This window comes from Pseudarthrobacter sp. PvP004, from assembly GCF_017876035.1.
In the GTDB taxonomy this organism is placed as follows: Bacteria; Actinomycetota; Actinomycetes; order Actinomycetales; family Micrococcaceae; genus Arthrobacter; species Arthrobacter aurescens_A.
Genome location: NZ_JAGINL010000001.1, coordinates 1548010 through 1605680, shown reverse-complemented (window position 1 = coordinate 1605680; position 57671 = coordinate 1548010). Strand labels below are relative to the sequence as shown.

Below are 57671 nucleotides of genomic sequence, written 5' to 3'. Positions count from 1 at the left end.
GTACGGGGTCGTTAAATTCGTCAGTCCGGTCTAGCGCTAGGCTGTCGGAACCCGGCAAGCTGCGGGCCGCCGATCGGTTTTGAGCCTGCGCGGTACGCCGTACAGCTGTGAGTAGATAGGCCCGAAAGAATGAATCGGGCCCCATGCCACGCAAGAGGGCCCGGTGGACGGAGGCGAACGCATCCGAGGCAATGTCCTCGATATCGGCGGGGTTGTTGGCTTGCCCGGCTGCGACGTACCGTGCCATGTCCCAGTGCCGGTCAAACAGAGTCCCAAAGGCGTCCTGGTCTCCCGATCTAACTCTCAGGATGAGCTCGGCATCGCTTGCAGCCTCGGTTACAGATGCCACTGATTTTCCTACCTTCTGGGTTTATATCGTTTTCTGGCGTTTCATACTGAGTTGAAAAAATTGGGCTTTGGTGCTGGTTTGGCGGTCAGAGTAGGAGAACTTGCCGGCGTGACTATGGGGCCAGCCCTGATGACGATTCCAACCAGCGCTTCCACCAGGCCAGGTGGACCTAGGCTGGTCTACGCGCACTGCCCGCTGCGCACTCCAAAGCAAGTGGGTGACTAGGCGATATGGATGAATTGTCGCGATCGAGCAGTGAGAGCATGTCCACAGCAGCCGATAACCCTCCTACTTATAAAGTGTGTGCAGCGGGCCATATCTGTCGCGAAATGATGAAAATGTGTTCGGAAACACTCTTGGCCGACCCATTCTGGTTCAAACGGCCGGTGGACAACCCTTGTAGCCGTGCTATCACGGGACTAAGTCCAGGACAGCGCGGACGATGCTGCCGGTGTCGATCCCGTGGTAGCGGTAGACGTCGTCGATGCCTCCAGCCTGGCCGAAGGCGTCTACGCCGAGGTTGCGGCTTTTTACCTGATGCACGCTGGCGAGGAATGCGAGTGTGTGGGGGTGGCCGTCGAGTACGGTGACCATGGGGACGGCACGCTCGCGGGGGAGAATTTGATCCAAGATCCACGATTGTGCGTCCTGGTTCTGCCCATTTCGGCTTTGCAAGGCTTCGTAGAGCAGGCCAGGGCTGGTGACACATACGACGTCAACGGGGATTCCTTGGGTGGCGAGTCGCTCGGAGGCTGTGAGGGCTTCCGGGACCATGGCCCCCATGGCGACTATCGTCGCGGCCGGTGTCGTGGCTGCGAGGAGCATGTAGCCACCGGCGACCACTTGGCGACGGCGACGCTCGCGGGCGGCGGGATCTTCCGGGATCGCTGCCAGTTGCTGGTCAACCGGTTTTGTGGAGAGCCTCAAGTAGGCGGACTTGCCGTCAGCTCGTCCGAGTTGGGACATTGAGGCGAGCAGTGTCCACTCGACATCGATGGCAAAGGCCGGTTCGTAGCTGGTGCAGCCGGGCTGTTCCAGTCCGATGGAGGGAGTTTTGATGGACTGATGGGCCCCGCCCTCGGGTGCGAGCGTCACGCCCGAAGGCGTGCCTACCAAGATTGACTGGCCGCCGGCGTAGATGCCGTATGACCACGGTTCCAAGGCACGCTCGACGAACGGGTCATAGACTACACCGATCGGGAACAGCGGCTGGCCCCAGCGGCTCCAGGTCGCGCCGAGCTCGCCCAGAAGGCTGACCAGGTTGACTTCAGCGATGCCGAGTTCGATGTGCTGCCCGGTGGGCTTTTCTCGCCAGTGCATGACGGTCTCTGCGTCATCGCTGAACCAGTTCGGGCGCTCTTCAACGGACCACACTCCCACCTTGTTCAGCCAGCCGGCGAGATTGGTGCTGGAACTCACATCCGGGCTGACAGTCACCAGGCGGCGGGCGACTTCGGGCGCGGCACGGTTGACGTCCAACAGCGTGCGGCCCAGGGCTGCCTGCGTGGTTGCCGTGCCAGAGGGCGTCCTGCCGAAATCTGCCGGTACCGCAGGCGGGGCGACGGCAGGTTCGGCAACGCGACGGAGGTTTTCAGCTGTGGTTCCTATCAGCTGCCCCTCGGGGCATGCGGGGTCGAACCGATTCCAAGGTGCGTCTGGGTTCTCGCCCAATCTGGCGGCGAGTTGGCGGTACTGATCGACGGTGAGCAGCGAGGAGTGGTTCTGGGGATGGCCCTCGGTGGGCAGTCCGTTTCCCTTGACGGTGTAAGCGATAATTACAGTGGGGCGGGTGTCATCAATCTGGGAGTAAGCCTCGCGCAACGCGGCAAGGTCGTGCCCACCCAGGTTCCTGATGGCCAGCGTCAGGGTTTGGTCCTCGACGTCGGCAATGAGTTCCGCGATGGCCGCAGCCCGTGCGCCCTCGCCGGGGAGCCGGCGGCGCAGTTCTTCGACAGAGCAGCGCAGGAGCCTCTGGTATTCGGGGTTTGGCATGTCAACAATCCGCTTCCGCAGCGCGTCACCTCCGGTCCTGGCCATGAGACTTTCCAAGACGTGACCGAAGCGCACGGTGATGACCTGCCAACCAGCGGCAGAGAAGAGACGCTCGATTTTGCCCGCTGCAATGTTTGGCACCACCCGGTCAAGGGACTGCCTGTTCAGGTCGACGATCCAGACGATCTCACCAAGATCCGCAACGTTGGAGTCCAGAACGGCTTCCCAGACGGCGCCCTCGTCCAGTTCAGCGTCGCCGACGAGCGAGTACTGGCGCCCACGGTTCGGTGTGCCGCTCACGGTCTCGATGTATCGCCGCGAAATAGCACCCCAGATGGGGGCTGTGGCTCCGATGCCGACGGAGCCCGTGGAGTAGTCAACCGGATCCGGATCCTTGGAACGGCTGGGATAGCTCTGCAGCCCGCCGAACTCACGCAACGTTGTGAGGTACTTTTCATCCAAGCTGCCCAACAGATAGTTGATGCCGTGGAGCACCGGCGAAGCGTGGGGCTTCACCGAGACTCGGTCCTCGGCGCGAAGCTGTCCGAACCAGAGCGAGGTCATGATCGTGGCAATGGAGGCACTCGAGGCCTGATGCCCGCCTACCTTGATGCCGGATGTGTTCGGACGCACCTTGTTTGCGTGGTGGATGATGGATGTCGCAAGCCACAGAACACGGCGTTCTATCGCTGCAAGTGCCTTCAGTTGGGGGTCGTCGGAGGTCGAGACGGTATTCGCCGCCAGCTCATCATCAGTGAGTGGGGTCAGGTTCATTGGATGCCTTAAAGTGTGTTCGTAGGTCATGGGGGCGCGGGATACAGCGGACGCTGGGTGCGAGTGGTTATTGTGCGATCAGACGTCCGCGCTTGAGGACTCCAAGCGGCATTGCGAGAGTGCTGATGTCCTGTATTGGGTCCGCCGCCGTGACGATGAGGTCGGCCCACAGGCCGGGCCGGATGCGACCCGCCTGCGTCTCCACCCCGAGCATGTCGGCGGCTTCACACGTGGCGGACTTCAGCGCATGCTGTGCTGCCAGTCCCGCGTCGACATAGCGTTCCAACTCGCGGGCAAGGAGATCGAAGGTGACGTGCGCAGGGCCTGCGTCCGTCCCTGCGACGATAGACACACCGGAGTGGAGGAACTCGGTCACATTGGTAAACCGCGATTCCAATCGCGCCACAACATTGCGATCCTGCGCGTTGGATAACACTTGGTGACCCTCTCGCAATTGCCGGGAGACGATGTCCGCTGCGATGACGGTCGGCACAATGTGGATCCCGGCATCGGCCGCTCTGCGCAATAGCTCGCGATCGGGCGCGCACTGCTCATCGGGCCCCAACATGGAGGCGTGTTCCAATGAGTCCACACCCGCCTCGATGCACGCGGCCATCGAAGAACTGGCGTGGGCATGGGCTGCAGTCCTCATGCCGTAGGAGCCGGCGATAACCACCGCCTCACGGAGCAGGATGGGATCGAATTCAAAGACGCTTGGGCTGGTCCCGGGAGTGAACCCGCCGCCGCTGGCCATAAGTTTGATCCATGTGGCACCGGCCGCGTGCTGTTCGGCGATGATCGTCTCGACGTCGTGACGAGTGCGAATCTCTCCGCCCATGTCGTGGCCGTGCCCGCCCACGCGGCAGATTGGCGCACCGCAATGAATCACCGTGGCGACGTCGGACACCATACCCAGCGCGGCTCTCATAGGGGCCAACAAATGCCTGGGTGTCCCGCAGTCCCGTACCGTGGTTATGCCGGCACGAAGCGCAATCCGTGCGTTCGAGACAACCTCCGCAACGATCTCTTCATCGCTGCTGCCCTGATAGGTTCCCTTAGGATTGTCACCGCCATCGAAGGCCAGATGAACATGGGCATCCATGAGTCCGGGAGCCAAAAACGTGCCCTTAAGATCCAGGACGCTTCCTGTCCCCGGCTCACTGCCGGCGGGGGCAATATGGGAGATTTGCCCTGCCTGAAGCCAGACGTCGCTCAGTGAACCCGAAGTACCCGACTCGGGATCAACAACACGTGCATTGAGCAGCACCGTGACGTCGTCACCTGTCCGGGCCGCGCGGCTGACGCTATACGGCTGGGGACGGTCCGTCACTTCAGTGGTGATGGTCATATCAGAAGCTCCTTTGGCTTGTAGGCATCGAGTGGATTTCGTCCAGCAATGCCCTGATCGCATCAGCGGCGATCCGTATGTCACCGCTGTCAACATCGAGATGGGTCACGGCACGAATCGTGGACGGGCCAAAAGCGCCCATTCGGACCCCGCTCTTCTGAATCAGGCGGTCCACCAGCACTGCTGCCGTGACAGGACTGTCGACCAGGTCGAAGAGGACAATATTTGTTTGAACCGTCAGCGGGTCGATTGAAATCTGAGGATGGACGGAAAGCAGTTCAGCCAGCAGACGGGCATTCCCATGGTCATCTGCGAGCCTGTCCACGTTGTTGCGGAGGGCAAACGTACCCGCTGCCGCCACAATGCCTGACTGACGCATCGAGCCACCCCACCGTTGCTTGAGCCGCCAAGCCTCATTGATGAAATCAGCGTCGCCGGCCAGCACTGCTCCTATGGGGGCGCCCAGTCCTTTGCTGAGGTCCAGCCAGACTGAGTCAAACGGGTCACAAAAATCGCGGGCAGATACGCCGGTGGCCACCACTGCATTGAGCATGCGGGCGCCATCCATATGGGTTTTGATCTGGTGGGACCGTGCCATATTTGTCACTGAAGTGATGCCCTCCAGCGACCAGCACGTGCCGCCTCCGAGGTTGGATGGCTGCTCTATGGACAGCACGGCGTTTCGGGCGAATGACCTGCCCTCAGGGCGGAGCGCCGCCTCAAGTTGGGCAACCGAGAACACACCATGGTCTGCTTTGATCGGCCTGTAGAAGGCACCGGCCAGGGCGGGCGCCCCGGTTTCCTCGTGGCACAGCGAATGCGCGGTCTCATCAACAAGAATCGCGTCTCCAGGGCGGCAGTGCAGAGCATAGGCGATCTGGTTGCACATCGTCCCTGATGGCAGGAAGACAGCTTCCTCCTTGCCCAGGAGCTCACGTGTCAGGGCAACCAGTTCGTTGGTGGAGGGGTCTTCACCCTTTTGTTCGTCCCCAACTTCGGCGTTTGCCATGGCCTGGCGCATGGCCTTTGTTGGCCGGGTAATAGTGTCGCTGAAGAGGTCGATTCTGATGGGGTAGCTTGATCCGACGGGAATCACTGTGCGGCCCTGGGCGCCGGGTCAGTGCGGGGCCGGAACAACTTGTACCCGTCCCGTGGAATGCCCACGCGCACATGGGCGGAATCCGTGCGCTCACGGGTTTCGACCACCAGGGCCTGCTCGCCGACGCCCACCCTGTACCGGAAATGATGGCCGTGATATGACCGGTCAAGGACAGGACCATTGACAGTCATTTCGTAGCCGTCAGACGACGCATCGTCAGGCAACAACGCCAGCGCTTCCGGACGAACGGCAACCACGACGCCGTCGGAATCAATTGCGGATGGTACGTGGATCGCTTGATCCAACCCGTCGATCTTGATCGTCAGGATCCCCTTCGCGCGGCCAATCACTGTTCCCTCCAGCAGGTTGCTGGTGCCAACAAAATCAGCAACGAAGAGATCGGCAGGATCGTTGTAAATCTGCTCCGGCGTACCAATCTGGCGGACGGTTCCGGTAGACATGACCGCAATCCTGTCGCTCATTGCCAGGGCTTCGTCTTGATCGTGGGTCACAAAAACGGTGGTGACGCCAATCTTGCGTTGCAACTGAAGCAACCAATCGCGGGTACGTTCCCGCAGCTTGGCATCAAGATTCGAGAACGGCTCGTCGAGGAGCAGCAAACGCGGAGGGAATGCCAACGCGCGTGCCAGCGCCACTCGTTGTTGCTGGCCGCCGGAGAGCTGATGCGGAAAACGGTCTGCCTGATCGGAGAGGTCAACCAACTCGAGTACCTCATCGACGCGTCTGCGCAGTGCCTCAGGCTTGTAGCGACGTAGCCGCAGCGGATACCCGACGTTGTCGCGGACTTTCATATGCGGCCACACGGCATAGGACTGGAAAACCACGCCGCAGTCGCGGCGTTCCGGCGGCAGGAAGGCGGAGGAGTCATGGTTGAACAAGGTCTGGTCGCCCACAACAATGCTGCCGCCGTCCGGCCTGAGCAGCCCTGCGATGGACCAGAGGGTTGTGGATTTGCCGCAGCCGCTTGGCCCCAGCAACGTCAATATCTGCCCGTCGGAAGCAGTCACTGACACGTTGTCCAGGACCGTCAGACGGCCAAACTTCTTGGTGAGATTGGTGATGACCAGATCAGACATTGGGGCGAACTCCAAACAGAATGCGTCCTGCGCCCAGGACAGCTGCGGTGATGACAAGTTGGATGACTCCGAGGGCGGCCACGGTGCCGCCGAGGCCGTTTGCTGCGATCTGAAGCATGGCCAGTCCCAGAACCTGGGTTTCAGGGGTCACCAGAAAAACTGCGGCGTCGGCTTCATTGAGCATTGCTACAAACAGCAGGACGTATGAGATGCCCATGGCTGGCCTCAGCAGGCTGAGAATGATGGTGCGCATCGCCGTCCACCAATCTGCCCCGGCCGAGCGCGCGGCGCGGTCCAGGTCCGCGCCCAGCGCGGCAAGTGACGGGTAGAACGCGGCGTACCCCATGGCAAGCGCGCGGACCCCGAAAGCGATTCCCACGGCCCAAAGTGTGGCTCTGAAAGTTCCGGACTGGTCCAGGATTGCAAACGTCCAGAAGAAGGCCATGCCGGTGATCAGGCCTGGGACGGCCCGGGGATAAAGCACGATGTGCTCCAAGGATCCGCGCAGTCGAAAGCTGGAACGGTGGGCAACCAATGCGATGACGGCGACGCAGGCGGTCGCGATTGCGGCGCCAACGGTGGCAATCAGCAGGCTGTTGCCAATAGCTCCTGTGTAGAGCGGGTTGGTCAAAATCGCCGAGAAGTGGTCAAGTGTCAGCAGGCTAAAGGGGTTGATCGCCGGGGTCAGAACAGCGGTGAGCGAGGCGAGAACCACACCGCTGAGCGGAACCAGGGTTGCGCAACCCAGAACCACTCCGACGCCGGCGGACAGCAGCCAGCCGAAGGGGCCTAATTTGACGACGTTTGCTGGTCTGGATGACTTGCCACCGGTTGTGGTGAAGCGGGCGAGGTCACCTGCCAGGCGGTTGCGCAGCAGCAGCAGCAAAGTGACGGCGAGCAACAACATGACGGCACCTGCAGGCAGAACTCCTCCACCGCCGTCGGCGCTTCCAGTCCACTGCCGGTACAGGTAAGTGGACATCATGTCGATGTTCTTTGACGTACCAAGGATGAGGGGAATGCCCAGTGTTTCCAGCGCCAAAGCGAAGACCAGCAGCCCGGAGTTGAGTAATGCCGGGCGCAGCAACGGCAGGGTCACCGAGAGCAAGGCGCGGAGGGGGCCGGCGCCGGCGCAACGGGCGGCTTCCTCGAGTGTCGAATCGCCTGAGGACAGCGTCCCCCGGGCAAAGAGATAGACCACAGGCGAGCCCAGGACCGTACCCATGACCACCATTCCCGCAACACTGTAGAGGTCAAAGGGCACAGTGAACGGTGTGTACTGTTCCAGTAGATGTGTGGCATATCCGTTTTTCGACCACATCGACTGCCACCCGACGATGAGCACTAGTCCAGGCAGAACCAAGGGCAGGACGATCAGGGCTGAGTAGAGCCGCCGCAGCGGGAGGTTGGTGCGGGCTACCAACAAGGCCACTGTGGTTCCAACCAGAACTGACCCGATGGTGGCGAAGACAGCGAATTGCAGGCTGTTGGCGACGGCTGACCACCAAAGTGGATCGGTGGCCAGTTTACGAAAGTTGTCCAGGGTGCCGCTGCCGCCGCCCTCGTAGAGCGGGGTGGACCAGAGTGATGACCAGACGATCGGCACGATCGGGCCGAGGATCAGCAGGACTGCGAGGATCCAGACACCGTAGTGGATGACCTTCTCCGGCAGCCATGCCCGCTTGATTTTTCCAACACCCGGCGGGGGCGGGGTCTTGGGGTCTGTAAGGGTGGAGCTGCTCATCGCCCGAATGCTTCCTTCCAGCGGTTCTTGAAGGCCGGTGCATCGTTCACCAAGGCCTCATCCCATCTGGCGATGTTGATGTTCTCCGCACCCAACTGCTCTGTTACCTTCGCCAGGTTCACCGGGCAGTCCACCCCGTCCAGGTAGGGTGCGAACCCGCCGGCACACCCGGCCGTCTGGCCGGCCTTGTCAATCAGGAAGTTGAGGAACACCTTGGCCGCGTTGGGTGACTTACCCCCGGTTGTTGCTCCGGCACCGCGCGGCATGAAGGGCGATCCGTCCTTAAAGAACTTGTAGTTCAGCACCTTCGCGGTAGCGCCGGTGAGGAGCGGCCGGGTAGCGCCGGACTGGAAGTAGGACATGGTGTACTCGCCCTGCAGGAGTTTGTTGAACATGGGTCCGGCACTGGCTTCCACCTTGGTGTTCTTGCCTAGCTGATCCAAGACGTTCCATCCGGCCTCTCCCGCCTTGGCTATGTATGCGTGATTAACCGTGTAGCCGAACTCCGTAGTGCCGTCATACGTGACGATCCTGCCTGCGAGCTTGGGGTCGCTGGACATCTTGGCGAGTGCTTCAAGGGAATCGGGTTGCTCGGATTCAGGCAGGAGGGTGGTGTTGATCAGCGCCATGACCGGGTTCAGTTCCATTGCGAAGACCCCTGGGGCGAGCTTCGCGAAGTCGGGCAGTGGCGCGGCGGCAGGTGGGGTGAAGTCCTGGATGTCACCGCGTTTGACCAGATCGAGGAAGTTCGCGCCTTGCAGGCTGACGATGACATCCGCGGTCTTTCCGCCGGTGGCCTTCTCGTTGAGGTAGCGCTGGAAGCTTTCGGTTCCGCCAAGGCTGATGTAGCTGGTCTTGATATCCGGATACTGGTTTTGGAAAGCAGCCAGGACCGGTTTCATGGTCGCCTCGTTCGCCTCGCCGTAAACCAGAAGCGAGCCTTCCTTGCGGGCGGCGTCCAGGACTGCAGGGTCCATTGCTGCTGCCGTCGGAATGTCCGACTTAACGGCGTAGGCGTTGGGGGCGTCATTCCCGGTGCTGCAGCCTGTGAGAGCTGCGAAGCCGCAGAGTGCAGCAACAGCGACTATTGCACGTCGTTTCATGTGGGACTCCTTTGTCACGGCACTGAACTTTGGGTTGGGACGGTGCTTTGGGTTGTCGAGTGGATCGGAAGCTCGTGGAAGGGGCGCCGCAAGCGCCCAGGAAATCCTGTCCATCGGGGTGTCTCGTTCTTGCGTTGTTTCTCTGGGTCTACGAGCCACCATGGCGTCCCGTAAGTGAATCAGCATCGGCCGCCGAGGTACTCCTGGCCGATGCTTGTGTTGCGGGAACCTTCACGGGTCCGCCGCAGTGAGGCATCACTATCTCGCGTCGACTGGCTTGTCTGTAAGTGAAGTTCAGTGATCCGCGGGTTGTTCTTAAACTTTGGCACGTAGCGGGCTATTGCGCAATAAGTGAATGCGACTAATCTTGAGAACATGAATAAGTCCACCACCGCCCCGGAACGCGGCACTAGGCCGCGGAACCGGCGCGCCTTGATACTTGCTGCGGCAGGTGACCTCTTCGCGCAGAAGGGATACCCCCAAGTCAGCATGACCGACGTGGCCAAGGCGATGGCAGTGCAGCCATCCGCCCTCTATAGACATTTCCCGGGCAAGGGCGAGCTTCTTCGCGAGGCAGTGGTGGCCAGCCTCCAGCCCGTTTTGGATAGCGTTACCCAGACGCCCGACGGCGACCTCGAGCAGTTGATCACATCGCTGGGCCGCGCAATTCTGGTGCACAGGGAGAACGGCGTGCTGTGGGAGCGTGAATCCCGCCATCTCCCGCCCGCAATTCGCTTCGATATTGCCAGTGGTATCAAGTTCGCCATCAGCAGCAAACTGCAGTCCGGCAGCCCCGCGCTGCCCGCTTCCGAGGCCGACTTGCGGGCGTGGGCCATGTTTGCAGCGATGATCAGCGTGTCGTTGGACCCAAATCGGCTTTCGCGTGCGGACGAAGAATCCCAGCTGACCACGCTCGCCCGCACAGTACTGGTCATGCCAATGCCCCCGATTGAAACGGCGACGAATCACCGTAGCGCGGCTATTGACTTGCCGCGCACCCGCCGTGAGGCGTTGCTGGCAGCCTCAATCCGACAGTTCGCGGCGAACGGCTTTGACGCCGTCAGCCTGGACGACATCGGCGCCGAAGTTGGAGTCGCAGGTCCCAGCATTTACCGCCATTTCGACAGCAAGGCGGAAATGCTTGCCGCTGCCCTGCATCGCGCCAAAGAAGTACGGTGGATGGACATGTCGCGGGCCCTCACTGAAGCCGCTGATGCAGCCGAGGCACTGGAGCGCATCCTTTCGACATACATTGCCTTCTCACTGGGAAGCCCGGAATTCCTGCAATTGGCAGTGTCTGAACGTCCGCACCTTCCCGAGAGGGAGTTGCGGAACTTGATGGAGGCCCAGGGTGATTACATCACCGATGTCGCCTCGCTGGTCCAGGACGTTTACCCCGGCACGGATCAGGAAGTGGTCAGGACCCGGGTGAAAGCCGCGTTGCATGTGGTCAGCAGCGTTGTCCGCACCCCGTTCCTCCGGGATATCCGCGGCATCCAGGAAATTCTTGAACAGATTGCCAGAGGCCTCATAGCTCCCACGACCCAGTGAGGGGTGCGCGTCCTCAGGTCCACTGACTGTCTGAATTTTCCGGCGGCATTCCATTAGAAATGAGATCTTGCGCACAAAGCATCTCAGTCATAAGATAATGACTACTGAAGTAATCTGCATCATTTCACATCTCATTCTGAGACAGGTGCCTTAGGCAGCCCTGATCACCAGGGTCCACGCATAGCGGGGCCGACTGTTCGCAAAATTACCTGGAGGCACAATATGAGTGCAGTGGTCGCACAACCATCGGGCGCGAGTTCTCCGAGGAAGGTCGCCTTCGCGAGCCTCATCGGCACGACTATCGAGTGGTACGACTTCTTTATCTACAGCACCGCAGCGGTGCTCGTTTTTCACCACCTTTTCTTCCCTGGCTTCGACCCGACAACCGGGACGCTGCTTGCATTCTCGACCTTCGCGGCCGGCTTCGTCGCCCGTCCTATCGGGGCCATCGTCTTCGGCCACTTCGGTGACAGGGCAGGCCGGAAGCCGATGATGGTCCTCACCATTTTGATCATGGGCATTGCCACTGTAGCTATTGGACTACTGCCCACATACGACTCGATTGGCGTGTTCGCCCCGATTCTGCTGGTCATACTGCGGCTGACCCAAGGATTCGCACTCGGGGGAGAGTGGGGTGGCGCAGTGCTGATGGCTACCGAACATTCCCCCGAAGGCAAACGAGGCTATTTCGGTAGCTGGCCGCAGGCAGGCGTTGCAGTCGGGCTGATCCTGGCCATGACCTTATACATACCCCTGGAGTCTATGGCGGAGGACGCCTTCATGGCCTGGGGCTGGAGGGTCCCTTTCCTGCTCAGCGCGGTACTGGTTATCACTGGCCTTGTTATTCGTGTGAAGGTCGCGGAAAGCCCGGAGTTCGATCGCGTCAAGGCTGACCACGGCGTTGTGCGTCTGCCTGTAGTCGAGGTGCTTCGGACACACCCCAAGCAAGTGTTTCTTGTAGCCGGCGCAAGTCTGGCACCGGGAATCTTCTTCTACCTGATCACCGTGTACAACTTTGTTTACGCAGGGAGGTCCGGAGATCTGGATTCGACGGCGATGTTGGTCCTGGTGATCGTCACCTCCGCGATTGGCTTCGTGGTTACCCCGATCGCCGGTGCGCTCTCAGATAAATTCGGCGGGCAACGGGTGTACTTGTGGGGTCTTGCGCTCATCGTCGTGGTTGCGTTCCCGCTGTACTTTGCCCTTGATGGGGGCACTTATGGCCTCATCGCCGTGTGCTACGTTGCGGCAACGGTGGCCGTATATATCCCATGGGCACTCTCGCCGGCATACTTCTCCACTGCCTTTGACGCAAAGGTCCGCTACAGCGGACTGTCCTTGGCTACGACGCTCGGCAATCTCTTCGGCAGCGCCATTGCGCCCCTTATTGCCGGTGCCCTGTTTGCTGCAACAAGTGCATCTGTCTCAACTTCGCTTTACGTCTTCGTTGCCGGAACGGTGTCCATAACGTGCGCTGTTTTGCTCGGACGGGTCATCCGGAAGAAGGCATCGCGGGCTGGGGGACGCAGCGATGCGACCGGGGTTGATGAGGTCCCCGCATCCACGTATTCGGAGTGAGTTCTCACAAAGCAATCCTCAGCAGGAACGGCTCGTCTTGACCAGTAACCGATGACAGGCCAGTCACCGATGACAGGCCAGTCACCGATGACAGAGACGGGCGCCATATCAAACGCAAACATAGGAAGGAACTACCATGAGCGGCAACGAACAACAGTTCAAAACATTCACCCTGGAACGAGCAACACCCACTATCGGGGCGTACATCCATGGACTGGATCTACGTGAAGAGATCACCCCGGAATGCCGGACGGAACTACGGGAAGCTTTCCTTGAGCACCAAGTACTGTTTCTCCGCGATCAGCACATCACGCCGGATGATCAAATCGAATTCGCCAAGGTTTTCGGCGACCCCCAGGAAGTAAGCGCATTCTTCCCTTCCCTGCCCGAATATCCGCACATTGAGGTGCTGGAGTCGCGTGGCCGGGCTGCGGGGACCGATGTCTGGCACTCGGACTTGACCTGGCAGGCTACGCCGAATTCCGCTACTTGCCTTCACGCACAGGAAATTCCGCCTTGCGGCGGAGATACGCTCTGGGCGAGTATGACCGCCGCGTATGACGCTCTGCCGGAGAACGTGAAAAGCGTCATCGACGGTCTTGAGGGAGTGCACGACTGGGAAAAGGAGCTCACGGGAGTTGTCCGCCAGGGGCCCGACGGCGACGCGCGCTACGAGGATACCCGGCGGAAGTATCCACCCATGACGCACCCAGTTGTGCGTAAGCATCCGGAAACCGGCCGCAAGCTTGTTTACGTCAATGCGTTGTTCACCACCCGGCTTACGGGTATTTCCACCCAGCTGGGGGATTCGCTGAGAAACATGCTCACCGACCTCGCCAGGACCCCGGAATACCAGGTTCGTTTCCGCTGGGAACCGAACTCCTTGGTGATCTGGGACAACCGATCCACCCAACATTATGCGGTGGGGGACTACCACCCGCACTACCGGCTGATGCACCGGGTCACCCTGAAGGGCGACCGCCCGGCGTAGAAGTTGGTGCGGCCATGCCGGGTGGCCTGTTGCGGGTCGCCCGGCTGGTTGATATGGAACTCACGTTTTGTCACGGCGAGGATGCCGTGACAGAAGCCCTACCGGGCGAAAGCGAAAGAAGGCTGACCAATGCGAGGCCAGAAATTAGGGGCGGGGCTGATAGCCCAGAGCCAGTCCGCCCTTCCACCATTTATTTTGCATCGGCCTACTTCGCTCGGAGAAGCTGTGGCTCTAACCAGGCAGCATCCAGAAGCTGTGATTGCGGCGGGTTGTTCGGATCTGGTGGCTCAATTTCGTGAGGGATTGGAGCCGGAGGTTCTGATTTCCGTGCAACGAATCAAGGAATTGCGGGCAATTTCGAATAATGCCGGGGTTCTGAGCATTGGCTCTTCGGTGAGCCACGCTGAAGGCAGCAGAAGCCCGGACATACTATCCACGGTCCCTGCCCTGGCGGCAGCTTGGGGATCAATTGCCACAGTTCGAATCCGCTATCGCGGCACCCTCGGGGGCAATCTCCTTTCGCGTCGATATCGATACGAAATGCCTGTCATTCTGTCGGCCTTGGGTGGGCAGATGCAGTTTCATGGCGGCGACATTACAACCCTGCCCGTGTCGTCACTCTGGGACCGGACACTTGGCAATGTAGGTATTCTGACCGCCGTCACGGTCGACACTGCCTCCCTGCTGTGGTTCGGCTACGAGCGCTCGATGCGCCCGCTCAGCACCGTGTCCCTCGCGGTGCGAAAGAACGCGGTGGCTGGCCTCACCGTTTCTGCCGTGTGCGGCAGTGAATACCGGCGGCCTTTTGTCCTCTCACATGCTTCCGAGGCCACTGACATCACCGAGCTCGACCCGGTTGCTGTGGGCGAGGTTCTGGCGGCTCAGCTTCCGGATGAGGCGGGCGACTACACGGGGTCCATCGACTACCGCCGACACCTGGTGGGGGTTCTCTGCCGCAGTCTTCTTGCCGAAGCAACCGGTAACCAAAGGAAAGGATAGCCAGCCATGAGCCTTGAATCACCGGAATCAAGCCAGGAAACCTTCACCCACAAGGTTGAATTTGAGCTGAATGGAAGCCCGGAAAGGCGTTCTGTTCCCACGAGTACTACGGTCTTGGATTTGCTGCGCAACAGTTGCGGTAAGCAAGGGGTCCGTGCGTCGTGTGAGCGAAGTGTCTGCGGCGCCTGCACTGTTTTGGTTGACGACCTTCCTGTGGCTGCGTGTTCCACGTTCGCCTTCGACATTGACGGTGCGCGTGTTGAAACGGTTGAGGGCTTGGCTGCCCAAGACGGCACTTTGAGTGCCCAGCAGCAGGCATTCAGCGAATGCGGCGGCTTCCAATGCGGCTTCTGCACCTCCGGCATGCTGATGGTGACCACAGCGCTGCTGCGGCAAAATCCGCAACCGAACCGGGAAGAGATCCGGGACTGGATAAGTTCGAACACTTGCCGGTGCACGGGTTACGAGATGATCCTGGAATCCGTGGAGCGTGCTGCAGAGCTGGCTCGGGCCAAGCAGCAGGATCAGGCATCCGAATGAACGGGATCGTCATTCCTTCCACGCCGCACGATTCGCCGATCGTCGGACGCGACCGCCCGCGCCTGGACAGCACCGCCAAAGTCACCGGGCGCGCCATCTACACAGTGGACATCGAGAAGGCCGGGATGCTTCACGCGAAGGTCCTGCGGAGCCCTCATGCGCACGCACGGATTCTCAGCATCGATGCTTCGGCCGCCCGCTCCCTGGCAGGAGTCACTGCCGTGGTCACCCGCGAGGAAATCCATGGATTGCATTCATACGGTACCTACGTCAAAGACCAGCCGATTGTTGCCACGGACGCGGTCCGCTACGTTGGCGACGTCGTCGCTGCAGTGGCCGCGGTGGACGAACGCACCGCTTTCGCGGCACTGGATTTGATCCGTGTTGAGTACGAGCAACTACCGGCTGTCTTTGATGTAAGAGCTGCGATGGAGTCCTCCGCACCTGCCATTTTTCCCGACCAGCCCTTCGCCGCCTTTCCCGAGTACGGCGATGGGGCCTCGGGGGCGGCACACACTGCCCACAACGTGAGCTACGAATTCCGCTACGTAACGGGAGAGGAGAGCGTCTGGGCGGATTGCGACTTCATCTTTGAGGACACCTTTACCTTCTCCCGCATGAACCACATGCACCTTGAGCCCTTTGCCACGGTTGCCGAGGCGACAGCGAACCAAATCGAAGTGTGGACCTCGACTCAAAGCCCTTTCCCGATGCGCAAGGAACTGGCGAGGGTTTTTGGGCTGCCTGAAAACGACATCCGGGTCAACGTCCCGCTCTTGGGCGGCGGCTTTGGTGCCAAGAACGGCCCAAAAACGGAGGCGATCGCCATCCGGCTCTCGCAGTTGTCTGCTGGGCGGCCGGTGCGTTACTGCATGAGCACAGAAGAAGTCTTCCTGACACTGAGCCAGCATGACGCCGTCCTCACGGTCAAATCCGGGCTCAAGGCAGACGGTGAGTTCATGGCGCGCCAGTCGCGGGTGCTGCTTAACGGTGGGGCTTACGCGGATGCCAGTCCGCTGGTGGCAGAGAAAGCGGGGTATCGGATGCCCGGGGCCTACCGTTGGAAACGGATTGATTCCCTCTGCCAAGCAGTGATCACCAACACCGTCCCGGCCGGCGCTTACCGTGGTTTCGGCGCAACCCAAGCCACCTGGGCCAGTGAGCGCCAAGTTGACCTGATCGCCGAGCGGCTGGGTTTCGATCCCCTGGAGCTTCGACTAAAGAACGCCAAGGAGTTGGGGGAGGAGTTCGTACCAGGAGAAACGCCCATCGATTCGGACCTCAAGCATGGCCTGAACCTGGTTGCGGACGCCATCGGTTATCGCGACCGCACGCGCTCAAGTAATCGGGGCATGGGAGTGGCCATCGGCATCAAAGATGGTGGTGGCGTCAACAAGCCTGCCCAGGCCCGGGTGAAGGTGACCACCAACGGCGACGTGATCCTGAATTGCGCCCTGGTGGAAATGGGGCAAGGCGGTCATTCGGCGCTGTGCCAGATCGTGGCGGAGACGCTTGGATGCGATCCGAAGCGGGTGAAGTATGCCGCTATTGACACCGACAACACCCCCTTCGACCAAGGCACCAACGCCTCTTCCGGAATCGCGGTCATGGGTCATGCCGTGCTGCAGGCTGCAGAGCGGGTGAAGTGTTCCGTTCTGGATACGGCGGCCGAATACCTGATGCTGGACCGGCAGTCGATCCGTTTGGACAACTGGCGCATCGTCGATGCTGAAGGCATCGCCTATGAGCTCCCGCCGCTGATTATGGACAGATTCGGCGGAACAGGATTCGAGTTCACGGCGGACGGCTACTACAAGGCCCGTAATTCCAGCAGCGCACCCCTGGAAGCACCCTGCATTTTTTGGGAGATCGGTTGGGCAGCTGCCGAAGTGGAGGTTGATCCGGAAACCGGCCGGGTGGAGATTTTGCAGCTGGTGGTCAGTGGAGACGCCGGCAAGGTGGTGAACAAGCTGGGTTGCCGCGGCCAGGACGAGGGCGCCGCGGTCTTCGGATTGGCCCAGGCACTCTTCGAGGAACTGCGGTACGACGACGGCGAGCTGCTTAACGGTGAGGCGCTCCTCTACCGGGTGCCGCTGGCTGAGGACATTCCCCGGCGCTTTTCTTCCATAACCCAGGAACAGGGCCATGGGGCCGGACCTTTTGGGACCAAAGGGATGGGCGAGGGTGGCATGCTTCCCATTGCGCCAGCGATTGCCCAGGCCATCGCTGATGCCACCGGGGCGCAGCTCACGTCGTTGCCCATGACACCTGAACGGGTCTACAACGGCGTCCGCGCTGCACGTTTGCGCCAAGACGGGGCTGATGGAAATGCGTGAGGTGATGGAGACGCTGGAGAAATCATTGCCGGGCGATCAACATGTCGCTTTGGCCACGGTGGTCCGCACGGAGGGCTCCGCGCCACGGGCAGTCGGAACGTCCATGCTTGTCACTGAAGACGGATCGCCGGTCGGTTCCGTTTCGGGTGGATGCATTGAGGCAAGTGTGATCGAAGCAGCAGCCGGGGTCCTCGCCAGCGGGGTCCCGGAGCTTCACCGATTTGGCATTTCAGATGACGACGGTTTCGGCGTCGGGCTGACGTGCGGTGGCAGTGTTGAGATTTTCATCCAAAAGTACGCTCCGGCCTCCTGCCCACAATTTGCTTCACTGCAGAGGGCGCTGAACGAAAATCTGCCCTGCGCCATGGTCACCATCTTCGACGGCGGACCCGAGCTGGTGGGTCGATCCGAACTGGTGCTGCAAACTGCGGATATTGAAGAGCTGTTTGAAGGTTCCGTACTGGCTCCCGATGCCGTCCGCGCCGCCGGGGTTGCAGTCCGGGAGGCAATAGCCTCCGGAAGTACGACGTCGGTCACCCTCCTGGCGGATGCCGGTACCGTAAAGCCGCTGTCCTTGCTCATCGATGTCCACCGTCCTGCCCGAAGGCTGCTGATTTTCGGGGCCATCGATTTCTCCGTCTCGCTGGCCCAGTTGGGGGCTTTCCTTGGCTTTCACATCACTGTTTGCGATGCCCGTGCTGTCTTTGCAACGGCCGAGCGAATTCCCTCAGCCCATGAGATCGTGGTCGATCAACCGGCGCGCTACCTCCAGAAGGAAATCGCTCTGGGAAGACTCGCCACGGATGCCGCGATCTGTGTGTTGACCCATGATGCCAAGTTCGATGTTCCGGTCCTTGATGTAGCCCTAAGGCACGGTTTTGCGTACATCGGCGCGATGGGCTCACGCCGAACTGCCAGTGACCGCCGGGAGCGGCTGATTGGCTTGGGCCACACCGATCGGTCGGTGGCACCTCTCCGCTCGCCCATCGGCTTGGGCCTTTCTGCTTCCACGCCCGCCGAAACCGCAGTTTCCATCATGGCGGAGATCATCGCTGCCAAAAACCAAAGCTCGGGCCTGCCCTTGGCACACACCAGCGAGCCGATCCACAGAGGTGCGCTGGAGCACAAAGGTTCAAAACCCAATTAACTTTGAACCTAAATATCTTGACAGAAAGTATCTTACTACTGATATTGTTTGGGTATGACGTAGTTCACAGGATTGGCACTCGCCACACCTGGGCGGCACGCACGAATTCACGCCGTGGGAATGACAGAGAGATGAACGGAAGCCGAAAATGAGTACGGACACCCTTGATACCCGGGATGAAATCTATGTGGGCGGCGTGTGGACCCGAGGCAGCGGTGCACTGATCGAATCCGTCAACCCCGCCAACTCAGAGGTGTTCGCCACCCTCCATGGAGCAACGACGGCGGATGTGGACGCCGCGGTGGCTGCCGGACTGAAAGCCGTGGAAGAGTCCGGGTGGGCAAAGAAGCTCCCTCACGAACGCGCCGCTGTCCTCCACCGCATCAGCTCAGCGATTGAGGCCAACGCTGACCGCATAGCCGAACTGCAGACGCTGGATACAGGTAAGACACTCGCGGAAACCAAGGCGCTGGCCATGAGCGCGGCGGCCACCTTCCGCTTCACTGCATCCGCTCTGGAAACCATGGAAGACGCACTGACGTCCCCTCGCGGGAACTACCTCAGTATGTCCACATATGAGGCGATCGGCGTAGTAGGAGCCATCACGCCATGGAATTCGCCGATTGCCAGTGACGCACAAAAAGTTGCTCCGGCACTCGCCGCGGGAAACGCGGTTCTGGTGAAGCCACCCGTCTGGGCTCCCTGGGTTTCGCTCCTGTTGGCACGCATTTGTGAGGAGGCAGGACTTCCGGTAGGTCTGCTTTCTGTCCTTCCAGGCCCCGGCCGGGTGGTCGGCGACGCGATTGCCCGGCACCCGGACATTGGCAAGATTTCCTTCACGGGCGGCACTTCCACGGGACGCCAACTGGGCCATATTGCGGCGGAGAAAATCATGCCGATTACCTTGGAGCTGGGCGGGAAATCGCCCACCATTATTTTTGCCGATGCCGACCTGGACCAGGCTGTGGCCGGCGTGCTTTATGGCATCTTCTCTTCGAGCGGTCAGAGCTGCATTGCCGGCTCACGCGTCTTCATTCAGCGATCGGTCTACGACGCCGTCGTCGAAAGACTGGTCAAGGGTGCCGAAGCTCTGCGAATCGGACCAGGAACGGACCCCAGCACTCAAGTTGGGCCATTGGTTGCCCATGCCCACCGGGACGCCGTGGCCAGGATGGTTGAAGACGCGAGGCTGGCTGGTGCGCAGATCCTCTGCGGTGGCGCCGCGCCCGAGGAGCTCCGGCTCCAAGCCGGTGCGTTTTACGAGCCCACCATCATTGGCGGTGTGAGCAACTCGGACGTTATTTGCCAAGAGGAAATCTTTGGGCCCGTGGCGGTGATCCTGCCGTTTGACGATGAAGCCGATCTCATCCTCCAAGCCAACGACAGTGTTTTTGGTTTGGCCTGCGGAATCTGGACCGCTGACTACCGCCTGGCCTGGCGCACAGCGAGGGCAGTTTCGGCCGGCACCGTCTGGGTCAACACCTACAAACAATTCAGTATCTCCACCCCGTTCAGCGGGCTTAAGGAAAGCGGTCTGGGCACCGAAAAGGGCCGGGACGGCATTCGTTCCTATATGCACCAGAAGAGCATCTACATAGACCTCTCGGGTGCATCCATCCCATGGGCCGGTAACTAAGCCGGACAGGCTGCCACCATTCTGCGTTCGAAAGGTACGTCAATGAATGCTCACCCCTACAGCCCCGCCTTTGTGGCCGGGGGATTCGGCTTTATCTCCGGCGCATTGTCCGTGGATGAAAGTGGTACTGCCGTACCCGGTCGCTCTGAAGCGCTGGTTGCCGCAGCCGCGAGGCTCTCCGAACGACTGGAAAGCGTCGGCATGTCCCTGGCTGACGTTATTAAGACCACCTATTTCGTCACGGACGTGACGCTGCGGGACGAAGCCAACATGCACTACGAAGTGCTGTTCGAGTCGCCGCGCCCGGCCCGTTCGTTTGTGGAGGTCGCTGCCCTGCCCTATGGAGCCACGGTGGAAATCGAAGCAATCGCGCACCGGAGGAAATGAAGACCAATGAGCGTGGAAATTCAGAACCGTGCGGCGGTGACCCCTGATGTCCCCGAACCGAAAATGCTGACACTCAGGGTGCACCAGAAAACCTGGGAAGCCGACGGCGTCATCCGGATGATGTTTGTTGATCCCGCCGGGGCGGCGCTCCCGCAGTGGCTTCCCGGCGCCCACCTGAGCTTGCACTTGCCCAATGGGCTCACTCGTGAATACTCCTTGTGTTCGGACCCTGAAGACCTCACAAGCTGGACTGTGGCCGTGCTGCGAACGCCCGATTCCCGCGGTGGCAGCAGGCTCATCCATGATGAGCTCCCGGTGGGAACACTGATTAAGGTTGAGGGTCCGCGCAACAACTTCCACCTTGATCATGCCGGGCGCTATGCACTGGTAGCTGGCGGTATTGGCATCACCCCGATCATTTCCATGGTGCGGCGGTTGGAATCAGTGGGAGCTGATTGGTCGCTGCTTTATACGGGCCGGTCACGTTCAACCATGGCTTTCCTGCCGGAGATTTCAGACCTGCCCCGGCAGCGGATAACTATCCACGCCGCCGACGAAGCTAATGGCAAATTCGCGGATCTCTCCGAGGCAGTCGGCTCGCTCCCGCCTGAAGCACTGGTGTATGCCTGCGGCCCTGAGTCTTTGATGCAAGCTGTAGCCGGCGCCATGGCAGACGAATCGCAATTGAGAATTGAGCGGTTCAAAGCACCGGACATCGTTCCCGGACCTGAACTCGATCAGACAAGTTTCGACGTCATCTGCCAAAGCACTGGTCAGCGGATTGCCGTTGGGCCCGATGTTTCAGTTCTGGAGGCCCTGAACGCCGCCGGTATCAACGTTCCCAGCTCATGCGCAGAGGGCATCTGCGGAACCTGTGAAACCGGAGTCATCGACGGAGACGTTGAGCATCGTGATTTCCTGCTTTCCCCGGCCGAACGGGCCGAGAACAAATCAATGTTTGTTTGCGTCTCACGTTGCCGGTCCCGGGACCTGATTTTGGATCTCTAGTACGAACATCACTCGACTGAAGGTTGATTCCCATGAACTATTTTTCAGCAGAGCCTGTCTGCAATCTGCGGTCGCTGCGTTCTGTGTCCCTGAAAGTGCCCGACACCCGGCCAGCCAGGGATTTCTACCATGAAGTTTGGGGCCTTTCCACCGTGGAGGAGGACACTGACAAGTTCTGGCTCCGCGGAACCGGTTCCGAACACCACATCCTGAGGCTGGAAAGAGGCGAGCAGAATGCCTTGGGCGGTGTCTCTTTCGCCTTGGCCACGCCGCAGGACGTTGACCGTGCCGCCACCAAGCTCACCGCCTTGGGGATTCCGCTGTTCCGTGAGCCCGGCCCTTTGGATGATGCTGCGGGCGGCTACGGTCTCCAGTTGGTGGACCCCGAAGGCAGGCTGGTGGAGCTGTCCGCCGACGTCCACGCGGTTGTCAGCCAGGAGCCCGCAGGTCGCCGGGCGCTTCCACGCAAGATCGCCCATGTGGTGCTCAATACCGTGGATATTGACCGCGCAACGGCTTTTTATACGCAGGTTCTGGGAATGCGGATTTCAGATTGGTCCGAGCACCAGATGGCCTTCCTGCGGTGCAACAGCGAGCACCATGCCATCGCGTTCAACCAGGCTCCCTGGACCTCGGTCAATCATGTGGCTTACGAGATGCAGAGCATTGATCACTTCATGCGCGGCATCGGCAACCTCAAGCGGCACAACATCGCGCCCCAGTGGGGGCCGGGCCGGCACGGTCCGGGTGACAATACGTTTTCCTACTTCACAGACCCCTCAGGCCTGGTGTGCGAATATACCTCCGAAGTAGCCCAGGTGGACGAGGACAGTTGGTTGTGCCGCACTTGGGAGCGGACGCCGGAACTGTCCGACCAGTGGGGAACTGCAGGTCCGCCCACTACCGCGGTCCGAAGCGCCATGGCTGGCATTCCGGACAGCGGGTATAAGTCGCTGGTGGTCCCTGGACGTGAGGACTACTTCTCCATGCCGGAAACTCCTGCTGCTGAAAAAGCCCATGCGTAGCACCTCGTTGCCGCCAGCCACCGACACAGGGTCGACTGTTGCCGAACGCCGGAAAACTGTCCATGGGGTCTCCCTGGTTATTCGCGGGGAAGGCACTCCTGTCTTCCTCATGCACGGCATCGGAGGGGCCGCGTCTTCCTGTGGTGCCCTGGCTCAGTTGCTGAGCACACACGGATTCCAGACGTTTTGCTGGGATGCACCCGGTTACGGCGAATCATCAGCTCCACCGGAAGGCTTGGATCATCCTGCTTTGGTGTTGGACATCCTGGCCACATTGGATGTTGGCCCTGCCCACCTGATCGGCACGTCATGGGGAGGCGTGATCGCCACCCGGATAGCCGCTCAAGCACCTGAGGCAGTGCGTTCCATTGTGCTGGCGGACAGCACCCGGGGTTCGGGCATTACCCGGACCGCCGCGCAACGCATGCTGGCGCGCGTTCCGGAACTGGCCGCCGTCGGTCCCGAAATCCTTGCGGCCCGGCGAGCGGCAAGACTGGTCTCCCCGTCAGCCCCGGCATGGGTGGCCGAAGCTGTGCGGGCGGACATGGCCGCAGTCCGCCTATCGGGTTTTGCATCGGCCGCCACCATGATGGCGCAATGCGACACGACGGACCTTCTGCCTCGGCTCCGGATCCCGGCGCTGGTCTTAGTAGGCCAGGACGATGTGATCACGGGCGTGGCGGAATCCCGGGTCCTTGCAGAGAACATCCCTGGCGCCACGCTGGGCATCATTCCAGGTGCAGGGCACGCCGCAGTGCAGGAAAAGCCGCTGGAGATGTCCGCTGCCATCCTCGCCTTCTGGGAGGACCTTCGATGACGCGCCTCGTGGTGGTTACGGGATCCGGGCGGGGACTTGGCTTCGACATCGCCGAACGATTGGCAGGTAGCGGAGACCGGATAGTCATAGCCGAGAAGAACCCCGACCTCGCCGAGCAAGCTGCCGCAGCACTCCGCGGTCGGGGTTTCGATGCTACAGCCGTCATTACCGACATCGCTGACAAAGTCTCAGTGGCAGACCTGGCCGCTGCGGTCCAGCAGCTGGGCGGCGCCGATGCGCTGGTCAACAATGCGGCACTGGCCGACGGCGTAGGCGGTGACACTTTTTGGGAACTGGACGAAGCCTTTTTCCAGAGGGTGATGACCGTCAATGCCTACGGGACCTGGCTGGTCAGCAAACACCTTTACCACCAGCTGGCACAAAGCCCGGGAGGCTCCATAGTCAACATCGCCTCAGACGCAGCGCTTTACGGCTCTCCACGGTTGGTCCACTACGTCGGATCAAAAGGAGCTGTCCTTGCGATGACCCGGACCATGGCCCGCGACGCGGGACCAGCCGGAGTCCGCGTCAACGCGGTTGCTCCGGGCCTGACCCGGGTGGAAGCCACCGAGTCAGTGCCGGCCTCACGCTACCGCCTCTACGAAGAGAACCGCGTGCTGCCAAGGGACCAACAACCCAAGGACGTATCAGGCGCCGTTCAGTTCCTGCTATCCGATGCAGCAGGCTTCATCACCGGCCAGACCATCGTGGTGGATGGCGGCTTCGTCATGAGCCACTGAAGCCGCTGGCCACTGAAATCGCTGGGCCGAACCGCCCTGCAGCGGACAAAAACACTAACAAGGAGTCCCACACATGGACCTGCAATTGAAGGACCGCACGGTGGTTGTCACCGGGGCGAGCTCCGGCGTCGGCCTTGCCACTGCGCGATATTTGCTCAGCGAAGGTGCCCGGGTTGCCGCCTGTGCACGTGACGCCGGCCGATTGTCCGCCGCGTTCGACGAATTCTCCTGGGCGGATAAGGACTCGATTTACCTTGCTTCGTGCGACGTCACGGATCAAGACGCCACCAACAGCTTCATCGCCGGCACATTGAATCGGTTTGGCGCCGTTGATGGCCTGGTCTGCAACGCCGGCCGTTCCTTGATGGCCACACTCCAGGACACCACGGACCAGCAGTTGCGTGATGAGTTCAGCCTGAAGATCTTCGGGGTTTTGAACATGGTACGTTCCGCCAGATCTGCCCTGAATGCCTCACCACACGGCTCGGTGGTCAACGTCAACGCGATCCTCTCCCGTCAGCCGGAGTTACGCCTGGCTGCCACCTCTGCTGCACGCGCCGCACTGTTGAACCTCACTCATTCCCTTGCCGAGGACCTGGCAACAGAGGGAACACGGGTGAACTCAGTGTTACTCGGTTTGGTGGACACCGGCCAGTGGCGGCGGCGCTTCGAGGAAGCCGACTCCGAGCTCGACTACAAGGCCTGGAGTGCCGGGATCGCTGCCAACCGCGGCATCCGGCTGGGCCGTTTCGGCACTGCTGAGGAGGTGGCCTTCCATATTGTTTCGCTGCTCTCGCCCCTCAGCGGCTACACCACAGGAGCAACCATCGACGTCGGCGGTGGCGTTGGGCGCTATGTCTAGCCAGCGGAACTTCATCACGAAAGAGATCCAGATATGTCAGTGACACAAGCAACGGTCCCGAGGGGGCCAACAGGCGGTGACGTCCTGGTCCGTGTAATGCGTCGGCACGGCATCGATACGGCCTTCGGGGTGATCAGCATCCACAATCTTCCCCTCGTCGAGGCAGTGGACAGGGAGCTGAACTTTGTTGCCGTCCGCCACGAGGCCGCCGCGGTCAACGCGGCTGACGCCTATGCCCGGGCCTCCGGCAAGATCGGGATTGCCCTGACCAGCACTGGTACGGGAGCCGGCAACGCCGCCGGTTCAATGGTGGAGGCGCTCACCGCGGGAAGCCGCGTGCTGCACATTACCGGCCAGATCGACAGCGAATTCATGGGTAGCAACCGTGGAGTGATCCATGAGGTTCCACGCCAGTTGCAGATGCTCCATGCGGTCTCCGGTTATGCCCGCACCATTTTTAATGGCAAGGACGCGGAGGCGGACCTGGAGGAGGCAATCGCACACCTGCTCTCTTCGCCTCACACACCGGCCAGCATCGAATGGCCAACAGATTTGCAGTACTTGGCCCACCCGGATGATCAGCGCCCGATCGACGCGCAGGTGAAGCCTTTACCAGATGACGACGCCGGTTCCGTCGCCGAAGCGGTCCGGCTCCTGGCAGGTGCCAAACGCCCGCTCATCTGGGCTGGCGGAGGAGCGGCAGGGGCAGACAAGGAACTTACGGCTCTGCTGCACATTTTGGGCGCAGGACTCCTGACCAGCAACTCGGGACGGGGCGTGGTTCCCGAAGATGACCATCTTGTCATCGGCAACTTTGCTACCACCGCCGCCGCTGTCGGGCTGATCGAAGAGTCTGATGTCTTGTTGAGTGTCGGCACGCACTTCCGTTCCAACGAGACGCAGCATTATTCCCTCAAACTGCCCGCCACTCACATCCAGCTGGACCTAGATCCTGAAGCAGTGGGCAGGGTGTATCCGGCCACTGTGGGCCTGGTGGGCGACTCCCGGGCAATTCTGCAGGCGATCATCAGCCAGTTGGGTAGCCATTCTGTGGACGCAGCGTGGGCACAGCGGGTGCTCGATGTACGCCTCGAGGTACGGGCCACCTTGACTGAGTACATCGGTGGTTATGCGGAAATCTGCCACAGCCTCAGGGACCGCCTTGACCGGGAATCCGTGGTAGCACGTGATGTGACCATCCCCTCCAGCCAGTGGGGTAACCGCCTTCTTGAGATGTACTCCCGCGAAACAAACATCTTTCCGGTGGGAGGCGGCATCGGCCAAGGTTTGGCCATGGGCATTGGGGCGGCCTGCGCCCGCCCGGGCGTTCCCACGGTGGTTATTGCCGGCGACGGCGGCCTCGCCGTTCATCTTGGTGAACTTGCCTCCCTTGCCGGCTCAGGGGTCTGGTGCGTGGTGCTCGTGTTCAATGACGGCGGCTATGGGGTTCTGCGCAACATGCAGAAAGCCAACGGCTTCGCGGAGGCAGGAGTCAACCTGCATACACCGGACTTTGCTTTGCTCGCCCAGTCACTGAACCTGCCGTTCTGGCGGGTGCGCGGCCCAGGTTCCTTTGATGGGGCCTTAGTGGAAGCACTCGCGGTGCGGGGGCCTGCGGTGATCGAGATCGATGTCACCGCTCTGGATCCCGTACCGGGTGCATTTGTTCCGCCGGTGCATATTCCAACCCCACATCAGTAGAGGAGCAGGAGAGCACATGAAATCAAGTACGGAAGTAGATCCGCGCCCTGTCCATGAGCCAGGCGGGGTGGTGCCGCAGCACGACGTCGTGTGTTTGCACGGCGGCGGGGGAGCAGCCGAATGGTTCGCCCAACAGCTTGACGCGTTGGGGGCCCGTGCCTGGGAACCGGGGATCGGCATGACGTTGGGCGTCACCGGTCCGCCCAGCCATATGGATGAGTGGGTTGAAGCGGCCTCGTCGGCCCTCTACGAGTCAACGGCCGGTCCAGCTCATATCCTTGCCAGCGGAACAGCCGCGTACGGGGCCATCATGCTCGCTGCAGTGCATCCAGAGCAGATCAAGAGTGTCATCCTGGGCGACCCCCTGGTGGACACGTCGGTTGAGGGATTCGTGGCCACGCTCCGGCGGGTGCGGGCGCCGTCGTTGGTCATTGCCGCCGCCCCTGACCTGGACGCCGATATCTCCATACCGCAAAGCATCGCCGGGGGAATCAGGAACGGGGTTTTTGTCATCATCGACAACACCGCCGTTCCAGCACACCAGAGCCGATCTCACTCATTCAACGAGTGGAGCAGGTCCTTCATGAACATCGCTGAAGGTCTGCACACCGTCACCGAAACCCAGGAGGAACGCAGTGCCTGAGCAATATCTTGAAGCCAACCAGTCCCGGGTGGGTCCGCCCAATCCTTACGAGCTGAAGCTCGCCGGAGCCCTGTCCGAGATTTTCGCCAGTGGTAGCCACGAACTGCCTGCCATCGTCTCGGGCCTGAACAATTTGGGCTTGAACGCCCCTGACGGTGAACCGTGGGATGAAACCCGATTCCGTTCCGAAATGCGACGACTGGGAGAGTAGGACATGACAACTGCAACTGCAACGGCAAGCCCCTCCGGAGTCAGAGCCGGCAGGGCCAAGACCAAAACTGTCGTCGGCACCCGGCGCCAACTCGATGCCGCAGAACTGGCAGCGACGGGACTGAGGGATCGCTGGTATCCCATCTACCCGTCCCGGTTCGTAGGTCCCGGCGACATGGTCAAAGTCCGACGCCTAGGCGTAGATTGGCTCCTGTTCCGCGATGCCAAGGGGCAAATCCGAATGTTGGAGGACCGCTGTCCCCACCGCAGCGCCCCCTTGTCCGTGGGCCAACACCTGGGGGACCGGGTGGCATGTAAATACCACGGCGTTCAGGTGGACGGCCGCGGCACCGTGGTTTCGGTTCCGGGCATGCCGGGTTGCGCGCTTGAGGGTAAGACAGTCACAGCATCGCTGGCCGTGGAGGAAGGCGCTGACATGATCTTTGCCTTCATGCCATTGACCGAGGACTCCGTGGTGACGGCGTTCAAACTGCCCGATCGCCTGGACAACCCCGAGGTCTCATGGTTCTCAAACTACGCTGAATGGAACAGTCCGTGGCGTTTCTACATGGACAACGTCCTGGACCCGATGCACGGTGCGTTCCTCCACCGTGACTCGCATTCCATGTTTGGTGGTGATACCAGTGCCCGCTTCCGTATCCGCGAGACCGATCGGGGATTCTTCTTCGAGAAAACGGACCAGCGCGGCAAGAACTTTGACTGGGTGGAGTACTGCCGTGAAGCCATGGATTACGTGGATCTGGAGATCCCGTATGCTGATTCGGCAGGTCCCGGGGGTTCGTTTGGCATCGTAGGAATGTCCACTCCTATTGATGCCCATACCTCCGCCGTTTTCCACTGGCGTACCCGGACCGTTTCGGACTGGGAACGGGACGTTTGGCGATTCATGTACAAGACAACCCTTGAAGAAAAGCACTGGGCGGTTTTGGAACAGGACCGGGAACTGTTGGAGGCGCTGGCTGCAGATGCGGACAAGGATGAGCACTTGTATCAGCACGATCTTGGAGTAGCCAGGATCCGTCGGGTCCATGATGCCGATGCCCAGAACCAGGCAGCGATTCTTTCAGAGGGAGTCGTTTAGCCCAAAGAACCTGCAGCTCGTAGTTCTTCGAGCTGCAGGTTCTTTTTTGTCGTGTGTCACACCCAATTCAGCAAAACAAAACCCGGGTACCGGCCACATCGGCCAGTACCCGGGTTCTCGAAGATCTAGCGGGTCACGCCGTACATCTCCGAGGTGGGAGGGTAGAACGGGATCTCCGGCTTCTTGGCGCCGATGATCACGCAGATAATCGCGTCAACATCGCTGACCGTGCGCAAACTCCGTGGAACCCCGGCCGGGACGCGGATCAGATCGCGGTAGCCCAGCACGCGGCTTGCTTTCTTGTTGCCGTCTTCCACGTCGTGCACGCTGAACTCCACCTCTCCTTCGAGGACAAAGAACACCTCTTCGACGTCCGGGTGCGTGTGCTCAGGACCTACGCATCCGGCGGGCAGCACCATGTTGGAAAAGGTGAAGTGCTCCGCTTGAAGGATGTTGTTGTCGTCTGAGTGGTCTCCGGTAGCTCCGGAACCGATGTAGCGGACCTGTCCGCGTCGGAATTTTTCACCCATTTTGGTCTGGAATTTCAGGGTATTGAAGTCAACAACCCGGCTCTCACGGGAGGCGATGGCCGAATCAATCAGCTCCTCAAGTTCCGGTAACTTGCTTTCGATAACGTCGCTCATGATGGACCTCTCTCGGATTGGTTATTGCCAGAGTTCGCAAGAGCCGAGGTGGTTCAATCTCTCTCGACTCTAACTATCTCAAGACTAAGATATACTGGGGCGTGCTGCAAGACCCCGGTGGAAAGTGCTCCTAATTGCTGCCTTCGTTGGGAAGCTCAGTGTTAAGATGCTTAGACCGAATGAAGGAGAGAGTGCGCATGACCACCGAATCGCGGAACACTGACACGGATGCCGTGGACGCCATTATTGAGGACTGGCACCGCGAACGCCCGGATCTTGATCCCAGGACCATCGGCGTCTTTGGCCGCTTGCAGAGCTTGGTGGCACGGCAGCGAGCTGTGCAGGATGTGAACTATGAGGAGTACGGGCTCACGTTGGCATCCTTTGATGTTCTGGCGAACTTGCGTCGTTCCGGCCCTCCGCACCGGAAGACTGCTGGTGAACTAGCCAGTTCATCCATGCTGACCACGGGCGGCATCACCTTTCGTCTGGACCGTATGGAGGAACAAAACCTCATAGAGCGGGTTCGGTCGAAAGAGGATCGTCGGGTGGTCTACGCCCAGATGACGGACCATGGCAAAGAACTCATTGACGAGGTCATTTCAAAGCATCTGGAAACGCAGCGCAATATGCTCGCCGGCCTGACCTCCAAGGAGATCGACCAACTGGCGGTGCTACTGAAGAAAACAGAAGCCTCCATCGTCGCCTATGACCCGAAGGCTTCCTCCGCGGACGAACTTACCCTGAACGTCTAGGCGATCACGGCGCGGGTTCGTCCATCCACTCCATCAAGCAAGGAATCGAATGAAGCCAGGACCCCGCAGGATCGGAATCATCGGACACGGAGCCATTGGGGCTCGTGTTGCTGCCGACATTGCAGCTGGAAAAGTCAAGGGGGCCACCCTTGAGGGAATCATTTGCCGCAGCCCCATAGACAACGCGCCGGCACCCCAGTTCGAGATGGAGCATGCGCTGGAGCGCTGCGACGTCTTGGTTGAATGTGCTGGGCAGGAGGTCTTGATTGAGCATGGCGAGGCTGTGCGTTCTGCGGGCGTAGACCTGCTCGCTACATCAATCGGGGCGCTTGCGGACCCACGCCTCTCACAGCGATTGTTGGCCGCAGGTCCTGGCAGACTTTTCTTGACCCCGGGCTCCATAGGTGGCCTGGACCTGTTGGCGTCGGGGGCCCGCGCGACTGGCTATGACGCCGTCATGATTACGACGACGAAGCTCCCGGGTTCCCTGATTCAGCCATGGATGGACGAGGCTGAGGCCGATCGAATTCGGAATACCCCCGGTCCCATCGAAATCTTCCGTGGTCCCGCTGCCCGAGCCACACAATTGTTCCCCAAGTCGCTCAACGTGGCAGCCGCCGTCGCCCTGGCGGTAGACGACTGGGATGCTGTGGCTGTGTCCGTGAGAGCCGACCCGGCGGCCGAGCTAACGACACACTTGATCGAGGCTTCCGGAAACAGCGGGAATTACCGCTTTGAAATCTGCAATAAAGTATCACCACAAAACCCGCGAACCAGCGGCGTTGTACCGTTCGCTGTGCTCCGGTCATTGGAACTGATCATCGGCGCGCGGGGTGGAATGATCTAGGAACGCCTCGCTCCGGTCACTTCCAAAGACTTGTCGGGGTCTGGCCGTCGGAGTTCCTTGGCAAGCAGTCCTGGAGGTCAAGTTCCGGTTCCGGCTCTTAGCTGACGGCGGTCAGGGCGTCGTCGTAAATCGCCAGCGCTTGGCGTACTTCTTCGGGGGTCACGACGGCGGGAGGCACCACGTGCACGCGGTTGTCGGCGATGAAGGGCAACAGTCCGCGGTTGAGCAGTTCCGTCTTCAGCTTGCCCATGAAGCCGGCGTTGACAGGTTTGCGGGTTGTGCGGTCTTCGACCAGTTCGAGGGCCCAGAACACGCCACGGCCGCGAACTTCGCCGATGAATTCGTGCCTGGCGGCGAGGGCTTTAAGGCCCGGTTCCAGGTGATCGGCGCCGATGCGTGCGGCGTTCTCCACGATGTTCTCCTGCTCGAAGGCTTCGATGGAGGCGACGACGGACGCCGCGGCGAGGGGGTGACCGGAGTAGGTGAGACCGCCGGGGAAGACTCGGTCATCGAAGGTCGCGGAGATTTCCTCCGAGATGATGACGCCGCCCACCGGGACGTAGCCGGAGTTGACGCCTTTGGCGAAGGTGATGAGGTCCGGACGGACGTTGAAGGCATCCAGGGCGAACCAGTCACCGGTGCGGCCGAAGCCGGCCATGACCTCATCGAGGATCAGGACGATGCCGTGCTGATCGCAGAGGGCGCGGACGCCCTCGAGATAGCCGGGCGGCGGGAGCAGGATGCCGGCTGTGCCGGGCACGGTCTCTAGGAGCATAGCGGCGATGGATTGTGGTCCCTCGAGCTCGACGGTCCGGCGCAGGTGCTGCAGGGCGCGCTCCGCTTCCTGCTCAGGGGTTTCGGCCCAGAACTCGGAGCGGTAGAGGTACGGGCCGAAAACGTGGACGTGGCCGCGAGAGTATTCATTGGGGATGCGGCGCCAGTCACCGGTGGCAACGATCGCGGCGCCGGTATTGCCGTGGTAGGAGCGGTAGCGGGAGATGACCTTGTCCCGGCCAGTGTGCAGACGGGCCATGCGGATGGCGTTCTCATTGGCGTCCGCACCCCCGTTGGTGAAGAACACTTTGTCCATGGTTGATGGGGCGTGGGACAGGATCTTCTGGGCTGCGACGGCGCGGGTGTGATTGGCGTGGGAAGGAGCCACCGTAGTGAGGATGTCCAGTTGTTCCTTGATGGCCCCGATGAGCCGGGGGTGCTGGTGCCCGATGTTGGTGTTGACCAGCTGGCTGGAGAAGTCCAGGTATGTCCTGCCTTCGTGATCCCACACGGCGCTGCCCGACCCGCCGGCAAGAGCCAGGGGGTTGAGGGTCTTCTGCGCAGACCAGGAGTGGAAGACATGGGCAGTGTCCAGTGCGGCAACGTCGGTGTTGCTGAGCGGGGCGGCCAGGGCGGTCCGGGTGGGAGACATTGATAGGTCCTCTCGAATGGGCTGGTGGGCTTCCCTTCATAATGTCAATCGGGACACATGAAGTCTTTCGACATTTGTATAGTTAGGGGACAGTTGAACTACCTTTTTCCAGAGAGGCCCTGAGCGTGCCGCCTACCATTAACGCGATCATTCACAAAAGCTCGCTCAACCTGCGCTGTGTGGTGCCGGATGCGGCTGATCCCGCCCTGGAAGCATCCGTCTCCTGGGTGCACAGCTCTGATTTGGATGACCCCACGCCTTTCCTGGATCCCGGGCAATTGCTGCTGACGGACGGAACTCAGTTTCCCGTCAGCCACTCCACTGATTCCCAGTACAGCGAGTACGTGCAGCGACTCGTCAACCACGGGATCAGCGGGCTGGGTTTCGCCACCCAGGTGATTCATGGAGTCCTGCCACGGGGCCTGAAGGACGCCTGCAGCCACCATGGGTTGCCTTTGCTGGAGGTCCCTGACCGGACTCCCTTCATTGCGATCATCCGCTTCGTGGCCGACTGGCTCGCCAGGGAACAACACGCCCGCTCCGAGTGGTCCCTCCAGGCACAGCGCGCCATCGCGCGGGCCGCCCTCAGACCTGACGGGCTGCGATCGATTCTGGCCGAACTGGAGCGCCAGCTCCATGGCTGGGTGGCGTTGTTCGACGCTGCCGGGAACCACATCCTGATGCCTAATAATCGTCCGGTTCCGTCGGCGTTGATGCCGGGCGTGACGGAGGCAGTCACCAAGGCGCTGGATCAAGGATCACGCTCGGTATTGCAGTTGATGGTCGACGGCGAACAGGTCACCTTGCAGACTTTGGGGCGCCGCCACTACCTGCGGGGTGTTCTTGTGCTCGGTGCAATTGAACCCTTGGACCCTGCTCGCACGGACATCATCAACAGCGTGATCGCGTTGGCCAGCCTTGCCTTGGAGCAGACCCGCACCTTGGACACGGCCCGCCGACACCTGCGAGCCGGCGTTTTCGAGCAGTTGTTGGCGGGCAGCCTCGACGTTGCAGAACGGACCGCACGTCAGGTCTGGGGAAGGCTGCCGGCAGAGCCCTTGGTGGTGACGGTTGCGCATCAGCCAGGACAAGGGCAGAACCTTCTGGAAGCCCTTGAACTGTTGTCGGACGATCACCGCGGGGCGGTCTTCTATGCACAACGGGACCAGAACGTGGTTGTCCTGGCGGGATCGGCCCTGCAGGACAAGGTCGCCGGCCTGCTGGAAAAGTACGGGGCTACTGCCGGGGCCTCCGGTAAGACGACTTTCGCAAGTCTGGCCCAGGGCTTGAGAGAGGGGGAGCGATCCCTTCAACGGGCGCTTGAGTTGTCGCGCCCTTTGGTGGTCTTTGACCAGATTTCGGAAGGCGGCATGCTGGGTTTGCTGCGTCGGGATGAGGCCGGTTCCGTGGCGCAACGACTCATCGACCCCCTTGCCAAGCACGATGAAACAGAACAGACACAGTTGCTTCCAACCGTGATTGCTTGGTTGGAAAACAACTGCGTCTGGGACAAGACGGCGCGCCAACTGGGCGTCCATAGGCACACGCTCCGGAACAGGATCGACGCTGCGGGCACCGTCCTGGGACTCAACCTCGACAGCCTGCGCGACCGGCTGGAACTGTTCGCCGCCGTCGAGTTTCTGGAAAAGCGTTAGCCTCAAACGGGCGGAAGGTGAGAGAGCGTCTGGCAGGACAGACGCTCTCTCACATCCCGGCCCTAAAACACAGGCGCTCTCTCACATCCCGTTAGTTCTGGGGGAAACCCAGGTTGATGCCGCCGTGGCTGGGGTCGAGCCAGCGTGAGGTGATGGCCTTTTCACGGGTAAAGAACTGGAAGCCTTGCAGGCCGTAGGCCTTGGAGCTGCCGAAGATGGAGTCCTTGAAACCGCCGAAAGAGTAGTAGGCCACCGGCACAGGAATCGGCACGTTGATGCCCACCATGCCCACCTCGACCTCGGTCTGGAAGCGGCGGGCGGCGCCGCCGTCGTTGGTGAAAATCGCAGTGCCGTTGCCGAAAGCGCCGGAGTTGATCAGGTGCAGGCCCTCTTCGTAGCTCTTGACGCGGACCACCGCCAGAACGGGACCGAAGATCTCCTCGGTGTAGACGCGGGAGGTGACGGGGACCTCGTCGATCAAGGTCGGGCCGAGCCAGAAGCCGTTCTCGTCGCCATCGACGGTGACGCCGCGGCCGTCCACCACAACCTTGGCGCCGTCCTCGATGGCGACGTCGATGTAGGCGGCCACTTTGTCGCGGTGCTGGCGGGTGACCAGCGGGCCCATGTCGCAGTTGCGGCGTCCGTCGCCGGTCCGCAGCGTAGACATGCGTGCGGTGATCTTCTCGATCAGTGCGTCGGCAACCGGCTCGACAGCGACCACCACGCTGATGGCCATGCAGCGTTCGCCGGCGGATCCGAAGCCGGCGTTGATGGCCGCGTCGGCGGTCAGCTCGAGGTCGGCGTCGGGCAGGACCAGCATGTGGTTCTTTGCGCCGCCCAAGGCCTGGACGCGCTTGCCATTGCGGGCAGCGGTCTCGTAGATGTACTGGGCGATCGGGGTGGAGCCGACGAAGGAAATCGCCTTCACGTCGGGGTGTTCCAGAAGACCATCGACGGCTTCCTTGTCGCCGTGGAGAACGTTGAAGACGCCATCCGGGAGTCCCGCCTCGGTGAACAGGGCAGCGAGCCAGTTGGCCGCCGTCGGGTCCTTTTCGCTCGGCTTCAACACCACGGTGTTGCCGGCGGCGATGGCGATCGGCAGGAACCACAGCGGAACCATGGCCGGGAAGTTGAACGGGCTGATAATGCCCACCACGCCCAGCGGCGACTTGGTGGAGTAAACGTCGACGCCGGAGGAGACATTCTCTGAATGCTCACCCTTGATGAGGTGCGGGAAGCCGGTAGCCAGCTCCACGACTTCCTGGCCGCGGGTGATTTCGCCGAGGGCATCGGAGACCACCTTGCCGTGCTCGGAAGTGATGATCTGGGCGAGTTCGCCCTTGCGCTCGTTGAGGAGTTCCCGAAAGCGGAAGATGATTTGCTGGCGCTTGGTGATGGACAGGTCACGCCAGGCAGGGAACGCCTTGTGGGCCGAGGCGATGGCTGACTCGGTGTCCTCGGTGTTGCCAAGGTTGACCAGCTTGGTCTCCCTGCCGAGGGCGGGGTCGAAGACCGGGGCGGTGCGGTCGCCGGACGACGGTGACTCGGCGCCACCGATCCAGTGCGGGACCACCTGGAGTTCGTTGATTTCAGACAATGCGTTCTCTTTTCTGCCGACGGGATCGATGTGTGAAGCATCTGGATCCACAGTAGGCAGCGCTCTCGGGAAAGACGCATATACAAGTGGTTACCTTGTAAGCCTAGATAGACATATGTATATCGCCGTCGCTACTGCGCACCTTTGTTGCCCCTAACAATCACAGGAAGGCATGGGGGCGGAATACGCCCGGGCGTCATAGTCGGTGCGGACGCACACTTTCCGCCACCTTTCCAGGGGTGGTTCGATTATTTGAAGGTGAGTCCCAGCAGGGCGTTTTCGGTCACCTCGGGCAGGGCGGGGTGGATCCAGTATTGCTTGGCGGCGAACTGGCGGACGTCGAGGTCGAAGGCCAGGACGGTGATCATTTGTTGGACCAAGGTTGATGCTTGGGGGCCCATGTAGTGGGCGCCGAGGAGTTTGCCGGTGTCTTGGTCGGCAATGAGTTTGCAGATGCTGGTGGTGTCTTCCATGGCCCAGCCGTAGGCGACGTCCCCGTAGCTCTGGACCTTGGTGGTCACGTTATGCCCGCGTTCGCGGGCTTGGGATTCCGTCATACCGACGGTGGCGATCTGGGGATGGGTGAAAATGGCTGCGGGGACGTGGTCGTGTGGCATTTTCTGCATGTTGTCCGGGTTGAGCAGGTTGTGGCGCACGGCGCGCATCTCGGCGTTGGCGACGTGTTTGAGCATGTACGGCGAGGAGACGTCACCGAGGGCCCAGACACCTGCAGCTGAGGTTGACCGGCCGTACTCGTCCACCTTGATGCGTCCGGCGCCTATCGTCTCGATCCCGCCGGAGGGCAGGTCCAATAGGTCCCCGTTAGGGATGCGCCCGGTGGCCACCAGCAGTACCTCCCCGGTGGCGGAGGAACCGTCGTCGAGCGTGACGGTGATGCCCCGGTCTGTCTGCTCAGCGCTGGTGGTGGTCCGTCCGGACCGGATATCGAAACGTTTGGCGGCCAGGTTGTTGAACGGGTCAAGCAGGTCCTCGTCGAGGTGCCGCAGGAGCGTGGAACGGGCGATGATGGTGACGTCCGTGCCAAGGGCGTCGAAGACGTGGGCGAACTCCATGGCGATGTAGCCGCCGCCGATGATGACCAAGGATTTAGGCAGCTGCGGGAGCCGCATGATGTCCTCGTTGGTGTGGTACCGTACGCCCGAGGCGGAGATGACGTCGGGTACGGCAGGCCTGGAGCCTGCGGCGATGACGATCCGGTCACCGGAGATGGTTCTCTGCTGGCTTCCCTGGCCGGTGCGTAAGGTGCGTTCTCCGACGAAGACCGCGTGCTGGTCGTAGACGTCGATGTTCGGAGTCCGTGGGCCGCGACGGTATTCTTCACCGGCGGCGGAGTCGGGGTCGATGCGGTCCTCGAAGATACGGCTGACAATGCCCGGCCAGTCTACGGAGTTGACCTCGGCGTGGAGGCCCAGCCGACCGGACTCGACGGTCTGCAGGGCGGTATCGGCGGTGTAGACGTACATTTTCGACGGGATGCAGCCAGCGTTCAGGCAGGTGCCACCGAAGGACCCTTCCTCGATGATCGCGATCGACTGGTCTTCGAACTCGGGACCAGGAATGGAGTTCCCGGAGCCGGTGCCGATGATGATCAGGTCGTAGTGCCGATCCACGGTGGTCTTGCCGGCAGTGGTGTGCATGGAAGTGGTCCTCACTCTGGGGTCTTCTCCACCCTACTGAACAGCACCTGAACGAGACGGGAGATATCGGCTAGGTGCGTGTGGCCGACTGCGTCGCGGCTGCCCTCATTCCGCCTCGCGATATGCCTTCACTCTCTGTGCTGATGCTTACGTGCCTGTCCGGTTCGTAGGCGCTGACCTGGAAGTGAGATCCGTTCGAGCCGGCCATTTGGCAGCCCCTGTGGAGTGGTAAACCTCAAAAGGGGCTGCTGCGCTCAAGACATTATTTATCTTTGACCAGCCAATCTCTTAGAACAGCGGCCAAGGCACCGCCGACATCTCACCGCTCGGAGCCGGGAATCGCCCTGCCAAGCGCAACCGGGCGCAGCGCGTGCCGAGCGATGCGATTTCTTCGGCGCTCAGCAAGTCCGCCAGTTCTCGGCCAAGTCCGTGGTGCAATCCTTCGCTGACACGGTCGATTCCGTCGCATTCCTCGGCGGTCAGGGCGTCTCCGAGCCATCCCCATAGCACCGTGCGCAGCTTGTGGTCAGTGTGGAAGGTGAGCCCATGGTCAACGCCATGCCGGTGTCCGTCGGTCATGGCTAGGATGTGGTTGCCCTTTCGATCAGCGTTGTTGACCACCAGGTCGAACACCGCCATGCGCCTGAGGGCTGGTGAGTCTTCGTGAACGAGGGCCACCCTCTGTCCATTCTCATCGTGTCCCTCGAGGACTTGCTTCCAGCCTGTCTCCGGCAGGTTCTCCGTCGGGACCAGGTCCACGGCGGCTTGGACGGGGTCGTGCTCCCGCCAGAGTTGGACCATTCCGTCGCCCAAGGGCCCGTCGCGCAACCATGTGCGTGGCACGATGTCCCAGCCCAAGACCTGCGAGACCAGATAGGCGGCCACTTCACGGTGGGCGAGAGTGCCGTCGGGAAAATCCCACAGCGGGCTTTCGCCTGCTATCGGCTTGTAGACGACAGGTACGTCGCCGATGCTGCCCAGAAATGTAGCGTTTGAGGCGGTTGTGATGCGGCCGGTCAGCGTTAGCTCGGCAGTCAATAAGTCAGGCGCAGGCATCAGGCCTCGGGAAGGGTGCAGGTGTGTCCGTCGGCATCAATGGGGTAACCGCACAGCGAGCAGGTGGGACGCCCGGCACCCACGATCTCACGGGTGCGCTTGGCGAAAGCCCGTGCGGTGCCCACCGGCATTCGCACCAGCAGCATCATGTCCAGTTCGTCGGCGCCTTCTTCGAGGGGGTCGTCGTTGTCATCAGTATCTACATCGGCGAGGGGATAAGCCTCGAGGACAACCTGGGCCGTAGTTGGGTCCCAACCCAGACTCATGGCGCCGGTGCGGAACTGCTCCTGAGGGGCCTCGATGGGGTCGTTGTCGACGAGTTCAATGGGAGTACTCGTGGGAACGCTGAAGGGGTTGCCGTCGACGGTGATGAGCTGATCGAGCATTTCGTCGATCTTCTCCGCGAGCAGAGCCGATTGCTGCTTTTCGAGGGCAACACTCACGATCTGTGCCCCTGCGCGGACCTGCAGGTAGAACGTGCGCTCTCCTGGAAGGCCAATGGTGCCGATGACTACCCGATCAGGCCAGGCAAATTCGTGAACGCGTGTGGGCATGTCATTATCTTAGGCACACGTGGTTCACGCCGTCTTCTGCCCCGCACCGCCTCCCACGGGCGCGTCGCCGGAACGGATACCGTTTGACAGCCACTCGAGGTCACCCGCTTCGGTATTGGTCGCGTAGACGCTCGGCCTACTAGCGCTGTAGTTGATGATTGATGCGGAGGCCGGGCTCACGTTGAGACGCTGGAACAGGTCGAGGTGCATACCGAGCGCGTCGGCAAGGATTGACTTGATGACGTCGCCGTGACTGACGGCTACCCACACGGCGCCTGGCCCGAACTCGGCTTCGAAGGCTGCATCGTGGCGTCGAATCGCTGCCACCGACCGAGCCTGCATCGCGGCCATGGATTCACCGCCAGGAAAGACGACGGCGGACGGTTGCGATTGGACCACAGGCCACAAATCCTCGGTCGCAAGTTCACTGAGCTTGCGCCCCTGCCACTGACCGTAATCGCACTCGTTCAGGTCGGGATCGACCGGCGCGAACGGCGTGCCGGCCTGGCGATCGAGGATAATGCTGGCGGTCTGCCGACACCGCTCGAGAGGGCTCGACACCACAGCGACTACGGGCACAGCCGCGAGCCGGTCTCCGGTAAGAGCAGCTTGGTCGCGCCCGGTTTGGTCCAGACTGACGCCAAGTGCCCGCCCGGCCAGCAGCCCGGTGGCATTGGCTGTGGTGCGGCCGTGCCGCACGAGAATAACTGTCGCCATCCACCCAGCCTAACCACCGTTCGCTCATGGTGCAGGACAACGAGGACTACAGTGGATGTATGGCTGCCAGCCGCAATCCGCTCGATGACCTGCGCGAAACCATCGGTCATCTGGCCAATCAGCTCAAGCTGCCCGGTTCGGAGCGCGTCGACGACCTGGTGGGCGATCTCATCGGTGCCAGGCCCGGCCCTGCCCGGCCGCTGTCCGAGGTGCAGGCCGAACTCGATGCCCTGGTGGGACTGGAGACCGTGAAGGAACAAGTGCGCGCCCTCGTCGCACTTCTTCAGGTCCAGGCCCGCCGTAAGACGCACGGCCTTCCGGAGGTGGCCACATCACAGCATCTGGTGTTCCTCGGAAACCCGGGCACTGGCAAGACGACCGTGGCACGGCTCCTGGCCGAGATGTACCGCGCGGTGGGTTTGCTGCAGAAAGGACACCTTGTGGAGGTGGACCGTTCCGGCCTGGTGGGGCAGTACGTCGGTGCGACCGCCATCAAGACGGACCGGGTGATCCGGCGGGCGCTGGATGGTGTCCTGTTCATCGATGAGGCCTACGCGTTGGCCCCGGAAGACGGCCGCATGGATTTCGGCCCCGAGGCGATCGAGGTCCTGCTCAAGCGGATGGAGGACCACCGCCACCGTCTGGTGGTGATCGTGGCAGGATACCCGCGGCTGATGGAGTCCTTCTTGCTATCCAACCCCGGGCTGCGCTCCCGGTTCGCCCGGGAGATCACGTTCCCCGACTACTCCGTCGACGCACTCCAGACGATTTTCCATCAGATGCTGGCCCAACATGAGTACACGCTGGAGCCTGATGCGGACCAGATGCTGCGCCGCATCCTCGCCGGGCTCCATGCAGGCGAGGACTCCGGCAACGCACGGTTCGCCCGTACGCTGTTCGAACAGGCGCTCAACCGCCAGGCGCTGCGGCTCTCGCTCGACGGTGAACAAAGTCTCGACGCACTTGATCGCGAGGCCCTCATGAAGCTCACCGCGGACGACATCGTCGGGGCCGCTCTGGCCTTGGGTGAGGAACCGGAGCCGGAACCGACGCCGGAACCGGAGCCGTCACGCTGGTGGCGCTGGTTGGCCTGACGGGATCCGTGGCGACACCCAAATTTTCAAGGGCGTGGTACTAGCCGGCGTCACCGCGGGGGCAGTTCGCTGCCACGGTGACGCCGGTTCGGGTAGAGGTTTCTCCGAACGCGCTAAACGATCGGGGCGGGTGGTTGTTCTCCGCTCAACACTGCAAGTGTGTTGTCGGCTGCGAGCATGGCCATGGCGGTGCGTGTCTCCACCGTGGCCGAGCCGAGGTGGGGAAGAAGCGCAACATTGTCCAGCTCCAGTAGCCCGGGATGGACACGGGGTTCCTGCTCGTAGACGTCGAGCCCGGCTCCGGCGATTGCACCCTCTCGAAGCGCGGATGCCAGTGCGTCTTCGTCAACGATCGGTCCGCGGGCGGTGTTGACGAGGAACGCCGAATTCTTCATGGCCGCGAGTTGCCCGGCCCCGATCAGGTGATGAGTGGCGGGACCATAGGGGCAGTGCAACGACACGACGTCGGACAAGGTCAGCAGCTCGTCGAGATCGACACGTCGTGCGTCCAGTTCGGCGGCGATCTGAGGGTCGATCTCGCTGCGGGATTGGTAGACGATGTCCATGCCGAAGGCTTTGGCCCTGCGCGCGGTTGCTTGCCCGATGCCGCCCATGCCCACGACGCCGAGTGTCTTGCCCTGCAGGCTGGACCCGAGCAGGAAGAACATGCCCCACTTCCAAGCCTGGCCGGAGCGGATGAGCCGTTCACCCTCGCCGAGTCGTCGGGTTGCCATGAGGACGAGGCCGAACGCGATGTCGGCTGTGGCCTCGGTGAGCACGCCGGGCGTGTTGGTGGCCACGACGCCCCGTTCAGTGCAGGCGGGCACGTCGATGTTGTCATAGCCGACGGCGACGTTCGCCACGACTTTGAGCTGCGGTCCGGCGGCGTCGAGCAGCTCGGCATCGACGCGCTCGGTGAGCAGGGACACGATCGCATCGGCACCGGCTACGCGGCGCAGGAGTTCTTCGCGGGAAATGGTCTCGGGACCATCCCAGGCATCGACGTCGTGTTCGGCGCGGAGCTTTTCAATGGCAGCATCGGGAATGCGTCCCGTGACGACAACCCGGCTCATGCCGTCGCGATCCAGTCGCGCAGGCGGCCAAGGCCGTCGCGGATGTCCGCGACGTCGATGCCTGAGTAGGCGAGCCGGATGTACTGCCGCTCCTCGCCAGGTTGGCGGCGCCCGAAGTGCTCACGAGTGCAGAAGGAGACGCCGGTTTTGTAGAGTGCGTCGCTGGCGAAGTCTCCGACTGCCGTGTAGCCCATCTTTTCCATGGCGGCGGTGACATCGGGGAACAGATAAAACGTGGATTGTGGCACAGCGACGTGCATACCGGGGATGGCGTTCACGAGCTCGCATGCAGCATCCCGGCGTTCACGCAGAATGTCGAGCATCTGTTGGACCGGTTCCTGGGTGCCGCGGAGTGCTTCGATTCCGGCCCACTGTACGTAGTGGGTGGTGCAGGATTCGTCGTTGGTGTTGAGGGTGCTGAGTACTTTGGCGATCTCGAGTGGCGCAACGGCGCAGCCGAGGCGTGAGCCGGTCATGGCGAACTTCTTGCTGAAGGTGTAGAGGATGACGGTGCGCTCTGCCATGCCTGGAAGGGACGCGATCGAGCTGGAGACACCCTCGTAGCGGGTCTCGAAATAGGCCTCGTCGGAGAGCACCCAGAGGTCGTGCTCCTGCGCGATTTGGGCGATGGCTTCACGTTCGGCGGCAGTCGACTCGGCTGAGATGGGATTCTGCAGGTCGTTGTAGATGATTGCGGCCGTGTTCGGTGTTATGGACGCGCGCACCTGGTCGAGGTCAATGGAGAAGCCTTGGCTGGTGGGGAGGTAGCGGTAGGGCACCGCGGTGCCTCCGAGGTATTCGATTTGTGACTCGTAGATCGGGAATCCAGGGTTCGGGTAGAGCACTTCCTGTCCGGGGTTCATGACTGCCTGCAGGAACTTGGTGATGACGGGCTTGCCTCCGGTCATGACCACGACGTTGTCGGGGGACAGGCTGATGCCCCGACGTGAGCCTATATCCTCGGCGAGGGCTTCGCGCAGCTGTGGGATGCCGGGCCCGGGGCAGTAGCCTGTGTGGCCGTCAGCGATGGCCTTGCTCATTGCCTCGACGATATGCGGGGCGGTGGGGATGTTGATATCGCCGAGATGGAAGGGGTAAACCAGATTCCCCTTGGCCTTCCATGAGGCCGCAGCTTGGGCGACGCTAAAGGCGGTTTCGGTGCCGAGCCGTTCGAGTCGTTGCGCGAGATGCTGCATGCTATTTACTCCTCGTTGAGTCTGATACATCAGTAGACATCTAATACGTAACTAATATATCAAAGGCTCATGTGAGCTGGCCAACATAGCTCGCCGAAACGTCGGGCCCTGCTTCTACCGAGGCTTGGACGACGAAAGTCGGCTGATTCCCCGTAGTGCCGCAGTCGCCAGTGGACGTCCAGCCAACAGGGCGCTTGACTTCCATGAACGAACAACCCTGATGACGCTTGTACTGAATAGCCCTCGGCTACGCCAGTACTGCGCCAGTGCCCATGTTGACCGGATGGTGTGCACTGCGAGGACGACCGTAAAGAGTGAGATGACCAGGCCCGCCGCTGAGGCGGCTACGATCATCACCCCTGTCATGTGCACCAAAAAGACGGCAGAGATCACAACAGTGTGTGTGTCCAGAAGTTCCATATTCGTTTCTTGAGATGTGGCTTAGCGGGTTGGCTTGGATTTTGCTGGCCGGTGGCCCGCGATTGCGGCGCGGACATCGCCCTCTTCGTGGCCCTCATGCTTCTTCCCAAACGGCAGCACCTTGAGCAGCGGGTGCAGGATGACCATGATGACCAGACCCCAGACGGCTCCGAGAATCGCTGAGCACAACGTGTTCACCAGCCACGCAAGGAAGCCGCCCGCCACCGGGATCCCGGCGAAGGGCGTCTCGAGTACATGAACCAGGTCATAAGGGGCGTGCCAGCCGAGATCGTACGCTCCCTGCAACATGATGTGACCGCCAACCCACAGCATGGCGATGGTCCCGATAAGCGTGATCGCCGCCAGTACGGCTGGCATCCCCTTCACGAGCAGCCGGCCAAAGCGCTGGGAGCCCGAGGAGGCCTTGGTGGTCAGGTGCAAGCCGATATCGTCCATCTTGACGATGAGTCCGACGGCGCCATACACGACAACCGTGATGATGAACGCTACGACCACCAGAATGAGTGCCCGGACCCATAGGGACTCATCCGCTACCTCGTTCATGGCGATGACCATGATCTCGCAGGACAGGATGAAGTCAGTGGTGATGGCACCCTTGGTGACCTTGGCTTCCGCTTCAGGACCGCGTTGGACCGCCGGCGCCTTCTCGGTGGCGGAATGGCCGCGGAGCTTGTGCCAGACCTTTTCGGCGCCCTCATAGCAGAGGTAGGTGCCGCCCAGCATGAGGATGAATGGAATTACTCCCGGGATGAAGGCGCTGACAAGCAGCAGCGCCGGGAGGATGATCAGTAGCTTGTTTCGCAGAGAGCCCCAGAAGATCCGCTTGATCATAGGCAGTTCCCGTGACGGGTCCGCCCCGGACACGTACTGCGGAGTGACAGCGGCGTCGTCGATGACCACACCGGCGGCTTTGGCCCCGGCCTTGGCAGCTCCCGCGGCAATGTCGTCCACGGAGGCAGCCGCTATGCGGGCCAGGGCTGCGACGTCGTCCAGCAGCGCAACGAGACCGCCGCTCACAGAGCCACCCCGTCCTGCTCAAGGGCGGGCGGCTGTAGGTGAACTCGTGGATCGAGGCGCGTAATTGGCATGTTCGGAGTATACGATGACCGACAAAACCGTAGATGTACGTGACGCGCGGAAAAGGAACGGCCCCTACGAGTGGGGGCCGTTCCTTACCGGTGCCGGAAGCCTAGTGCTCGGCTTCTGCGGCGTGCTTCTTGGCGGTCTTTTCGGCGTCCTTCTCAGCGCGCAGCGCCTCCGCCTCGTGCTGTTCCTCGGCCTTTTCCTGGTGAATGACTTGGGCGAAGAGCTTTTCCATTTCCTTCGCTACGCCTGCAGCCGAGGCAGGATTTTGGCCGGTGACCAGTCGGTCGTCCACCGCCACTTTCTCTTCAAAGACGCCTGCAGTGACGTGACGCGCTCCCTGCTCCTCCAAGCGGTCTGCAAGGAAGAACGGGATGACCTTGTCCTTGCGGGCGGCCACTTCCTCCTCGTTGGTGAATGCGGCGACGTCCCGACCCTGCACCAGACGGAACCCGTTCTCCAATTCCACGTTCAGCAGTCCAGCCGGACCGTGGCAGACTGCGCCCACCAAGCCGCCGGCGTCGTAGACGCTGGCTACCAGGCGCTGTAATCCTTCGCTGTCAGGGAAGTCCCACATGGTGCCGTGCCCTCCAACGAGGTAGACGGCATCGTATTGCCCGGGATCTATGACGTCGACCCGAGCGGTGTTGTAGAGCCCGGCGCGCGTGGTCTCATCCGTCGTGAAGGCGACCTGGATGGGATCGTCGGTATCTACTTCGTCGCTGGGAGGCTGGCCGCCCTTGATGGAGGCAAAATCGACGAAATGACCTGAATCTTTGAAAACTTTCCAGGGATGTGCAGCTTCGGCCACGTTGTAGCCGGTCTTCTCGCCCGTATCGCCGAGCTCGGACACGCTGGTCAGTACCATGAGGATTTTCTTCATGAAATGCTCCTTTCGTCCAACGTCCACACTACGCCCCACCCGTTTCAGGCCCTCAGGCAGGCTGGAGGACCGAAGCCCCTCGCTTCCGCGAACCACGCGAGCTGATTGAACCCACTGACCGGAATTGCTGAATGGCTCAGCTTTGCCAAGTTCGTCAGCATGCGCACCTATGCTTGGCTCATGTCTACTGATGAAGAGAAGGACCCGCCTGTACCTGCTGACGTTGAAGGCAAGATCCCGAAAAAGGTTCACGACGCCCCGGACCGAGAATCAAAGGAAGCCTCTGCCGACGAACCCCGCGAAACGTAGCCGGCAGGGCCCGTTCCGTCTCTTCCGGGTCTTCTTCACGTGCCGTTCCCAGCTTGTTGACACATGCTAAGTAACGCGGGTAACCTAGGTCACATGCCCAGCAGGTAACGCGCGTTACCAACAGCGTTCCCTGCCGAGCTGCCGGACAAAGAGGGTCTGGCACCACACTCTGATCAATCAAGAGCACCCGGAGCATTCAATGGCGAAAACCACCCCCGGCGAGACCGTACCCGTACGGCAGCGGGGAGTCACCATGAAGGACGTCGCCAAACATGCCGGCGTTTCCCGGACTGCAGTCTCGTTTGTGCTGAGCAATCGCGAAAATGCCAGCATTTCCGAGGAAACCCGCACTCGGATCAATGAGGCCGTGCAGGAATTGGGTTACCGCCCCAATGCCGGTGCACGTGCGCTGGCATCCCAGCGAAGCGATTGGTACGGGATCGTGACAGAGATCGTCACTGCACCGTTCGCCGTCGACATCATCAAAGGTGCCCAGGACCAAGCCTGGCTTGACCACCGGTTCCTGCTCATCGCGCCCTCCGACCAGGCCGATGCTGTAGGACCCAACCAGGGCCTGGAAGATGCTGCAACTGAAAAGCTGCTGGAACAACGAGTGGAAGGACTTCTCTACGCAGCTACTTTTCACCGGGGCGTCCACGTCCCGGCGAGCGCCAATGAAGTACCCACCGTGTTGATCAACTGCTTCGATGCAAACGGTAAGCTTCCCTCGATCGTCCCTGACGAGCGTGGGGGAGGCAGGATCGCTGTCGAGCGGCTGCTCCAAGCCGGCCACACCCGGATTGGAGTCATCAACCTCGACCCGGTTATTCCTGCGGCAGTAGGGCGGTTGGAAGGTGCACGCGAAGCACTTGCCGTCGCCGGACTGGAGCTGGACCCCGAACTGGTGGTGTCCGGTTATGCAACGGCCGACGGCGGCTATGAAGCCGCATGCCGGATCCTGGACCGCTATCCACGACAGGACGGGCCAACGGCACTTTTCTGCCTCAATGACCGCATGGCGATGGGTGCTTATGACGCCATTAAGGAACGGGGCCTGACCATCCCCGGAGACATCGCCGTGATCGGCTTCGACAACCAGGAACTCATTGCGGCCTATTTGCGGCCAAAATTAACCACGGTTGCGTTGCCATTCGAAAAAATGGGCGCCCTGGGTGTCCAAACGCTCGCCGCTCTTACAGCAGGACAGCCGATCCTTGCCGACCAGCAATTGGTCGACTGTCCGCTGCTAGAACGCTCTTCGGTCTGACCGCGAAATCAACGTCGAAGAGCAACCCTTACCCACCCCTTCACCTTGCTGATGAAGATAGGAAAGAGATAACCATCATGACACAACCCCGATACTTCCGGGCTGCCCGGATGACGGCGGCAAGCCTTGCAGTGGGCGCGATGCTGCTCACCGGCTGCACGGCCAATGTCACCAAGACAAGCACGTCCGACGCCGGAGCGAACGCCAGCGCGTTCCTCACCATCCCGCGTGAGGACATGGGCACGTTCGTGCAGAACTTCAACCCGTTCGCCCCCACGGTAAACCCGATGGTTCAGCAGTCCATCTACGAATCCCTCCTGATCTTCAACCCGGCCAAGGGAGACACGGTGCCATGGCTCGCCACCGAATGGAAGGCAGCCGAGGATGGCAAGTCGGTCACCTTCACTCTTCGGGATGGTGTGAAATGGTCCGACGGGCAGCCGTTCGTGGCTGACGATGTTGCCTACACGTTCGAACTTCAAAAGAAGATCAAGGGCGGCTTCGAGTACCTGGACACCGTCACCGCCGAGGGCAATAAGGTCACGTTCAACTTCAACAAGCCGTGGTCACCGGCCCTTTACGACGTCGGCCACATCACCATCCTGCCCAAGCACATCTGGTCCGCTTTGCCGGACCCGGAAAAGGACGCAAACGCCAAACCGGTGGGTACTGGACCCTACACCGAGGTGGACAGCTTCCAGGCCCAGTCCTTCGTACTGACCAAGAACCCCAACTACTGGCAGCCGGACAAGCAGAAAATCGCCGGCATCAAGATGCTCGCTTTTGCAGGAAACGACGGCGCCAACCTCGCCGCCGCGAATGGCGACGTTGACTGGGCTCCGCAGTACATCCCGAACATCGAAAAGACCTTCGTTTCCAAGGATAAGGAACACCGTCAATACTGGTTCCCGGCTACGGGTGCCATGATCAACTGGCAGCTCAACACCACCAAGGCGCCGTTCAATGAGGTTGATGTCCGTAAAGCACTGAGCATGGCCGTGGACCGCGAGCAAGTCACCAAGATCGGCATGAGCGGTTACGCCAAGCCTGCGGACTGCACCGGGCTCTCCGGCAACTACGAGACCTGGAAGAACGCCGCGGTCAAGGACAACTGCACATGGACCAACCGTGACGTGCAGACCGCCAACGAGCTTTTGGACAAGGCGGGATACCCCAAGGGCGCCGACGGGAAGCGCACACTCAAGGATGGCAAGCCCTTCGAGTTCAAGATCTCCGTGGGCGCCACTTCCTCTGATTGGCTGTCCGTTGCCAACGTGATCGCGCAGAACCTGGCCGAGGTGGGCGTAACCGCCAAGGTGGAATCCCCGGACTGGGCTGCTGTTGTTGCAGGCTACGAGACAGGTGACTTCGACTCCGGCATCGTCTGGAGCGCCAACGACCCCAGCCCGTACAAGTACTTCAACACCTCCATGGGCACCGCCACGGTGAAGCCCGTGGGCACCAAGACGTTTGATAACTACCACCGCTTCGGCGACACGAAGGCGGATGCCCTGCTGGCCGACTTCGCTGCGGAGGCCGACGAGTCCAAGCAAAAGGACATCGCCAACAAGCTGCAGGAAGAATACAACGACGTCGCACCGCTGGTGCCGCTGTTCTCCGGCCCTGAATGGGGTGCCTTCAATGACACCCGCTTTACCGGTTGGCCCACCGAGGCCAACCCTTACGCCACGCTGTCGGTCCGGTCACCTACCACGGTGCTTGTTCTGACCACGTTGGAACCGCGCAAGTAGCGTAGCCGGCCGCAACCGGCGGCCAGCCCTTACACTGCACGCCCGGCGGCGCCCTCGCGTCGTCGAAGGATACTCCCGCCGGGCGTGCCCCCAAACTTTCCGCAATTCCCGAATGGAGGGAAACCGTGCGCTTCATCCTGCGCCGCCTGGGTTTCTACCTGATCGCCTTCTGGGCATCCATCACCCTGAATTTCCTGCTCCCGCGATTCATGCCCGGTGACCCCGTGTCCCGGATGTTTGCCCGCTCCCAGGACCGAATGCAGCCCGAACAAATCGAGGCCCTGCGCAAGCTGCTGGGTGTTGACGATCGGCCCATTTGGGAGCAATACATCGACTACATGCACAATATCTTCACCGGGCAAATGGGTGTTTCCATCTCCCGTTTCCCCACCCCCGTCACCGAAGTCATCTCGGCCCAAATCGGCTGGACACTCCTGCTGGGCGGAACCGCACTGGTGGTGGCCGCCGTCGTGGGTAACCTGCTGGGCATCCTCGCCGCTTGGCGCCGTGGCGGCGCGATCGACTCCGCGCTCCCGCCGCTGCTGGTGTTCATTGGTTCATTCCCCTACTTCTGGCTTGCCATGGGTGCGCTGTATCTGTTCGGTGTGGTGCTGGGTTGGTTCCCGATCCGGCATGCGTTCACCGACGGTTTGGAGCCGGCGTTCACGTGGGAGTTCATCGGCGACGTCGGTGCCCACCTCGTGCTGCCGGCGCTGACGATCGTGCTGGTTTCCATCGGAGGTTGGATGCTGGGCATGCGAAACACCATGATCGCCACGAATTCCGAGGACTACATCACCATGGCCGAAGCAAAGGGACTCCGCCCCGGCCGCATCATGCTCCGCTACGCGGCACGCAATGCCATGCTCCCGTCGGTAACGAGCTTCGGCATGGGCCTCGGATTCGTGGTGGGCGGTGCGCTGCTCACGGAGGTGGTGTTCGCCTACCCCGGCGTCGGTTACCAACTCCTCAACGCCGTCCAAGGCCTTGACTATCCGCTCATGCAGGGCCTGTTCCTGACCATCACCGCTGCTGTGCTGCTGGCCAACTTCCTGGTGGACATCCTGTACGTCCGCCTCGACCCGCGCGTGCGCAGCAACTAGAGGATCGATCATGACAACCGCACTTCTGAAGCAGCCAACTCCAACACCGGCTGTCCGCAAGCCCAACCGCAGCTTTATCCACGGCTTAATCAGCAACAAGAAAGCGCTGACAGGTATGGCCGTAATGGTCGTCTTCATTGCACTGGCCTTGCTGGCACCGGTGCTGTTTCCGGGCGATCCTTCGAGGATCACGGCGATGGCCTCCCTGGAGCCTTCAACCGAGCACTGGTTGGGTACCACCGCCAAAGGACAGGATGTGCTCGCGCTGACCGTCCACGGTTCCCGCAGCTCACTGTTCGTGGGGCTGACCGTGGGCTTGGCGTCCACCTTCATCGGCATCCTCGTGGGCCTTGCCTCCGCGTACTTTGGAAAATTCATTGACGAAGCACTGTCCTTGGTCACCAATGTTTTCCTGCTTCTGCCTGGCCTGCCATTGCTGGTCATCCTGGCCGCCTTCCTTCCACCGGGCCTGGGCACAGTGATCCTGGTTCTTGTGGTCACCGGGTGGGCCGGGTCAGCCCGCGTCCTGCGCTCACAAGCACTATCCATCCGCTCCAAAGACTTTGTGGCCGCGGCCGTAGTGTCCGGCGAACGGGCAGGCCGCATCATGTTCCGCGAGATCCTGCCCAACATGGCCTCGATCGTCATGGGCACCCTGCTGGCCTGCGTGATCTATGGCATCGGCGCCCAAGCGGGCCTGGAATTCCTTGGCCTGGGCGATGTCAGCACGGTCTCCTGGGGCAACAACCTCTTCTGGGCCGGCAACGAAGGAGCACTGCTCACCGGCAGTTGGTGGGTGTTCGTACCCTCAGGCGTCTGCATTGCGCTGGTCGCGTTCGCCCTTGCCCTGATCAACTACGCCGTGGACGAGGTCACCAATCCGCGGCTGCGAAAGATCAAGACGCCCAAAACAACACCCACGAAAGCCGAAACGAGCGCCGCCAAATGACCATCTCCCAAGTTTCCTTCGGCTCCCGCCAACCCGTCCTGGACGTCAAGGACCTCACCGTCAAGTACATCGGCGACACCCGCTCAACCACCGCCGTCGATCGTGTTTCCTTCGGCATCGGCACCGGTGAGGTGTTCGGCCTCGCGGGGGAGTCCGGCTGTGGCAAGTCCACCATCGCCAACTCGATCATGAGGCTCCTGAAGGATCCCGCCAAGATCGCCGGTGGCAGCATTTCCTTCGGCGGCAAGGACGTCCTCGCCATGAGCCCGGAAGAACTGCGCCGCTTCCGCTGGCAGGACGTGGCCATGGTGTTCCAATCGGCCATGAACTCCCTCAATCCGGTGCTGACCATTGGCGAACAGATCGTGGACATCTTCACCACGCACGCCGGCTACTCCCGCAAGGAATCACTCCGGCGTGCTGGTGAGCTGCTGGAACTTGTGAGGATCGATCCTGCCCGGCTCAAGTCCCATCCGCACGAGCTCTCGGGAGGCATGCGTCAACGTGCCGTCATTGCCATGGCCGTGGCGCTCAAGCCGTCACTCTTGATCCTGGACGAACCCACCACCGCACTGGACGTGGTGGTGCAGCAGGAAATCATGGCGCAAATCAAGGACCTCCAGCGCGAACTCGGCTTCGCCGTCCTCTTCATCACGCACGACATGTCCCTCATGGTGGAGCTTTCACACCGCATGGCCGTGATGTACGGCGGCCGCATCGTGGAGACCGCCAAGGCCCAGGATGTGTACGCCAACCCCCGCCACCCCTACACTCAGGCGCTCATGGGCGCGTTTCCACCGCTCACCGGTCCCCGCGTTCCGCTGACAGGCCTGCCCGACGGCGTGAAGTTCCGGAACATCCCGGACCTCACCGAGGTGGTGCCGGGCCATTTTGTGGCTCCGTTTGGTGCCGACGCTTCGGTGATTGATTCAGCAAACCTGGAAGGAGCTGTACGATGAGCCACTCCCTGATGACCCCCTCGGCTGTGTCCAAAACCGGTACACCTGCCCTGGAGATTCGCGGCCTGGGTAAGTCGTTCCCTGTCGGCGGGCTGTTCTCCCGCGATTCGGTCCGTGCACTGCACGGCGTCGACCTGACCATTGGCCGGGGCGAAATCGTAGCCCTCGTGGGAGAGTCCGGTTCCGGCAAAAGCACCTTGGCCCGCTGCGTCGCCAGGCTCGAGAAGCCGAGCTCCGGTGCGATCCTCATTGACGGCGTCCACGTCCTCAAACGCGACCGCTTCCAAGCGTCACGGGCGTTTCGATCCCAGCTGCAGATGGTGTTCCAGGACCCCTTCGGCTCCTTGAACCCGGCCCACAGGATCGAGCATTTCCTGCGGCGTTCCTTGGCCATCCACGGCAAGGGCGGCGGTTCCGAGGAGCAGTCCCAGCGGAGGCTCGAAGAACTCATGACCACCGTTGGCCTGGACGCCGACATGTTGAACTCTTATCCGCACGAGCTCTCCGGCGGTCAACGCCAACGCGTTGCGATCGCCCGGGCCCTGGCCGTTGAACCGCAGGTCATCCTGGCCGACGAGCCTACCTCCATGCTGGACGTTTCCGTCCGGATCGGCGTACTGAACCTCATGCGCAAGCTCCGCGACGAGCAAGGCATCTCCATGCTGTACATCACGCACGACCTCGCGTCCGCCCGATACCTGGCGGACCGGACGGCGGTCATGTTCGCCGGTGAGGTGGTGGAGGAAGGCGAATCCCTGGACTTGTTGGCCAACCCCGCTCACCCCTACACGCAACTCCTGGTCTCGGCCGTCCCGGATCCGGCCAGGGCAGGCTCCTACGATCCCGTCCGCAGGGCCGAATTGCGGACGGCGGTCATGGCGTCGACGCACTGCGCATTCGACGGCGATCAGAACCAGGCCTGTTCGGCCGAAGAATCCGTCCGCCATCAGGTGGGGGACCCTGCAAACCGTCACTGGGTGCGATGCCACCTGTATCGGCCGTGGGCTGCTGCCGGTGGCCATGCCCTGGCGAGTGAACCACTCCAACCCCGTCACCCGGCGTCGACCGCTCAAGAAGAGGCTTCCGCATGACTGAACTGACCCACCCGCTTGCCACCGTTCCGCAGGATGAGTTGGTGGCCCGCGCCGAAGCCGACCCCCTCCGCCCGCGATTCCACTTCGTATCACCGGCCGGTTGGCTCAACGATCCCAACGGCGTGAGTCATTGGAACGGAACCTACCACCTGTTCTACCAGTACAACCCGGAGGGTGCTTTCCACCACCGCATCCAGTGGGGCCACGCCACCAGCACCGATCTCGTCACCTGGACAGACCAGCCCGTTGCCTTGGAACCGTCCGCGGGACCTGACGCCGACGGCTGCTGGTCGGGGGTGTTGGTGAACGACGGCGGTACGCCCACCTTGGTGTATTCGGGCCGGTTTGAGGGCAGGGAACTGCCCTGTGTCGCAGTAGGTTCCGATGACTTGCTGAGTTGGACCAAGGACCCCGGAAATCCGGTGATTGCCGCACCTCCGGTTGGAGTCGAGACCACCGCTTACCGCGACCATTGTGTATGGCGCGAAGGAACCGTGTGGCGGCAGTTGGTGGGGTCAGGGATCCGCCACCGCGGTGGCACGGCTTTCTTGTACGAGTCTGCTGATCTTCGCTCCTGGAACTACATTGGACCATTGTTCATCGGTGATGCTTCGCAGGGGGATCCCGCGGACACCGACTGGACCGGAACCATGTGGGAATGCGTTGACCTGTTTCGGGCAGGACATGGATCGCTGGGGTCTGCACCCGGTGACGACTCGCCGGACGTGCTGGTCTTCTCCGCATGGGACGACGGCGAAACCCGCCACCCGTTGTACTGGACCGGCCGCTACTCCGAAGATGCATTCGAACCCGAGGGGCTCCACCGGTTGGACTATGGAGGCCGCTTTTTCTACGCACCGCAGTCATTCCTGGACGAGTCCGGGCGGCGTGTGATGTTCGGCTGGATGCAAGAAGGCCGAAGTGATGCGGCGATGGTGGAAGCCGGCTGGTCCGGCGTCATGAGCCTGCCGCGTGTCACAACATTGGCGAAAGACGGAACCCTGGAGTTCGCACCTGTTCCCGAAATAGAAAAGCTGCGCAGAAATCACGTTAGCGTTCCAGCCCAGGTACTCGTAGGCGCCGGAACGCCCATGGATACCGGCGTGTCAGGCAAGCAGCTTGACCTGGAACTGGACGTGCAGCTCGCTCCCGGTGCCGAGCTCCGACTCGGAGTGCTTAGCTCCCAGGATGGGGCTGAGGAGACAGCGATCGTGCTGAGCCGGACCGCCGACGTAACCCTCGCTGGCACACTCCGCCTGGACCGCACCCGCAGCAGCCTTGACCCTGGCGTCGATGTGGAGGACAAGTCCGGCACCCTACCGATGACCGACGGTCGCGTTCGACTGCGCGTCCTGGTGGACCGGTCCGCCGTCGAAATTTTCGCCAACGGTAAGCCGCTCACAGCCCGCGTCTATCCGACCCTGGGCGGTGAGCGCATGACCCTGGCCGCCACTGAAGGCTCCGTGCGGCTCCTCTCATTCGATGCATGGACCATGGCCGGGGTCTTTGAAGAGACCCGTAGCCTCTTGCCGGAACGAAAGTGAATCCCATGGAACAATCACCATCGGTCTCCCGCCGTGGACTACTTACTGGAGCCGGCGCGGTTGCGCTGGGTGGATCGATTGCGCTGGGCGGATCGATTGCTATGGGCGGGTCGCTAGCCCAGTCCAGCCCCGCTGCGGCTGCCACGACACCAGGCTCACCATCGAAAGGAACATCCAGGATGCGCCCGGTTTATCACTTCAGCGTGCCCGACAACTGGAAGAACGATCCCCAGCGACCCATCTACCTGGATGGGGAGTACCACTACTACTACTTGTACAACGCTGACTACATCGGTGGCGGTGGCGGCACGTCCTGGCGTCGCGCCACCACCACGGATCATGTCGCCTTCCGGGATCGCGGAGTGGCGATACCGAAGTTCACCAACACTAACGGCGACTGCTGGTCCGGATGTCTGGTGGTGGATGAGCAAAATACCGCAGGGTACGGAGCGGGTGCAGTCATAGCCCTAGTTACCCAAGCGCCGGAAGGTCGCCAAGCCCAGTACCTTTGGTACTCAACGGACCGGGGACGCTCTTTCAAGCCGGGAGGCGCGGCTCCTGTGCTACCCAACCCGGGTGTGCACGATTTCCGCGACCCCAAGGTGATCTGGGACGTGGACCGTGGGCGGTGGTTCATGGCCAATGCCGAGGGGCAGAAGCTCGGTTTCTACAGTTCTCCCGACCTGCGGTCCTGGACGCGCGTTGGCGAATTTCTTCGCAACGACTTAGGGCTGCTCGAGTGCCCCGATATTTTTCGAATGACCGCCGACGACGGCACCTCACACTGGATCCTTGGTACCAGCGCGAACGGCAAGGGCCGCGGACTGCCCGCGACGTACGCCTATTGGACAGGCGTTTTTGACGGCAGTTCCTTCACGCCTCACCGTCCCGAGCCGGAATGGCTCGACTATGGCTTCGACTTCTACGGTGCTGTGACCTACCCGCATCACGATGCATCGGGTGCCGAGGACCCCACACTGCGCCGGGCCATCGGCTGGGCGAACTTTTGGGACTACCCCCACAACACTCCCACCCTCGCAACAGAGGCTTACAACGGCGATGACATGATCGTCCGCGATGTCCGGCTCATGAGCGGAAACGGTGCTTACTACCTCGCTTCGGCCCCCACCTCTGCTTTGGATAATCACGTGAAGCGCGGGCATCGCCTGGGTGATGTGGCGGTTTCTGGGACCAAGGATCTGACCGTCCGGTCGCTGGCCTACGATCTGTCCTGCGAGCTGGTGTGGAATCCGGCCGCTCCGCCCGCCAATGTCGGTTTTGAGTTATGCCGCGCCCCGGGTGGCGGCAGGCATGTAGCTGCGGGCGTCTTCCTGCGTGGCCCGTTCACCTATGTCAACCGCCGCCCCACGATCAACCCCACTGCCGGCGAAACCCAAACCCCTGTTGACCCCGCCGCCGGGCGCCTCGCTATACGCATCCTCGTGGATCGCACAAGCGTCGAGATGTTCGTAGGAGATGGGCGCGTGGTGCACTCGCACCGGGTTTTCCCCCTGGAAGGCGACACCGGTATCCGCCTCTACGCCCATGAAGGAGCCGCTACCTTCCGGGACCTGACCATCCGTGAACTCAAGATCACGCCATAGCCCGCACCCCAACACGAGAGACAGCTCATGGATTACCTCAGAACAGCCTCACCCCAAACTCATCCGGCACTGGATGTCATGGTGGTGGGTGAGGCGCTTATGGACGTTGTTACCGCCGGCAACCGGAAGGTGGAGCACCCTGGAGGTTCACCGGCGAACGTCGCTTACGGACTCGCGCGTCTCGGCGTAGGCACGGGCCTCCTCACGGCCATAGCCCCGGACGACCGGGGGAGGCGCATCGAAGAGCACCTCCGAAGTGCAGGTGTGATACTTCTGCCGGGATCCAGATCCCTCACCCGCACGGCATCGGCAACAGCAACCGTTGCGCCCGATGGATCAGCCCACTACGACTTCGACATCTCCTGGGATCTGGCCTATCAAACCCCTGCATTCTTCCCGAAGATACTGCATACGGGTTCTATTGCCACTTTCCTTCATCCGGGCGCCAGCGTGGTGAAATCCCTGCTGGAACAAGCGCACAGGCATTGCGTGATCACGTACGACCCGAATATTCGGCCCGCACTTCTCGGAAGCCACGTGGAAGCGAAGGCGATCTTTGAGGAGCTGGTGACTTTCACCGACGTCGTCAAACTCAGCGATGAGGATGCTCAGTGGCTGTATCCAGGTCGGAGCATGGACGAAGCGGCCGCTCACATTCTGGGGCTGGGTACCAGTCTGGCGGTCATTACCAAGGGCGCGGAAGGCGCCCACTTCGCCACCCCGGGCTTCAGCGTCAGCATCCCTGCCGCGAAAACCCGCGTTGCAGACACCATCGGTGCCGGAGACTCGTTCATGTCAGCGCTGATTCTGGGATTGCTCAACCGCGGAACGGAAGGGTTCGCCCCAGCCGTTCTGGACCAGCTCGGGCATGCCGCGGCCGCGGCTGCGGCAATCACTGTTCAGCGCCCGGGAGCGAACCCTCCCACCCTTGAGGAATTGAACGCCGTTCTCGAAAGTCAGCGGGTCGGATGATTAATTAGCTCACCCGTCGGCCGCCGACCAGCCTGACTACGCAGTCCGCGGCGTCGATCGATTCTTCGTCGTGGCTGACGCAGGCCACTGCTGCACCGCGTACTGCTTCTGCTGCGAGCATGGCGCGTGTTCGCTGCCGGCTCTCCAGATCCAAGCCAGCCGCGGGTTCATCCAGCAGGAAAATGCGGGCACGGCGCGCCATGCCCTGGGCAAGCAGCACGCGCTGCCGTTGGCCTCCGGACAGGGCATTGAACGGTGATGACGCATATTTTGTGAGCTGAACGCGGGCCAAAGCCTCCGCTACCCGGGCTTTTCGCTCCGCTGCTCTTGGTGTGGAACCCCGGCCGGACCTATCTCCCCACGTGCCCATCGTCACTACGTCATGGACGGTGAGGGGGAGAGAGTCCGGGGTGGTGACCCGCTGGACTACCAGGGCCACGTCGTCGTCGCGGTCCACTGTGCCGTGGGCAGGTGTCCGAACCCCCGCAAGGATCTCGATGAGGGTCGATTTTCCTGCTCCGTTGGGGCCGGCGATAGCCGTGACTTTGCCCCGTTCGAGGTCCAGGTCAACGCCGTGCAGGGCGGTAACGTCGCCGAAGCTGAAGTGAAGGTTGCGTGCGCTGAGGGCGGGGCCGGAAGTGATCACATCCAATTCTAAGCG

At 61.5% G+C, this 57671-nt stretch carries 51 protein-coding genes (1 of these 51 running past the window's edge); 32 read left to right on the top strand and 19 right to left on the bottom strand.

Going from position 1 to position 57671, the window contains the following annotated elements:
• The 7 genes from J3A64_RS07300 to J3A64_RS07270 form a co-directional block, all read right to left on the bottom strand.
• Window positions 1–349: the 5' end (the start) of a sigma-70 family RNA polymerase sigma factor gene (locus J3A64_RS07300; RefSeq protein WP_011774603.1), read on the bottom strand. It extends 1322 nt beyond the left edge of the window; 349 of the gene's 1671 nt are visible here — the first part of the coding sequence; it begins with the start codon at window positions 347–349; the stop codon falls past the left edge of the window.
• 411 nt (window positions 350–760) lie between these two features.
• Window positions 761–3115 carry a pyruvate dehydrogenase gene (locus tag J3A64_RS07295; RefSeq protein WP_210063932.1) on the bottom strand — a complete coding sequence of 785 codons (2355 nt, stop codon included), beginning with the start codon at window positions 3113–3115 and terminating at the stop codon, window positions 761–763.
• A 67-nt stretch (window positions 3116–3182) separates the two neighbouring features.
• On the bottom strand, window positions 3183–4463 hold the full coding sequence (locus J3A64_RS07290) for an amidohydrolase family protein (RefSeq protein WP_210063931.1): 1281 nt from the start codon (window positions 4461–4463) through the stop codon (window positions 3183–3185).
• A gap of 1 nt (window position 4464) precedes the next feature.
• Window positions 4465–5559 (bottom strand): low specificity L-threonine aldolase, encoded by a 1095-nt coding sequence (locus J3A64_RS07285; protein ID WP_210063930.1) that lies wholly within the window; start codon window positions 5557–5559, stop codon window positions 4465–4467.
• Window positions 5556–6659 (bottom strand): ABC transporter ATP-binding protein, encoded by a 1104-nt coding sequence (locus J3A64_RS07280; protein WP_210063929.1) that lies wholly within the window; start codon window positions 6657–6659, stop codon window positions 5556–5558. Before J3A64_RS07280 ends, J3A64_RS07285 begins: the two co-directional genes overlap by 4 nt.
• Window positions 6652–8403, bottom strand: a complete 1752-nt coding sequence (locus J3A64_RS07275) for an iron ABC transporter permease (protein ID WP_210063928.1) — start codon at window positions 8401–8403, stop codon at window positions 6652–6654. The genes J3A64_RS07280 and J3A64_RS07275 overlap by 8 nt, the downstream gene beginning before the upstream one ends.
• A complete protein-coding gene (locus J3A64_RS07270) occupies window positions 8400–9506 on the bottom strand; it encodes an ABC transporter substrate-binding protein (protein ID WP_286140366.1) in 1107 nt (368 codons plus the stop codon). Before J3A64_RS07270 ends, J3A64_RS07275 begins: the two co-directional genes overlap by 4 nt.
• Before the next feature lie 375 nt (window positions 9507–9881).
• Between J3A64_RS07270 and J3A64_RS07265 the strand changes: the two genes are divergently transcribed.
• From J3A64_RS07265 to J3A64_RS07180, 18 genes are all read left to right on the top strand, one after another.
• Complete coding sequence (locus J3A64_RS07265) at window positions 9882–11057, top strand: TetR/AcrR family transcriptional regulator (protein ID WP_014921723.1); 1176 nt, start codon at window positions 9882–9884, stop codon at window positions 11055–11057.
• A 222-nt stretch (window positions 11058–11279) separates the two neighbouring features.
• On the top strand, window positions 11280–12635 hold the full coding sequence (locus J3A64_RS07260) for an MFS transporter (RefSeq protein ID WP_014921724.1): 1356 nt from the start codon (window positions 11280–11282) through the stop codon (window positions 12633–12635).
• Window positions 12636–12771: 136 nt separating this feature from the next.
• Window positions 12772–13626: a TauD/TfdA family dioxygenase gene (locus tag J3A64_RS07255; RefSeq protein ID WP_014921725.1), complete on the top strand. Its 855-nt coding sequence runs from the start codon at window positions 12772–12774 to the stop codon at window positions 13624–13626.
• 129 nt (window positions 13627–13755) lie between these two features.
• Window positions 13756–14625, top strand: a complete 870-nt coding sequence (locus J3A64_RS07250; protein ID WP_014921726.1) for a xanthine dehydrogenase family protein subunit M — start codon at window positions 13756–13758, stop codon at window positions 14623–14625.
• 6 nt (window positions 14626–14631) lie between these two features.
• The gene (locus tag J3A64_RS07245; RefSeq protein ID WP_011774611.1) at window positions 14632–15165 is read left to right on the top strand and encodes a (2Fe-2S)-binding protein; all 534 of its coding nucleotides are present in this window, start codon (window positions 14632–14634) and stop codon (window positions 15163–15165) included.
• Window positions 15162–17501, top strand: coding sequence for a xanthine dehydrogenase family protein molybdopterin-binding subunit (locus J3A64_RS07240; protein ID WP_210063926.1), 2340 nt, complete (start codon window positions 15162–15164; stop codon window positions 17499–17501). Before J3A64_RS07245 ends, J3A64_RS07240 begins: the two co-directional genes overlap by 4 nt.
• The gene (locus J3A64_RS07235) at window positions 17488–18648 is read left to right on the top strand and encodes an XdhC family protein (RefSeq protein WP_210063925.1); all 1161 of its coding nucleotides are present in this window, start codon (window positions 17488–17490) and stop codon (window positions 18646–18648) included. The genes J3A64_RS07240 and J3A64_RS07235 overlap by 14 nt, the downstream gene beginning before the upstream one ends.
• Before the next feature lie 148 nt (window positions 18649–18796).
• On the top strand, window positions 18797–20284 hold the full coding sequence (locus J3A64_RS07230) for an aldehyde dehydrogenase (RefSeq protein WP_210063924.1): 1488 nt from the start codon (window positions 18797–18799) through the stop codon (window positions 20282–20284).
• A gap of 42 nt (window positions 20285–20326) precedes the next feature.
• A complete protein-coding gene (locus J3A64_RS07225) occupies window positions 20327–20671 on the top strand; it encodes a RidA family protein (protein ID WP_011774615.1) in 345 nt (114 codons plus the stop codon).
• Between the two features lie 6 nt (window positions 20672–20677).
• The gene (locus J3A64_RS07220; RefSeq protein WP_210063923.1) at window positions 20678–21679 is read left to right on the top strand and encodes a PDR/VanB family oxidoreductase; all 1002 of its coding nucleotides are present in this window, start codon (window positions 20678–20680) and stop codon (window positions 21677–21679) included.
• Window positions 21680–21711: 32 nt separating this feature from the next.
• A complete protein-coding gene (locus J3A64_RS07215; protein ID WP_043470171.1) occupies window positions 21712–22704 on the top strand; it encodes a VOC family protein in 993 nt (330 codons plus the stop codon).
• Window positions 22697–23521 (top strand): alpha/beta fold hydrolase, encoded by an 825-nt coding sequence (locus J3A64_RS07210; protein ID WP_014921730.1) that lies wholly within the window; start codon window positions 22697–22699, stop codon window positions 23519–23521. The genes J3A64_RS07215 and J3A64_RS07210 overlap by 8 nt, the downstream gene beginning before the upstream one ends.
• Entirely contained in the window at window positions 23518–24261 is a 744-nt protein-coding gene (locus tag J3A64_RS07205) for a 3-oxoacyl-ACP reductase family protein (RefSeq protein ID WP_011774619.1), read from the top strand. The genes J3A64_RS07210 and J3A64_RS07205 overlap by 4 nt, the downstream gene beginning before the upstream one ends.
• Before the next feature lie 73 nt (window positions 24262–24334).
• Window positions 24335–25123, top strand: a complete 789-nt coding sequence (locus J3A64_RS07200) for an SDR family oxidoreductase (protein ID WP_210063922.1) — start codon at window positions 24335–24337, stop codon at window positions 25121–25123.
• 33 nt (window positions 25124–25156) lie between these two features.
• Window positions 25157–26824 carry a thiamine pyrophosphate-binding protein gene (locus tag J3A64_RS07195; RefSeq protein ID WP_210063921.1) on the top strand — a complete coding sequence of 556 codons (1668 nt, stop codon included), beginning with the start codon at window positions 25157–25159 and terminating at the stop codon, window positions 26822–26824.
• A gap of 16 nt (window positions 26825–26840) precedes the next feature.
• Window positions 26841–27467, top strand: a complete 627-nt coding sequence (locus tag J3A64_RS07190; protein WP_210063920.1) for an alpha/beta fold hydrolase — start codon at window positions 26841–26843, stop codon at window positions 27465–27467.
• Window positions 27460–27678 carry a recombinase-like helix-turn-helix domain-containing protein gene (locus J3A64_RS07185; RefSeq protein WP_011774623.1) on the top strand — a complete coding sequence of 73 codons (219 nt, stop codon included), beginning with the start codon at window positions 27460–27462 and terminating at the stop codon, window positions 27676–27678. Before J3A64_RS07190 ends, J3A64_RS07185 begins: the two co-directional genes overlap by 8 nt.
• Window positions 27679–27681: 3 nt before the next feature.
• Window positions 27682–28779, top strand: coding sequence for a Rieske 2Fe-2S domain-containing protein (locus tag J3A64_RS07180; protein ID WP_210063919.1), 1098 nt, complete (start codon window positions 27682–27684; stop codon window positions 28777–28779).
• A gap of 125 nt (window positions 28780–28904) precedes the next feature.
• On the opposite strand, the gene J3A64_RS07175 is transcribed toward J3A64_RS07180, so the two are convergent.
• Window positions 28905–29423 (bottom strand): cupin domain-containing protein, encoded by a 519-nt coding sequence (locus tag J3A64_RS07175; protein ID WP_011774625.1) that lies wholly within the window; start codon window positions 29421–29423, stop codon window positions 28905–28907.
• A gap of 197 nt (window positions 29424–29620) precedes the next feature.
• Here J3A64_RS07175 and J3A64_RS07170 point away from each other — a divergent pair, with 197 nt between their 5' ends.
• Window positions 29621–30178, top strand: a complete 558-nt coding sequence (locus tag J3A64_RS07170) for a MarR family winged helix-turn-helix transcriptional regulator (RefSeq protein WP_043470177.1) — start codon at window positions 29621–29623, stop codon at window positions 30176–30178.
• Between the two features lie 49 nt (window positions 30179–30227).
• Entirely contained in the window at window positions 30228–31025 is a 798-nt protein-coding gene (locus J3A64_RS07165; protein ID WP_210063917.1) for an aspartate dehydrogenase domain-containing protein, read from the top strand.
• Between the two features lie 97 nt (window positions 31026–31122).
• Here J3A64_RS07165 and J3A64_RS07160 read toward each other — a convergent pair whose 3' ends face one another.
• A complete protein-coding gene (locus J3A64_RS07160) occupies window positions 31123–32451 on the bottom strand; it encodes an aspartate aminotransferase family protein (protein WP_210063916.1) in 1329 nt (442 codons plus the stop codon).
• Between the two features lie 125 nt (window positions 32452–32576).
• Between J3A64_RS07160 and J3A64_RS07155 the strand changes: the two genes are divergently transcribed.
• A complete protein-coding gene (locus tag J3A64_RS07155) occupies window positions 32577–34106 on the top strand; it encodes a PucR family transcriptional regulator (protein ID WP_210063915.1) in 1530 nt (509 codons plus the stop codon).
• Between the two features lie 91 nt (window positions 34107–34197).
• Here the strand turns inward: J3A64_RS07155 and J3A64_RS07150 are convergent, their stop codons facing one another.
• From J3A64_RS07150 to J3A64_RS07130, 5 genes are all read right to left on the bottom strand, one after another.
• Complete coding sequence (locus J3A64_RS07150) at window positions 34198–35703, bottom strand: CoA-acylating methylmalonate-semialdehyde dehydrogenase (protein WP_043470180.1); 1506 nt, start codon at window positions 35701–35703, stop codon at window positions 34198–34200.
• 248 nt (window positions 35704–35951) lie between these two features.
• Window positions 35952–37361, bottom strand: coding sequence for a mycothione reductase (mtr, locus tag J3A64_RS07145; RefSeq protein WP_210063914.1), 1410 nt, complete (start codon window positions 37359–37361; stop codon window positions 35952–35954).
• A gap of 288 nt (window positions 37362–37649) precedes the next feature.
• A complete protein-coding gene (locus tag J3A64_RS07140; RefSeq protein WP_043470182.1) occupies window positions 37650–38417 on the bottom strand; it encodes an SCO1664 family protein in 768 nt (255 codons plus the stop codon).
• Complete coding sequence (locus tag J3A64_RS07135) at window positions 38417–38971, bottom strand: DUF3090 domain-containing protein (protein ID WP_011774634.1); 555 nt, start codon at window positions 38969–38971, stop codon at window positions 38417–38419. The genes J3A64_RS07140 and J3A64_RS07135 overlap by 1 nt, the downstream gene beginning before the upstream one ends.
• Window positions 38972–38995: 24 nt before the next feature.
• Entirely contained in the window at window positions 38996–39688 is a 693-nt protein-coding gene (locus tag J3A64_RS07130; protein ID WP_210063913.1) for a histidine phosphatase family protein, read from the bottom strand.
• 59 nt (window positions 39689–39747) lie between these two features.
• On the opposite strand from J3A64_RS07130, the gene J3A64_RS07125 reads away from it, so the two are divergent.
• Window positions 39748–40782 carry an AAA family ATPase gene (locus J3A64_RS07125; protein ID WP_043470188.1) on the top strand — a complete coding sequence of 345 codons (1035 nt, stop codon included), beginning with the start codon at window positions 39748–39750 and terminating at the stop codon, window positions 40780–40782.
• Window positions 40783–40895: 113 nt separating this feature from the next.
• Here J3A64_RS07125 and J3A64_RS07120 read toward each other — a convergent pair whose 3' ends face one another.
• From J3A64_RS07120 to J3A64_RS07105, 4 genes are all read right to left on the bottom strand, one after another.
• Window positions 40896–41855 carry a D-glycerate dehydrogenase gene (locus tag J3A64_RS07120; RefSeq protein WP_210063912.1) on the bottom strand — a complete coding sequence of 320 codons (960 nt, stop codon included), beginning with the start codon at window positions 41853–41855 and terminating at the stop codon, window positions 40896–40898.
• A complete protein-coding gene (locus J3A64_RS07115) occupies window positions 41852–43051 on the bottom strand; it encodes a pyridoxal phosphate-dependent aminotransferase (protein ID WP_014921745.1) in 1200 nt (399 codons plus the stop codon). The genes J3A64_RS07120 and J3A64_RS07115 overlap by 4 nt, the downstream gene beginning before the upstream one ends.
• 441 nt (window positions 43052–43492) lie before the next feature.
• On the bottom strand, window positions 43493–44509 hold the full coding sequence (locus J3A64_RS07110) for a DUF808 domain-containing protein (RefSeq protein ID WP_210063911.1): 1017 nt from the start codon (window positions 44507–44509) through the stop codon (window positions 43493–43495).
• Between the two features lie 172 nt (window positions 44510–44681).
• A complete protein-coding gene (locus J3A64_RS07105) occupies window positions 44682–45458 on the bottom strand; it encodes a type 1 glutamine amidotransferase domain-containing protein (protein ID WP_210063910.1) in 777 nt (258 codons plus the stop codon).
• A 180-nt stretch (window positions 45459–45638) separates the two neighbouring features.
• Between J3A64_RS07105 and J3A64_RS23635 the strand changes: the two genes are divergently transcribed.
• From J3A64_RS23635 to J3A64_RS07060, 10 genes are all read left to right on the top strand, one after another.
• Entirely contained in the window at window positions 45639–45767 is a 129-nt protein-coding gene (locus J3A64_RS23635) for a hypothetical protein (RefSeq protein ID WP_286140368.1), read from the top strand.
• A gap of 199 nt (window positions 45768–45966) precedes the next feature.
• Complete coding sequence (locus tag J3A64_RS07100) at window positions 45967–47034, top strand: LacI family DNA-binding transcriptional regulator (protein ID WP_210063909.1); 1068 nt, start codon at window positions 45967–45969, stop codon at window positions 47032–47034.
• Between the two features lie 77 nt (window positions 47035–47111).
• Window positions 47112–48785 (top strand): ABC transporter substrate-binding protein, encoded by a 1674-nt coding sequence (locus J3A64_RS07095; RefSeq protein WP_210063908.1) that lies wholly within the window; start codon window positions 47112–47114, stop codon window positions 48783–48785.
• Window positions 48786–48910: 125 nt separating this feature from the next.
• A complete protein-coding gene (locus J3A64_RS07090) occupies window positions 48911–49888 on the top strand; it encodes an ABC transporter permease (RefSeq protein WP_011774643.1) in 978 nt (325 codons plus the stop codon).
• A 10-nt stretch (window positions 49889–49898) separates the two neighbouring features.
• Window positions 49899–50837, top strand: a complete 939-nt coding sequence (locus tag J3A64_RS07085) for an ABC transporter permease (RefSeq protein WP_014921751.1) — start codon at window positions 49899–49901, stop codon at window positions 50835–50837.
• Entirely contained in the window at window positions 50834–51796 is a 963-nt protein-coding gene (locus J3A64_RS07080; protein WP_210063907.1) for an ABC transporter ATP-binding protein, read from the top strand. The genes J3A64_RS07085 and J3A64_RS07080 overlap by 4 nt, the downstream gene beginning before the upstream one ends.
• Window positions 51793–52887: an ABC transporter ATP-binding protein gene (locus J3A64_RS07075; protein WP_210063906.1), complete on the top strand. Its 1095-nt coding sequence runs from the start codon at window positions 51793–51795 to the stop codon at window positions 52885–52887. Before J3A64_RS07080 ends, J3A64_RS07075 begins: the two co-directional genes overlap by 4 nt.
• Window positions 52884–54434 carry a glycoside hydrolase family 32 protein gene (locus tag J3A64_RS07070; RefSeq protein WP_210063905.1) on the top strand — a complete coding sequence of 517 codons (1551 nt, stop codon included), beginning with the start codon at window positions 52884–52886 and terminating at the stop codon, window positions 54432–54434. Before J3A64_RS07075 ends, J3A64_RS07070 begins: the two co-directional genes overlap by 4 nt.
• 179 nt (window positions 54435–54613) lie before the next feature.
• A complete protein-coding gene (locus J3A64_RS07065) occupies window positions 54614–56038 on the top strand; it encodes a glycoside hydrolase family 32 protein (protein WP_043806049.1) in 1425 nt (474 codons plus the stop codon).
• Between the two features lie 27 nt (window positions 56039–56065).
• A complete protein-coding gene (locus J3A64_RS07060) occupies window positions 56066–57010 on the top strand; it encodes a carbohydrate kinase (protein WP_210063904.1) in 945 nt (314 codons plus the stop codon).
• 4 nt (window positions 57011–57014) lie between these two features.
• Here the strand turns inward: J3A64_RS07060 and J3A64_RS07055 are convergent, their stop codons facing one another.
• Window positions 57015–57656, bottom strand: coding sequence for a metal ABC transporter ATP-binding protein (locus tag J3A64_RS07055; RefSeq protein ID WP_210063903.1), 642 nt, complete (start codon window positions 57654–57656; stop codon window positions 57015–57017).
• Window positions 57657–57671 lie beyond the last annotated feature (15 nt).

Excerpts from the sequence above, each read along its gene's own strand:
- J3A64_RS07295 (WP_210063932.1), bottom strand. The coding sequence starts at position 3,115 with ATGAACCTGACCCCACTCACTGATGATGAGCTGGCGGCGAATACCGTC.
- J3A64_RS07290 (WP_210063931.1), bottom strand. The coding sequence starts at position 4,463 with ATGACCATCACCACTGAAGTGACGGACCGTCCCCAGCCGTATAGCGTC.
- J3A64_RS07280 (WP_210063929.1), bottom strand. The coding sequence starts at position 6,659 with ATGTCTGATCTGGTCATCACCAATCTCACCAAGAAGTTTGGCCGTCTG.
- J3A64_RS07275 (WP_210063928.1), bottom strand. The coding sequence starts at position 8,403 with ATGAGCAGCTCCACCCTTACAGACCCCAAGACCCCGCCCCCGCCGGGT.
- J3A64_RS07270 (WP_286140366.1), bottom strand. The coding sequence starts at position 9,506 with ATGAAACGACGTGCAATAGTCGCTGTTGCTGCACTCTGCGGCTTCGCA.
- J3A64_RS07265 (WP_014921723.1), top strand. The coding sequence starts at position 9,882 with ATGAATAAGTCCACCACCGCCCCGGAACGCGGCACTAGGCCGCGGAAC.
- J3A64_RS07260 (WP_014921724.1), top strand. The coding sequence starts at position 11,280 with ATGAGTGCAGTGGTCGCACAACCATCGGGCGCGAGTTCTCCGAGGAAG.
- J3A64_RS07255 (WP_014921725.1), top strand. The coding sequence starts at position 12,772 with ATGAGCGGCAACGAACAACAGTTCAAAACATTCACCCTGGAACGAGCA.
- J3A64_RS07250 (WP_014921726.1), top strand. The coding sequence starts at position 13,756 with ATGCGAGGCCAGAAATTAGGGGCGGGGCTGATAGCCCAGAGCCAGTCC.
- J3A64_RS07245 (WP_011774611.1), top strand. The coding sequence starts at position 14,632 with ATGAGCCTTGAATCACCGGAATCAAGCCAGGAAACCTTCACCCACAAG.
- J3A64_RS07240 (WP_210063926.1), top strand. The coding sequence starts at position 15,162 with ATGAACGGGATCGTCATTCCTTCCACGCCGCACGATTCGCCGATCGTC.
- J3A64_RS07235 (WP_210063925.1), top strand. The coding sequence starts at position 17,488 with ATGGAAATGCGTGAGGTGATGGAGACGCTGGAGAAATCATTGCCGGGC.
- J3A64_RS07230 (WP_210063924.1), top strand. The coding sequence starts at position 18,797 with ATGAGTACGGACACCCTTGATACCCGGGATGAAATCTATGTGGGCGGC.
- J3A64_RS07225 (WP_011774615.1), top strand. The coding sequence starts at position 20,327 with ATGAATGCTCACCCCTACAGCCCCGCCTTTGTGGCCGGGGGATTCGGC.
- J3A64_RS07220 (WP_210063923.1), top strand. The coding sequence starts at position 20,678 with ATGAGCGTGGAAATTCAGAACCGTGCGGCGGTGACCCCTGATGTCCCC.
- J3A64_RS07215 (WP_043470171.1), top strand. The coding sequence starts at position 21,712 with ATGAACTATTTTTCAGCAGAGCCTGTCTGCAATCTGCGGTCGCTGCGT.
- J3A64_RS07210 (WP_014921730.1), top strand. The coding sequence starts at position 22,697 with ATGCGTAGCACCTCGTTGCCGCCAGCCACCGACACAGGGTCGACTGTT.
- J3A64_RS07205 (WP_011774619.1), top strand. The coding sequence starts at position 23,518 with ATGACGCGCCTCGTGGTGGTTACGGGATCCGGGCGGGGACTTGGCTTC.
- J3A64_RS07200 (WP_210063922.1), top strand. The coding sequence starts at position 24,335 with ATGGACCTGCAATTGAAGGACCGCACGGTGGTTGTCACCGGGGCGAGC.
- J3A64_RS07195 (WP_210063921.1), top strand. The coding sequence starts at position 25,157 with ATGTCAGTGACACAAGCAACGGTCCCGAGGGGGCCAACAGGCGGTGAC.
- J3A64_RS07190 (WP_210063920.1), top strand. The coding sequence starts at position 26,841 with ATGAAATCAAGTACGGAAGTAGATCCGCGCCCTGTCCATGAGCCAGGC.
- J3A64_RS07180 (WP_210063919.1), top strand. The coding sequence starts at position 27,682 with ATGACAACTGCAACTGCAACGGCAAGCCCCTCCGGAGTCAGAGCCGGC.
- J3A64_RS07175 (WP_011774625.1), bottom strand. The coding sequence starts at position 29,423 with ATGAGCGACGTTATCGAAAGCAAGTTACCGGAACTTGAGGAGCTGATT.
- J3A64_RS07170 (WP_043470177.1), top strand. The coding sequence starts at position 29,621 with ATGACCACCGAATCGCGGAACACTGACACGGATGCCGTGGACGCCATT.
- J3A64_RS07165 (WP_210063917.1), top strand. The coding sequence starts at position 30,228 with ATGAAGCCAGGACCCCGCAGGATCGGAATCATCGGACACGGAGCCATT.
- J3A64_RS07160 (WP_210063916.1), bottom strand. The coding sequence starts at position 32,451 with ATGTCTCCCACCCGGACCGCCCTGGCCGCCCCGCTCAGCAACACCGAC.
- mtr (WP_210063914.1), bottom strand. The coding sequence starts at position 37,361 with ATGCACACCACTGCCGGCAAGACCACCGTGGATCGGCACTACGACCTG.
- J3A64_RS07140 (WP_043470182.1), bottom strand. The coding sequence starts at position 38,417 with ATGCCTGCGCCTGACTTATTGACTGCCGAGCTAACGCTGACCGGCCGC.
- J3A64_RS07135 (WP_011774634.1), bottom strand. The coding sequence starts at position 38,971 with ATGCCCACACGCGTTCACGAATTTGCCTGGCCTGATCGGGTAGTCATC.
- J3A64_RS07130 (WP_210063913.1), bottom strand. The coding sequence starts at position 39,688 with ATGGCGACAGTTATTCTCGTGCGGCACGGCCGCACCACAGCCAATGCC.
- J3A64_RS07125 (WP_043470188.1), top strand. The coding sequence starts at position 39,748 with ATGGCTGCCAGCCGCAATCCGCTCGATGACCTGCGCGAAACCATCGGT.
- J3A64_RS07120 (WP_210063912.1), bottom strand. The coding sequence starts at position 41,855 with ATGAGCCGGGTTGTCGTCACGGGACGCATTCCCGATGCTGCCATTGAA.
- J3A64_RS07115 (WP_014921745.1), bottom strand. The coding sequence starts at position 43,051 with ATGCAGCATCTCGCGCAACGACTCGAACGGCTCGGCACCGAAACCGCC.
- J3A64_RS07105 (WP_210063910.1), bottom strand. The coding sequence starts at position 45,458 with ATGAAGAAAATCCTCATGGTACTGACCAGCGTGTCCGAGCTCGGCGAT.
- J3A64_RS23635 (WP_286140368.1), top strand. The coding sequence starts at position 45,639 with ATGTCTACTGATGAAGAGAAGGACCCGCCTGTACCTGCTGACGTTGAA.
- J3A64_RS07100 (WP_210063909.1), top strand. The coding sequence starts at position 45,967 with ATGGCGAAAACCACCCCCGGCGAGACCGTACCCGTACGGCAGCGGGGA.
- J3A64_RS07095 (WP_210063908.1), top strand. The coding sequence starts at position 47,112 with ATGACACAACCCCGATACTTCCGGGCTGCCCGGATGACGGCGGCAAGC.
- J3A64_RS07085 (WP_014921751.1), top strand. The coding sequence starts at position 49,899 with ATGACAACCGCACTTCTGAAGCAGCCAACTCCAACACCGGCTGTCCGC.
- J3A64_RS07080 (WP_210063907.1), top strand. The coding sequence starts at position 50,834 with ATGACCATCTCCCAAGTTTCCTTCGGCTCCCGCCAACCCGTCCTGGAC.
- J3A64_RS07075 (WP_210063906.1), top strand. The coding sequence starts at position 51,793 with ATGAGCCACTCCCTGATGACCCCCTCGGCTGTGTCCAAAACCGGTACA.
- J3A64_RS07070 (WP_210063905.1), top strand. The coding sequence starts at position 52,884 with ATGACTGAACTGACCCACCCGCTTGCCACCGTTCCGCAGGATGAGTTG.
- J3A64_RS07065 (WP_043806049.1), top strand. The coding sequence starts at position 54,614 with ATGCGCCCGGTTTATCACTTCAGCGTGCCCGACAACTGGAAGAACGAT.
- J3A64_RS07060 (WP_210063904.1), top strand. The coding sequence starts at position 56,066 with ATGGATTACCTCAGAACAGCCTCACCCCAAACTCATCCGGCACTGGAT.